Here is a 56,545-nt window from a genome sequence, read left to right on the forward strand (position 1 = left end):
CTGAGACTGCCGAGTTCACCAGGACCGCTGAGGCCGCTGAGGCTGCCGAGGCCACCAGGACCGCTGAGACTGCCGAGGCCGCTGAGACTGCCGAGTTCACCAGGACCGCTGAGGCCGCTGAGGCTGCCGAGGCCACCAGGACCGCTGAGACTGCCGAGGCCGCTGAGACTGCCGAGGCCGCGGAGACCGCTGAGCTCGGCAGTCTGAGCAGCCTCTTCGGCTCGGGGCTCGGCCCGGACAGCGGTCCGGGTGCCGGTCCGGGCGTCGGTGACGGTGCGGATCTCGACGAGGTCGCACTGCGCCGCATGCTGCACGGGGCCGTCCGGAACATCGAGCCCAGCGACGGCACGCTCGACCATCTGCAACGTGCGGTTCCCGTCCGGCGCGCCAAGCGACGCCAGGCCGTCGTCGGACTGGCGGCCGCGGCGCTGCTCATCGGGACCGCGGTACCCGCCTTCGTCCATGTCGCGAACTCCGACGGTTCGAACACCGCCAACCCCGCGATAGCCGGGCACGGCGAGCAGGCGCAGGGCGGCAACGGCGCCGACGTCGACTCGGAGTCCGGCGGCGAGGCCGGCAGCGGCAACACCGACGGGCGGGCCGACGGCGGTCCGGGCCGGCCCAGCAGCACGAGCAGCCCCTCCGACAGCCGCGGCCAGGGCGCCGACGGCCACCTGTCGGGCGGGGGCGCCGATCCGTCCGGCTCGGCGATGGTGGCGATGCCGGCGTGCAACCCGGAACAGCTCGGTGTCGCCTCGGCCGAGACCGGTGCGGCCGGTGCCGACGGCACGGTCTACGGCACCTTCCGGATCGCCAATGTCTCCGGCACGGAATGCTCGGTGAGCAGCGGCGGCAGCGTGGGGTTCCAGGCGATAGGCGCGGCCGACCCGGCGAGGATCGCGGTCGTCCAGCACACCGCGGGTGATGCGGCGGCCGGACTGCCCGACCCTTCGCAGGAGCAGGGGACGGTGCTGCTGAAGCCGTCGATGGCGTACGAGGTGAGGTTCGCCTGGGTGCCGAGCGACACCTGTCCGACCGTCGGAGGCTCGCCGAGCCCGACGCCGACCGACGACGCGGGCGGTGCGAGCGGCGCGGCGGCCGCCGGAGCCGGTACGGGAAGCGCGGACGGGACGTCGGGGACGGAGACGCAGTTCGGCAGCGAGGACGGCGGCGGGACGCAGGACGGCAGCGTCGCGGTGATGCACACGCCGGAGGCCGGGGCGCCGGTCGCCGAGACGAAGATCGCCAACGCCTGCTCGGGCACGATCTACCGGACCGGGGTGCTCGCTCCCGCGACGTGACGCGGTGCGATGCATGACGTAGACGTATACGACGAGGGGCCCGCCGGATCGACGATCGATCGGCGGGCCCCTCGCGTATGTGTGTGCCTGCGTCTGTGTCCGTGCCTGCGCGTGCCTCAGACCGTTCCGGAGCCCACAGCGTCCTTGCTCTCGCTCTTGCCGGACTCGGCTTCCGCTTCCGACGCCGCTGCCTCTTCCTCGACGAGGCCCAGTTGCAGATCGCGTGCGGCTTCGGCCTCGCGGCGGACCAGCCGGAACCACATGAAGAGCACGAACCCGGCGAAGACGAACCACTCGCCGGTGTAGCCGAGGTTCTGGAACGCCTTCAGGTCGAGCCCGGTGCCCTGCGCCGCGGCGGCGGGCACGGGACGCAGCGCGCCGGCCGCCTTGTCCCCGGAACCGGAGTCGGCACTGGAACCGGCTCCGGCGCCCGTGTCCTGGAGCGTCACCCATGCGTCGTAGACGTCGTAAGGGACGAGGTTGATCAGCGACGCCGCGCTGATCATGCCCAGCTGGCCGTCGGGAAGCCCGCCCGCCGTGTCGACACCCGCGGTGCCGGCGTTCTCGGACGCCTGGAGGTCGCCGGTCACCGTGACCTCGCCGGTCGGTGCGGCGGGCACGGCGGTGCTGCCGGGCTTGCCGGGCAGCCAGCCGCGCACCACGGGCAGCGCCTTGCCGCTGTCCGTACGGAGCATGTTCAGGACGTAGAAGCCGCTCTTGTCGTCCAACTTCCGTCCCGGCACCAGGAACTGGTCGGCGTACCGGCCGGTGGCGGTGGCGGGGCGGCCGGAGGTCACCGTGTCGACGGGCAGGAGCTCGTCGATCGGCTTGGCGGGCCTCGTGCCGGGGGCGGGCTGCTTCTCGGCGGCGTCGTGCGTCTGCACGCGGTCCTCGAAGCGGCCGAGCTGCCAGGTGCCCATGAACACGCAGAACGGGATGGCCAGCACGACGAAGAGGTTGATCCCCCACCATCGCGGGGTCAGCAGGAACCGGTACACCCCTCCACCGTACGGTCCCCGCTCCGGTCGCCCGGAGCGGGGTGCCGACTGAGGGCCGGGCCTGTCCGCTACGAGCCGGACGGGTCCGTCCCCGCGGCCAGGTGGCGCCGGGCGAAGTCCAGCTCCAGGCGGACCTGCTTGATCCGCTCCTCCACGACGAGCGAGCCGTGGCCCGCGTCGTACCGGTACACCTCGTGCACCGCGCCCCGGTCCTTCAGCCGGTCGACGTAGTTCTCGACCTGGCGGATCGGGCAGCGCGGGTCGTTGACGCCCGCCGAGACGTAGACCGGCGCCCGGACCGCGTCGACATACGTCAGCGGGGACGACGCCTCGAAACGCTCCGGGACCTCCTCCGGCGTACCGCCGAGCAGCGTGCGGTCCATCGCCTTCAGGTTCTCCATCTCGTCGTGGTACGCCGTGACGTAGTCGGCGACCGGGACCGCCGCCAGGCCGAGGGCCCAGTCGTCCGGCTGCGTGCCGAGGCCGAGCAGGGTCAGATAGCCGCCCCAGGAGCCTCCGGCCAGGACCAGCTTCTCCGGATCTGCGAGGCCGGACTTGACCGCCCACTCCCGTACCGCGGCGATGTCCTCCAACTCGATCAGCCCGACCCGGTGCTTGAGCGCGTCCGTCCAGGCGCGGCCGTATCCCGTGGAACCGCGGTAGTTGACCCGGACGACCGCGTAGCCGTGGTCCACCCAGGCGGCGGGGCCGGAGGCGAAGGCGTCGCTGTCGTGCCAGGTCGGGCCTCCGTGGATCTCGAAGACGGTGGCGAACGGCCCCTGAGCCGGGGCGGCGGGCCGCTGGACGAGAGCGTGGACGCGGCCCGCGGGCCCGTCCACCCACACGTCCTCCACCGGAACGGAAGCCGGGGCCTTCGCGCCGGGCGGATCGAGCACCACCGCACCCGACGTGGACCGGACGACGGGCGGCTGCTCGGCCGAGGACCACAGGTACTCCACCGTGCCGTCCGGCCGGGCCGTCGCACCGGACACCGTACCCGCGGGTGTTTCCACCCGGACGAGCGCGCCGCCCGCCTCCGGCTCGTACCGCCACAGTTCGCTGCGGGCCTCGAATTCGTGCACGACCAGCAGCGCGGAGGCGTCCGGATACCACTCGGCGACCACATCACCGGGCAGATCGATCGCGAGCTCAGTCTCCACGCCGGTCGTCGGGTCCCAGATCATCGGCTCCCAGCGGCCCCGCCGCTGGTGCCCGATCAGAAGCCTCGGGTCCCCGGCGACGGGGGCGAAGCCCAGCACGGACAGGCCCAGCTCCTTCGTGCCGCCCTCGGTGTCGTCCAGCTCGGCGACCGTCGTCCCGTCCAGGCGCACCACGCGCAGCGCGGAGTGCATCGCATCGCCGTGCTCGGTGTGCTCCAGGGCGATCAGCGTCCCGTCATGACTGAGGTCGCCGACGCCCGCCGACTCGCGGTGCCGGTAGATCTCCACGGGAGCCGCGCCGGGCCGCACGACGTGGACCGTCGTCCCTTCCTCGTCGGTCGAGCGGCCGGCCACCGCCGTGCCGTCCCGTCCGATCGCGAGCCCGGCCGGGTAGGAAGGGCCGAGACCGGGCATCGCCGGCTCGTCACCCGGCTGCCCGTCCTCGCTGCCGTGGAACGGCTGGCGCATCCACACCCCGAACTCGTCGCCATCGGTGTCGGCGAACCACCAGACCGACTCCCCGCCGGGCGTCAGCAACCCGTCCGTCGTGCCGTTCGGCCGGTCGGTCACCTGGCGCTGCGCGCCGGTGGCGCGGTCCCACGCGTACAGCTCGTACGTCCCCGTAGCGTTGGAGACGAACAGCGCACGGTCGGGTGCGTCCTCCGCCCAGTCGGGCAACGACACCCGCGGCGCCCGGAAGCGCTGCTCCCACTTCGGTGCGGAAGCGGCCGCCGCAGCAGCGGGGCCCTGAGCGGAAGGGGCCGTCGTCGAGCCAGTGATCTCAGTCATGCCCCCATTCTGCGTCGGAACGCCGACAATTCGTTCGCGTCGTCCTCAGCCTGTGGATAACCTCCCGGCATGCATGCACCGACCCCTGAAGACTGGCGTGAGGCCAACCGCGCGCTCTGGGACGAGCGGGTCCCCATCCACGTCACGAGCGACTACTACGACCTCGACGCGTTCCGCGCGGGGAAGGACGCCCTGCGCGACTTCGAACTCGCCGAGGTCGGAGACGTCAAGGGCAAGACCCTGCTGCATCTTCAGTGCCACATAGGCGTCGACACCCTCTCCTGGGCCCGGCACGGCGCCGCACAGGTCGTCGGCCTGGACTTCTCCGAGCCGGCCGTCGAGACCGCGCGCGTCCTGGCCCGCGAGCTCGGGTTCGGCCAGGACCGGGCGGCGTTCGTCGCGGCCGACGTCCACGACGCCGCGGAGGCCGTCCCCGACTCGTCGTACGACATCGTCTACACCGGCATCGGCGCGCTGAACTGGCTGCCCGACATCCGTCGCTGGGCCGAGACCGCCGCATCGCTCGTGGCGCCCGGGGGGTTCCTCTACCTCACGGAGTTCCATCCGATGACGGACTGCCTCGACGACGAGACCGGGACGAAGGTCGACCACGACTACTTCAGCCGCGACGCATGGGTGGACGAGACGCCGGGCACGTACGCGGACTTCGACGCGCCCACCGTCCACAACCGCAGCATCGAGTGGCAGCACCCGATCGGCGAGGTGGTGTCGGCGCTGGCCGCCACCGGGCTGCGGATCGAGTTCCTGCACGAGCACGACGCCTCGCTCTTCGCCCGCTTCCCGACGCTGGAACGGCAGAGCGACGGCTACTACCGCTTCCCGGCCGACCGGCCGCGCATCCCGCTGATGTACTCCGTCAAGGCGTCGCGGGCGGCCGATTCCTGAGCAAGGGCGGATTGTCAGTGGCGGGGTCCAGACTCGGACCCATGACGACGACTGCCGATCTGCGCGCCGTGGTGGAGACGTACTGGAGCGCGGCCGACGCCCGCGACTGGGACGCCTTCGCCGCGACGCTGGCCGACGAGGTGCTGTACGACTTGCCACAGACTCGCGAGCGCATTCGCGGGAAGGCGCGGTACCTGCGGTTCAACCGGGAGTACCCGGGGGACTGGAGGGTCCGCGTCGAGCGCGTGGTGGCCGACGGCCAGGAGCAGCAGGCCGCCGTCCGTACGCGCTTCACGGCCGGGGGCGAGGAGTTGCACGCCATTCACTTCTTCGTGTTCGACGCGACGGGGCGGATCAGCGGGATCACCGACTTCTGGCCCGAGCCGTACGAGCCCCCGGCGGGCCGGGAGCACCTCGTCGAGCGGTACTGATCGTCCCGGCTCCCAGCCCCGGTTCCCGGCTCAGCCGTCGGACGGGTCCGGCTGCCTGGGGCCCGAGCGGTCCCATCCGGGGGCGCGGACATCGACCGTCAGCGTGTTCATCACGACTTCCTCGCCGCAAGTGCGGCAGATCCACGCCGCGTCGAGATCGTGCGCATGGGCATCCCCGCCCGCGTCCTCGGCCGCGCGCCCGGCGGCGTCCGCGACCGGCTCGTGGACCATGACCACCGGCCGGTCCTCCAGCACCCACCGGTCGCCCCAGTCCAGCAGCGCCCGGATGACCGGCGCGAGATCGCGTCCGGATTCGGTCAGGTGGTACTCGTAGCGCAACGGGCGTTCGTTGTAGGGCCGCCGCTCGACCACTCCGGCCTGCTCCAGTGAACGCAGCCGCGCCGCGAGACGGTCGCGGGGCGCCCCGGTGTTACGGGCGATCGCCTCGAACCGGTGGTTGCCGAAGAAGATCTCGCGCACCGCGAGCAGCGCCCATTTCTCACCCACCACGTGCAGCGCGGCGGCGGCCGAGCAGGGCCGGCCGGGCAGCGTGACCGTCGGGGCGGTGCGGGCGTGGGGTTCCTGTGCAGCACTCATCATCACAAGGTTGCCATCTCAAACTCACTGGCGCTACCTTGCCGCCATGATAGTTGGAGAATCAAACTCACTCGCCTCCGAGTCCCCCGCCCCGCCCACCTCCGCGTCCTCCTCGCGCGCCTCCGGCTGGATCATTTCGGCCGGTGTCTTCGTCGTGAATCTCGACCTGTTCATCGTCAATGTCGCGGTACCCGCCCTCGGCGACGCCTTCGACGGCAGCTCCCTCGCCTCGCTGTCCTGGGTGCTCAACGCGTACGCGATCGTCTTCGCCGCACTGCTCGTCGTCGCGGGCAGGCTCGCCGACCGGTACGGGCACCGCCGCGGCTTCCTTCTCGGGCTGGCGGTCTTCACCGTCGCCTCCGCGCTCTGCGCCGTCGCCCCCGGAGTCGGCTGGCTGGTGGCCGCCCGTGCGCTGCAGGCCGCCGGAGCCGCCGCGCTCATGCCGACGTCCCTCGCCCTCCTGCTGGTCGACACCCCGGCGGAGCGCCGCCCCCGGGCCATCCGGGGCTGGGCGGCGATCGGCGGCATCGCGGCCGGTCTCGGTCCGGTGGTGGGGGGCGTGCTCGTGGAGGCCGACTGGCGCTGGGTCTTTCTCGTCAATGTGCCGGTCGGAGTGATCGGGCTGCTCGCGGGCGCCCGGCTGCTGCCCGATGCCCGCCCGCACCGCGAGGGTCCCTTCCCGGACCTCGTCGGGGCGGTGCTGCTCACCCTCGCGATCGCCGCGCTGGCGCTCGCGCTGGTCAAGTCCGATGGCTGGGGCTGGAGTTCGCCGGGAGTCCTGGTTCCGCTGTTCGCGACGGCCGTTCTCGTCGCGGGCTTCTGGATACGGTCCGCGCGGCACCCGGCCCCGGTCGTCGAGCTGCCGATGCTGCGCACCCGGCTCTTCGCGACGGCCACTCTCGCGGCTCTGCTCTTCACCGTCGCGTTCGCGGCGATGCTGCTGACGTCGGTGCTCTGGTGCCGGCAGGTGTGGGGTTACTCGGCGATCCGTACCGGACTCGCCGTCGCGCCGGGGCCGTTGGTCGTGCCGGTGCTCGCCGTTCTCTCGGGGCCGGTCGTCCGCCGGCTCGGGGCGGGCCGCACGGCGGCACTCGGCTGCCTGCTGTTCGCCTGTGGGCTCGCCTGGTGGGCCGTCGCACTCGGCGTGGCTCCGCACTACGCGAGCGGCTTCCTGCCCGGCATGGTGGTCACCGGCATCGGAGTGGGCCTCGCCCTCCCCACCCTGGTCGGCGCGGCCGCCGCGGCCCTCCCGCCCACCCGTTTCGCCACCGGATCGGCCGTCACCACGATGGCCCGCCAGACGGGTTCGGTGCTGGGGGTGGCGCTGATGGTCACGCTGCTCGGTGCGCCGGACGGGCCGGGCGAGGCGCTCGACGCCTTCCGTCACGGCTGGTGGGCCGCTGCGGCCACCGCCGTGCTCGCCGCGTTCGCCGCCCTGACCCTGCACCGGCCGGACGCCGCGCCGGCCCCCCGCCTGACCGGGGGCAGCAGTGCGGCGGACGACCGGGGGAACCCCGGCGGCCCGCCGCATTTTCTGCACCTCCGTCGTCCGCGTCCTACGCGGCCGAGCGGAAGGCCGGAAGGTAACCGCCGGACTGGCCGGCGGCCTTGGGGTGGTACGAGTTGTAGACCGGGATCGACACGCTGTGGAGCCAGGCGTCACCGGAGCACAGCTCGTGCCCGGCGAACTCGTCGACCACGCTGGAGAACGTGAACCCGGCGTCGGCCGCCTGCTTGGCGATGACCCCGTTCAGCACCTCGGAGGCGTTGTTGATGGCCGCCCGCTCCTTCTCCGAGAGCCCGGCGATGCAGCTGCCGCTCAGCTGGTAGAAGCGCGGGTAGCCCAGCACCACGACATGGGCCTGCGGGGCCCGCGACCGGATCGAACCGTAGAGCGAACTCAGCTTGGACGGAAGCGAGTTCTGGACCTGTGAAACGGCCGAGCCGACGCTGCTGAGGCAGGCGGCCTCGCCGGAGAGCACGCAGTCCTGCATGACATCGGCGAACCCGACGTCGTTACCGCCCGCGGTGACGCTGACCAGGCCGGTGGACGAGCTCAACGCCCCCAGCTGGGTCCCGGCCACCGAAGTGGTCGTGGCACCGGAACAGGCCACGAAGGCAAAGGAAGAAGGCGAGTTGGCGGTCGCCCAGAGGTAGGGGTAGGACTTGGTGCTGCGACGGCAGTCGCCGCTGTCGGAAAGGTAGCTACCGGCACCGACGCCGGAGGAGTACGAGTCGCCGAGGGCGACGTACCCGCCGGCGGCGGCCAAGGAGTCTGCCGAGGCCGGCTGGGCAATGCCCAGCGCGGCCACGGCGGCGAGGACCAGAGTGGATGCGGACGCCCAGAATCTCCGTACTGACATGACTGTCAGCCCTCCGAAATGTGGGGGGTGGGTGGGGGGTTGGTTGAGCGCCACGTTTCTAGCAGCTGTTGGTACCGGCCGGTAATAGCTGCGGAAGAACTGGTCTGATATGCCCGAATGATCGTTCGGGTGCGGTAGCTCCGCGCGTAGATAAACCTCTGGGAGCGCCCCGAACGAGTGCTCTGCGGGCGCGAGTTCGCGCATCGGCGGGAGCTTGCGCGCCGGTGGAGGGTGGTGCCGCGGTGGAGGGCGGTACGGCGGCGGGGGCACGGCAGCGCGCGCCCGCTCGGCGGGCGCGCGGACCTACGGGATCAGGCGGCAGACATAAAAAAACCGGCGGCGGACATAAAAAACCGCCCTCCGCGGTGGCCGTCCCCAAGGGTGGGGGCGCCGCCGCGGAGGGCGGTTGTCGTGGTTCCGAGAGGGTCAGTTGTGGCCGAACCTCCGCTGCTTCCGGTGGGAGACCTGTTCTGAGATCGAGTGCACCGTCTCCTGGGCGGCCGTTGGTCGCGTCTGCTCCTTCGTCTCCGGAGCAGCGCTGCGTTCGTGGCCGCCGGTGCGGGCACCCCGGTTCTGCCGACTCTGCTTCTTGCCCACGATCGTGCCTCCTGTTGCGGATCTCGGACGATGGGCCATCACCAGACTCGCATGCAGGTATGAAAGGTGCATTCCGGGTGGCGGGTGCATGGTGCGACTCCCGCCGCGCTCCGGGGCCGGCGGCAGGTCGCTCGTGCCGGGAACTGTGGGGCCCGCGTCCCGTGCCATAAGCACAGGAAATCCCCGCTCCACAATTGCGGAGCGGGGATTTTCTCACGTATATTGAGTGGTTCTGTGTGGCACAGAAAAGGCCCCTCAAGGGGACCCTACGAGAATCACCATATCTGGCAGGGAGTGATTTTGTCAACTCGCGAAAACGTCGAATTGCAGAAGGAGCAGGAATTCATCGACCGGCTCTACGACCGCGTCGACACGCTGCGCGGGGTCGCCGCGCAGCGTGTCGAGGACGCGCTGACCCCCGTGGGGAACGGGCTGCAGGCCCGCCTCGAACGCGATGTGCTCGTCGCCGAACGTTCCGGCCTGCTGGCAGCGCTGAACGCGGTGGACGGTTCACTCTGCTTCGGCCGAATCGATCTCCGTGACGGTGCGGCGCACCATATCGGCCGTATCGGAATTCGCGAGGACGACACCGAACACACGCCTCTTCTAATCGACTGGCGGGCACCGGTCGCCCGGCCCTTCTATCTCGCCACCGGGCATACGCCCATGGGGCTGCGCAGGCGCAGGCACATCACCACCGACGGCCGCACGGTCACCGAACTGCACGACGAGATCCTCGATCTCGGGGACCGTGAGCGCAGCGGCTTCGAGGACCCGAGCGGCGACGCCGTGCTGCTCGCCGCGCTCGGCGCCGCCCGTACCGGACGCATGGGCGACATCGTGCGAACCATCCAGGCGGAGCAGGACCGCATCATCCGTGCCCCGCACCGCGGTGTCCTCGTCGTCGAGGGCGGCCCAGGCACGGGCAAGACGGCGGTCGCCCTGCACCGTGCGGCCTTCCTGCTGTACGAGCACCGTGAGCTGCTGGCCAAGCGCGCGGTCCTGGTCGTGGGCCCCAACCCGGCCTTCCTCCGCTACATCGGCGAGGTGCTGCCCGCACTCGGCGAGACCGGGGTCATGCTCGCCACGCAGGCCGAGCTCTTCCCCGGCGTCCACGCCCGCGGCACCGACACCCCTCGCGCGGCAGCCGTCAAGGGCGGCGCGGCAATGGCCGAGGCGCTCGCCCTCGCCGTACGCGACCGGCAGGGGCTGCCCGAGCCCGGCGAACCGGTGGTCATCCCGCACGACGACGGGGATCTCGTCCTGGACCGGGAGATCGCCGACGAGGCCCGCCGGGCGGCCCGCGAGACCCGGCTGCCGCACAACCTGGCCCGTCCGTACTTCGCGTTCCACGTCATCGACGCCCTCACCGCGCAGCTCACCGAACGCATCGGCGCGGATCCGTACGGCGGCCCGAATTTCCTCGGCCCGGACGACATCGCCCAGCTCGGCAAGGGCGTCGCCGCCAGCGAGGAGGTGCACGCCGCCGTCGGGGCGCTGTGGCCGGCGCTCACCCCCGAGGACTTCCTCGCCGACTATCTGGCCGAGCCGGTGCACGTACCGGAGGAGGACGCCGAGGCCATCCGGCGCGTTGCCGGAGACCGCGAGTGGACTCCGGCCGATGTGCCGCTCCTGGACGAGGTGGCCGAACTGCTCGGGGCGGACGACAGCGCCGAGCGGGCCGCCGCCGAGGCCGAGCGCCTGCGGCGGGTCGCCTATGCGCAGGGCGTCCTGGACCTGTCCCGGGGCTCGGAGACGTACGAGTTCGAGGACGAGGAGTCCGAGGTCCTGGCCGCCCACGACGTCATCGACGCCGAACGGATGGCCGAGCGGCACGAGGAGGCCGACCACCGGAGTGCGGCCGAGCGGGCCGCCGCCGACCGGACCTGGGCGTTCGGGCACATCATCGTCGACGAGGCGCAGGAACTGTCGCCGATGGCATGGCGGTTGCTGATGCGCCGGTCCCCGACGCGCTCGATGACCCTGGTCGGCGATCCGGCGCAGACCTCCGAGGAAGCGGGCGTCGGCTCATGGGAAAAGATCCTCGAACCGTACGTGGGCGATCGCTTCGAACACGTACGGCTGGGGGTCAACTACCGTACGCCCGCCGAGATCATGGAGCTGGCGGCCGGTGTCGTACGTGCCGAGGACCCCTCGTTCGAACCGCCCGGGTCGGTACGGTCCACCGGCCGGACGCCGTGGACACGGGACGCCGGGGCGGATCTGGCGGGCGCGGTGGCGGCGGCCGTCGCGGAGCTGACGCCCGAGGAGGGGCGCCTCGCGGTGATCGCGCCGCGCGCCCTGCACGAGGAGATCGCGTCCGGGATCGACGGGGTCACGGCCGGCGCCGAACCCGACCTCACCCGTACCGTGGTGCTGCTCGGCCCGCGTGAGGCCAAGGGGCTCGAATTCGACCATGTCCTGGTCGTGGAGCCGGGGCGGTTCGGGACCAGCGACCTGTACGTGGCGCTCACCCGGGCCACACAGCGGCTGGGCATCGTCCACAGGGAAGCACTGCCCGAGCCGCTGCGCTGATGCCGGGGGCGGCGCCGGTGACCGGAAGTTCAGGCCGTCGGGACCGAGGCCGCCGGATGCTCCGCCGCGATCCAGCCGAAGCCCATCGCGGGGCCGATCGTGGCACCGGGGCCCGGGTACGTCTGCCCCATCACGGCCGCGGCCACGTTCTCCGCCGCGTACAGGCCCGCGATCGGGGAGCCGTCCTCGCGCAGTACGCGGGCCTCGGCATCGGTCAGCAGCCCGCCCTTGGTGCCGAGGTCGCCCGGGTGCACGGGAACGGCGTAGTACGGCGCCGCCACCTTGACCCCGGTGCGCTTGCCCGCCGCGGTGCTCGCCCCCATGTCGAGGTGGCGGAAGTCGTACGAGGTGATGGTGAGCCCGTACGTCGGCAGGTTCGCGCGGCACATCAGGGCACGTCCGCGCCGGGGTATCCGGCGAAGGCCGAAGACCTCGGGCTCGACGAAGCGGCCGCGGGCGAAGCCGCCGGCCCTGCGCAGGGGGGCGCCGACACTGGCCGAGGGCGTGGGACAGCGGTGACGGCCGAGCACATCATCAGTGCCCGCGCCTCCGGGCAGCCGCCTGCCGAAGCTGGCTCCCCGGACGCGTCCGGATGGCTTCCGGAATGACCCACAACGCAGGTCAGGCCCGGTACTGATTTCTCAGTACCGGGCCTGACCTGGTGTTTCAGCTGTCGGGGTGGCGGGATTTGAACCCACGACCTCTTCGTCCCGAACGAAGCGCGCTGCCAAGCTGCGCTACACCCCGATCGCCGCCGATGTTCTGGCGACATCGATTACTTTAGCCCACCCGCGCCCGCAGACGAAATCCGGTTTCTGATGCGTCGGCCGGGGAAGGGCCGGGCCCCGGGGCGGGGGCCTCAGTCCCGGGGCGTCAGGGTCAGCAGGGTCGTTTCCGGCGGGCAGGCGAAGCGGACCGGGGTGTAGCGGTTGGTGCCGCAGCCGGCCGAGACGTGGAGGTAGGCACGGCGGTCGTCGACGGTGTGGGTGGAGAGGCCCTTGACCCGGTCCGTGTCCAGGTCGCAGTTGGTGACCAGGGCCCCGTAGAAGGGGATGCAGAGCTGGCCGCCGTGAGTGTGACCGGCCAGGATCAGGGGGTAGCCGTCCTGGGTGAAGGCGTCCAGGGAACGCAGGTAGGGGGCGTGGACCACGCCGATGGAGAGGTCGGCGCCCGTCTCGGGGCCGCCGGACACCTCCGCGTAGCGGTCGCGCTTGATGTGCGGGTCGTCCAGGCCGGTGAAGGCGAGCTCCAGGCCGTCGATCTTGAGGCGGCCGCGGGTGTTGGACAGGCCCAGCCAGCCCGCCTCGTCGAAGGCGTCGCGCATCGGCTCCCAGGGGTTGTGGACGACGCCGACCGCGGGCGCGTTCCCGTTGAGGCCGTGCTTGCCCCGGGCCTTTTCGATGAGGTAGCGGGCGGGGTTGCGGAGCTTGGGGCCGTAGTAGTCGTTGGAGCCGAAGACGTACACGCCCGGGAACTCCATCAGCGGGCCGAGGGCGTCGAGCAGCTCGGGCACGGCCTCGGGGTCGGAGAGGTTGTCGCCGGTGTTCACGACGAAGTCCGGGCGCAGGCCGGCCAGCGACTGGAGCCAGGCCCGCTTCTTGCGCTGGCCGCTCACCATGTGGATGTCGGAGACCTGGAGCACGCGCAACGGGCGTGCCCCGTGCGGGAGTACGGGGATGGCGACCCGTCGCAGGCGGAACGAGCGGGCTTCGAATCCGGCGGCGTAGGCGATGCCGGCTGCGCCGATCGCCGCGCCGACTGCCGTGACTTTCAGGGGTACTCCGTAGCGTGCGCGCATGCGCCCATCGTCGCAGACACCGTGCGGCCGGAAGAAAACCGGCGGGCGCCGCTCGCCCCGTACCTGCCACAATCAGCACATGACCACGCTCAAGTCCAAGCTCAAGGAAGACCTCACCACGGCCATGAAGGCGCGCGACGAGCTGACCTCGTCCACGCTCCGGCTGACACTCACCGCCATCACGAAGGAGGAGGTCAGCGGCAAGACGGCCCGTGAGCTCTCCGACGACGAGGTGCAGAAGGTGATCGCCAAGGAGGCGAAGAAGCGCCGCGAGGCGGCCGAAGCCTTCGCCCGGGGCGGCCGGACCGAGCAGGCCGAGCGTGAGAAGGCGGAGGGCGAGATCCTCGACGCGTACCTGCCGAAGCAGCTGAGCGACGACGAGCTGGGCGCGATCGTGGCGTCCGCCGTCGAGGAGGCCAGGGCAGCCGGGGCCGAGGGGCCGCGTGCGATGGGCGCCGTCATGAAGATCGTGAACCCGAAGGTGGCGGGGCGCGCGGACGGCGGCCGGGTGGCCGCCTCGGTGAAGAAGCTCCTCGCGGGCTGAGCGGCGCAGGAAGCGCAGGAACCCGCGAAGGCGGGTGCCCCGGATCGGATCGATCCGGGGCACCCGCCTTCGCGCGTATGAGCCGTGCCGCTCAGGGGCCCTGCGTGCCGCCGTTGGTCTGGCCGCGGTGGCCGCCGCCGTTGGTCCCGCCGATGAGGTTCGGCGGGATGGTGATGCCGGGGAACGGGTTCTTGCCGCCGGGCTTCTTGCCTCCGGCGCCGGGCCGTCCTTCGTCCCCGCGGTCGCGGCCCCTGTCCCTGTCCCGCTCGTCGTTCTTCGGCGGGTCCGGGATGTCGACGGTGTTGAAGGGGGGAGCGGCCACCCCGTTGAGGGCGCCCGTCATCGCGTCACGCCAGATCGGTCCGGGGACCTGTCCGCCGTACACCTTGTCCTGGTACACGCCACCGATCGTGATGCGCTCCATCTCGACGCTCTGGGACGGGCTGCCGACCCAGACGGCGCCGGACATGTTCGGCGTGTACCCGACGAACCAGGCGTTCTTGCGGGCGTCGGTCGTACCGGTCTTGCCCGCGTTGTCGCGGTTCTGGAGCCCCGCCTCCTGGCCGGTACCGGAGTCGACCACGCCGCGCAGCAGGGTGTTGATGGTGTCGGCCGTGGTCGGCGACATCGCCTGCGAGCAGGAGGTCTTGGGCACGGGCAGCGAAGTGCCGTCGGCCGTGCTGACCGACTCCATGGCTATCGGTGTGCAGTACGTACCGCGGTTGGCGAAGGCGGCGTACGCGCTCGCCATGGTCAGCGGAGACAGACCGTTGGAGCCGAGGGTCAGGGTCGACGGGTTCTGCGGAAGCTTGGAGCCGTCGCCCTGCACCACGCCGAGCTTGTCGGTCATCTGCGAGACCGGGCACATGCCGATGTCCTGGAGCATCTGGACGAAGTAGGTGTTGACCGACTTCTCCATCGCCTCCCGCAGCGCGTACGGCCCCTTCTCGGTCTCGCTCTCGTTCTCCAGGTGATACTTCGGCACCCCGTCGTTGACCCACGGCTTCCCGCAGGAGCGCACCGTGTCCGGGTAGTCCATCTCGTACGGGGACGGATAGACCTGCGTGGCCGGCTTGCCGCCCTGTATGGCCGCGGCGGCGAGGAAGGGCTTGAACGTCGAACCGGTCGGGAAGCCGTAGTTGGAGCCGCCCATGGACTTGTTGACCGAGTAGTTGTACTGGGTCTCGTTGGTCCCGAAGCCGTACGGCTTGGACTGGCCCATGCCCATGATCTTGCCGGTGCCCGGCTGGACCAGCGTCACGGCCGTCGCGACCTTGTCCGTCTTGTAGACGTGGCTCTTGATCGAGGCCTGCACCGACTGCTGGGACTGCGGGTCGAGCGTCGTCCGTATCGTCAGGCCGCCCCGGTTCCAGATCTTGGCCCGGTCCTCCTTGGTCTTGCCGAAGACCGGGTCGGTGAGGAAGACGTGGCGTACGTAGTCGCAGAAGAAGCCGGCGCCGCTGACGGCCGTGATGCAGCCGTTCTGCGGCTTCTTGACCTTCAGCTTGATCGGGGTCGCCTTCGCCTTCTCGGCCTGGGCCTTCGAGATGTCCCCGACGTCCGCCATGCGCTGGAGCACCATGTTGCGGCGCTTGGTGGCCTCGGCCGGGTCGTTGACCGGGTCGTAGCGGCTCGGCGACTGCACGACGCCGGCCAGCAGCGCGGACTCCTCCAGCGTCAGGTCCTTGGCCGACTTGGAGAAGTAGCGCTGGGAGGCGGCCTCGATGCCGTAGGCCTGCTGCCCGAAGAAGGTGATGTTGAGGTAGTTCTCCAGGATCTTCTTCTTGCCGAGCTCTTCCTCGACCTGGATCGCGTACTTCAGCTCCTGGACCTTGCGGCCCATCGTCTGCTGGGTGGCCTGCGCGACCTTGTCCGGGTCGTCGCCCGCCTCCTCGACGAAGACGTTCTTCACGTACTGCTGGGTCAGGGTCGACGCGCCCTCGGTGGTCCCGCCCGTCTGCACGTTGCGGTTCAGCGCGCGCAGGATGCCCTTGAGGTCGATGGCCCCGTGCTCGTAGAACCGGGCGTCCTCGATCGCGACGATCGCTTTCTGCATGTACGGGGAGATGTTCTTCAGCGGGACCACCGTGCGGTCGCGCGAGTACACCGAGGCGATCAGCCCGCCCTTGCTGTCCAGGATCGTGGTGCGCTGGCTCAGCGGCGGAGTCTTCAGATTGGCCGGGATCTCGTCGAACCCCTCGACCGTTCCCTTGGTGGCGAGGCCCAGTGCTCCGGCGGCCGGCAGCGCGATGCCCGCGAGCACGACTCCGGAGAGCGCGGCGACACCGAGGAACTTGGCGGCCTGCTGGGTCGTCGAGAGACCCCCGCCCGAGCGCTTCTTTGGCATGGGGGCAGCCTACGTTCTCATTCGCCGGACACACGTATATGCCTTGGCCTAAGCTGCTCTCAACTGTCACAGCAGTCCGGTTCCGCATCAACCCCCGTGCAAGTCCCGGCCACGACCGCAGGCGCTCCCGAATTCGCCTCGTTGGTCATCGAACGTCCGTTGTGATCCAGGTGATCTGTCCCGATTCTGGCGGGATAGTCGCGTATGCCCCCACCTCACTCCCCTGGGTGATCTGCCGCATACGCATAGTCCGTTCGGGCCATTCAAGATTGGGCCCGAAGGGGGTGTTGTGCTGTCGCCACCTTCCGTAACGTCCTCAACTGGCAGCGGTGAATATGCCGCTGTCGCCGTGGGGGAGCCTCGATTCGGGAGAGGACGGCGCCGTGATGGGCTGGGTAACCGACTGGAGTGCGCAGGCAGCCTGCCGCACTACCGATCCGGATGAACTGTTCGTACAAGGGGCAGCGCAGAACAGGGCCAAGGCGGTGTGTACCGGATGCCCGGTGCGGACCGAGTGCCTGGCCGATGCGCTGGACAATCGCGTCGAGTTCGGCGTGTGGGGCGGAATGACCGAGCGTGAGCGCCGCGCACTGCTGCGCAGGCGACCGACCGTCACGTCCTGGCGTCGGCTGCTGGAGACCGCACGCAGCGAGTACGAGCAGTCGACGGGCATCCTGCCCGTGGCGATCGGGCTGGACGACGACGAACTGCACGAGAGGTACGCCGCAGTGGGATAGGACCGGCGGGTTGTTCACGCAGCTCCGGCCGGGGCGGAACCGGTCGCGAGCCGGTCTCCGACGGCCCTGAGTCCTTCGAGATCGTGTACGTCACCGGGCAGCGCGGCCACTTCGGTCACGGCGACCTCGGGGTGCTGTGCGGTGAAGCGGTCACGTGTGCGCTGCTCGCGCGCGACCACCTGCATCCGTTCGGCATGCAGCCGCAACAGACCTGCGGTCAGCTCCTCGACGGAAGCGGCCTGGGGCGTATCGGGAGCGGGTGGATCGGGAACGTGTCCCGGCGTCGGCTCGCGGTATTCGGTGTCCTCGCACTCGTACTCGGAGTTGTGGGGCGTGGGAACCGCCTCGGGAGAGGTGGCCGACCGGTCGGTCCTGTCACGAAGTCCAGTCTTCCCGGCCGGCTGATCCACAATGCGGACCCCGTCAAGATTTTCTGCGGCGGCCAGGGCGTGCTCGGCGGAGAGCCGGGCGGCATCGCTGCCATGAACCCGGTTGAGCACCAGACCGGCCAGCGGCATGTCCTCCGCGGCCAGCCGTTCCACGAAGTACGCCGCCTCGCGCAGCGCGTCCCGCTCGGGCGTCGCGACGACGAGGAACGCCGTGCCGGGCGCCTGCAGCAGTTTGTACGTGGCGTCGGCCCGGGTGCGGAATCCGCCGAACATGGTGTCCATCGCCGCGACGAAGGTCTGTACATCGCGCAGGAATTGACCGCCGAGCAGTTTGCCGAGCGTTCCGGTCATCATCGACATGCCGACGTTCAGGAACTTCATCCCGGCCCGGCCGCCCATCTTCGCCGGGGCCATCAGCAGCTTGATGAACTTTCCGTCCAGGAAGGAACCGAGGCGCTTCGGCGCGTCCAGGAAGTCCAGCGCGGAGCGCGACGGAGGGGTGTCGACGACGATCAGGTCCCACTCGTCGCGAGCGCGCAGCTGCCCGAGCTTCTCCATCGCCATGTACTCCTGCGTGCCCGCGAAACCGGCCGACAGGGACTGGTAGAAGGGGTTCTCCAGGATCGCGCGGGCCCGCTCGGCGTCCGCGTGCGCCTCGACGATCTCGTCGAAGGTCCGCTTCATGTCGAGCATCATGGCGTGCAGTTCCCCGGCGCCCTCGCCGTCGATGCCCGGAACCCGGCGCGGGACGTTGTCCAGCGAGTCGATGCCCATGGACTGGGCGAGTCTGCGGGCCGGGTCGATGGTGAGGACGACGACCTTGCGACCGCGCTCGGCCGCCCTGACGCCCAGTGCGGCCGCCGTGGTGGTCTTGCCGACGCCGCCCGAACCGCAGCAGACGACGATCCGGATGTCCGGATCGTCGAGCAGTGCGTCGGTGTCCAGCGCGGGGGCCGGTTCGGGGGAGGGGGAGTCGACCGCCTCCGCCGACGCGTCCGTCGAGTCGGCTGTGTCCACCGACGCGGCCGAGCCCACCGACGCGGCCGTGTCCGTTCTTGCGGTCGTGGCCGCGTCTGTGCGCTGTGTCATGCACCCACCCCTTGTCCCGCCCCTTGTCCCGCCCCTTCGTCCCCCGCTTCGCCCACGCCCTGCTTGCGCAGCTCGGTCGCCAGGTCGTAGAGACCGGCCGGGTCCATTCCCTCGCCGATCAGCGGGAGTTCGTACCCCAGAAGCTCCAGTCCGGCGAGCACGGCGCGCTGTTCACGCTCCAGCTCGACCCGCTGGGCGTGCTCGGCCGCCTGCTCGACCAGCGGGCGCACGAGCCCCGCCGAGCCGGTCACTCCCGCCCGGGTCAGCGCCTTGGCGATCTCCTTGCGCCGGCCGCCCGCAGCGGTGCGCAGGGTGTCCTCGTCCAGCAGATGGGGCCGCACCATGTTCACGATGACCCGGCCCACCGGAAGTTCGGCGGCGCGCAGCTCGGCGATGCCGTCCGCGGTCTCCTGGACCGGCATCTCCTCCAGCAGCGTCACCAGATGAACGGCGGTCTCGGGGGACTTCAGCACCCGCATCACGGCCTGCGCCTGATTGTGTATCGGGCCGATCCTGGCCAGGCCCGCCACCTCGTCGTTCACGTTGAGGAAGCGGGTGATGCGCCCGGTGGGCGGGGCATCCATGATCACGTAGTCGTAGACGTACCGGTTCTGCTTGTCCTTGCGGCGTACGGCCTCGCAGGCCTTGCCGGTCAGCAGCACGTCCCGCACACCGGGCGCGATCGTGGTGGCGAAGTCGATCGCGCCGAGCTTCTTGAGCGCCCGGCCCGCGCTGCCCAGCTTGTAGAACATCTGGAGGTAGTCGAGCAGGGCGCGCTCTGCGTCGATCGCGAGGGCGTACACCTCGCCGCCGCCCGGCGCGACGGCGATCTTGCGCTCCTCGTACGGAAGGGACTCCGTCTCGAAGAGCTGGGCGATGCCCTGCCTGCCCTCGACCTCCACGAGAAGCGTGCGCCTGCCCTCGGTCGCGAGGGCGAGCGCGAGGGCGGCGGCAACCGTGGTCTTACCGGTACCGCCCTTGCCGCTGACGACCTGGAACCTGCTCACGTATTCGAGCCTAACCAGTCACACCGCAGGCTACGCACGAGGCTGCGCGTGCCAGGGATTACACAGGCGTTACAGTCGGGCCCATGACCAAGTGGGAATACGCGACCGTGCCCCTTCTCGTGCACGCGACCAAGCAGATTCTGGACACCTGGGGCGAGGACGGCTGGGAGCTGGTCCAGGTCGTTCCCGGCCCGAACAACCCCGAGCAGCTCGTGGCCTACCTGAAGCGGGAGAAGGCGTAGTGGCGGGCGCGGTCGAGGCGAAGCTCGCCGAGCTCGGGCTGACGCTGCCGGACGTCGTTCCGCCGCTGGCCTCGTACCAGCCGGCCGTGCAGTCCGGGGTGTACGTGTACACCTCCGGCCAGCTGCCGATGGTGGACGGCAAGCTCGCGGTCACCGGCAAGGTCGGCGCGGAGGTCACGCCCGACGAGGCCAAGGAGCTGGCGAAGACCTGCGCGCTCAACGCGCTGGCCGCCGTGAAGTCCGTCGCGGGCGACCTGGACCGGATCGCGCGTGTGGTGAAGGTCGTGGGCTTCGTCGCCTCGGCGTCCGACTTCACCGGGCAGCCCGCCGTGATCAACGGCGCCAGCGAGCTGCTGGGCGCGGTGCTCGGCGACAAGGGCGTGCACGCGCGCAGCGCGGTGGGCGTCGCCGTGCTGCCGCTGGACGCGCCGGTCGAGGTCGAGGTCCAGGTCGAGCTGGTCGGGGCCTGAGCCGTACTTCCCTTTTTTGATCCTGTTTCCTTTTTTGGTCCCGTCCGGTCGCGACGACCGGGCGGGACCATCTGTGTGCACGGGTGTGCAGGCATGCACGGGGTGTGTACGGATCACTGCGCCTCTCGAACATCGGCGCGGTTCCGGATAGCCTCCGGCCATGTCCAATGGTCAGTGGTACCCACCGGAATGGCCCGACCGGATCCGGGCACTCGCCGCAGGTGAACTGAGCGCCGCGACGCCGAAGCGGGCCGCCACCGTGATGCTGCTCCGGGATTCCGCCGCTGACACCGAGGGCGGTCCCGCCGTCCACATGCTGCGCCGCCGGACCACGATGGCTTTTGCCGGCGGGGCGTACGCCTATCCGGGTGGCGGGGTCGACCCGCGCGACGACGACCGGCTCGTCGGCTGGGCCGGGCCCGCGCTGGAGAGCTGGGCCGAGCGGCTGGGCGTCGGGGCTCCGGCCGAGGCCCAGGCCATCGTCTGCGCGGCGGTCCGGGAGACGTACGAGGAGGCGGGCGTCCTGCTCGCGGGGCCGGGCGCCGACACGGTGGTCAGCGACATCACCGGTGCCGACTGGGAGGCCGACCGGGAGGCACTGGTCGCCCGGGAGCTGTCCTTCGCCGAGTTCCTGGACCGGCGAGGTCTGGTGCTGCGTTCGGACCTGCTGGGCGCGTGGGCGCGCTGGATCACGCCCGAGTTCGAGCCCCGCCGCTACGACACCTGGTTCTTCGTCGCCGCGCTCCCCGAGGGTCAGCGCACCCGCAACGCCTCCACGGAGGCCGACCGGACGGTATGGATCCGGCCCGGCGAGGCGGCCGACGGCTACGACCGGGGCGAGCTGCTGATGATGCCGCCGACCGTGTCGACGCTGCGGGCGCTGAGGCCGTACGGGACGGCCGCCGAGGCCCTGAAGGCGGCGGATTCCCAGGACCTCACGCCGGTGCTGGCACAGGCGAGGCTGGAGGGCGGCGAGTTGGTACTGAGCTGGCCGGGGCACGACGAGTTCACCAAGCGCATCCCGGGCGGGCCGAGCAGTGGCGGTTCTGGCGGCGGTCCCGGCGAGGGGCCCGGTGGCGGAGCTGGTGGCGGCTCCGGCGAGGGTCCTGGTGGCGGTTCCGGTGGCGCGGGAGGCGAATCCGTATGAGCAATGCGGCAGCGCTGCCCGGACAGCCGCGAGGCACGGTCCTGTCCGGCCCCGCCACGGCCCGCGCCGTCAACGTCCTCGCCCCCAACGCCTCGCCGATGACGCTGGACGGCACCAACACCTGGATCGTCGCCGAGCCCGGCTCCGATCTCGCGGTCGTCATCGACCCGGGCCCGCTGGACGACGTACACCTGCGGGCCGTCATGGACACCGCCGAGCGGGCCGGCCGCCGGATCGCGCTCACGCTCCTCACCCACGGGCACCCCGACCACGCGGAGGGCGCGGCCCGGTTCGCCGAGCTGACCCGTACGAAGGTGCGTGCCCTGGACCCGGCGCTGCGGCTGGGCGACGAGGGGCTGACCGCGGGCGATGTGATCACCACCGGCGGCCTGGAACTCCGTGTCGTGCCGACCCCGGGGCACACCGCGGACTCGCTCTCGTTCCATCTGCCCGCCGACCGGGCGGTGCTGACGGGGGACACGATCCTCGGGCGTGGCACCACGGTCGTCGCGCACCCGGACGGGCGGCTCGGCGACTACCTCGACTCGCTGCGGAGGCTGCGCTCGCTGACCGTCGACGACGGCGTGCACACGGTGCTGCCGGGGCACGGGCCGGTGTTGGACGACGCGCAGGGCGCGGTCGAGTTCTACCTCGCGCACCGGGCGCACCGGCTGGCCCAGGTGGAGACGGCGGTCGAGGCCGGGCACCGGACGGCTTCGGAGGTGGTGGCGCAGGTGTACGCGGACGTGGACCGGTCCCTGTGGCCTGCCGCGGAGCTCTCGGTGCTGGCCCAGCTGGAGTACCTGGGCGAGCACGGGCTGATCTGACCTGCGGCGGAACGCGGAAAGGCCCCACCGGGCGGCGGGGCCTTTCACGTCGTGCGGTGGAGGGTCCGGCTAGCGGGACCGCTTCGCCAGGCGCTCCACGTCCAGCAGGATGACGGCGCGCGCCTCAAGGCGCAGCCAGCCACGTCCGGCAAAGTCGGCGAGCGCCTTGTTGACCGTCTCGCGGGAGGCGCCGACCAGCTGGGCCAGCTCTTCCTGGGTCAGGTCGTGGACGACGTGGATGCCTTCCTCCGACTGGACGCCGAAGCGGCGCGACAGGTCGAGGAGGGCGCGGGCGACGCGGCCCGGTACGTCGGAGAAGACCAGGTCGGACATCTGGTCGTTGGTCTTGCGCAGGCGGCGGGCGACGGCGCGCAGCAGGGCCGTGGCCACCTCGGGGCGGGCGTTCAGCCAGGGCTGGAGGTCGCCGTGGCCGAGGCCGAGGAGCTTGACCTCGGTCAGCGCGGTCGCGGTCGCGGTGCGGGGGCCCGGGTCGAAGAGCGACAGCTCACCGATCAGTTCGCCGGGGCCGAGGACCGCCAGCATGTTCTCGCGCCCGTCGGGGGAGGTGCGGTGGAGCTTCACCTTTCCCTCGGTGACCACATAGAGGCGGTCGCCCGGGTCGCCCTCGTGGAAGAGCGCGTCGCCGCGTGCGAGGGTCACCTCACTCATCGAGGCGCGGAGCTCCGCGGCCTGCTCATCATCGAGCGCCGCGAAAAGCGGGGCGCGCCGCAGAACGTCGTCCACGAGTTCTCTCCTTGTCGGCCTGTTCAGGGAACCGTGGTCCCCATCATGCCGGACGGTAAAACAGTGCGATCAATCACAAACCAGTTTGACGCACGGGCGTGCCCAATCGTGCGGCAGGGGGCCGATTGGTGGCGGATGCACGGTGACGGGGGCAGATGTCAGTGCGTGGCTCTAGGCTGGCCGGGTGTCCAAATCGCCGGTGAGAGCGCAGGCCAAGGGGGCTGATGGGGTGTCGGGAGGCCATGATTCCGCTGTGGGCGAACAGGGTGCCATTCGCCCGGAAAGAGCGACAAAACGCCGCTCCGGCGAGTCGGTGGGGAAGCCGACGCAGGAGTCGGCGAAGCAGCCGGCCATGAAGGCCACGGTGGCCGCAGCGAAGGCCACGGCGAAGCCCTCGGCGAAGACGAAGCCGACAACGAAGCCGGAGTCGCGGCTGGCGATGGTGCGCCGGGCCCGCAAGATCAACCGCGAGCTCGCCGAGCTCTATCCGTACGCCCATCCCGAGCTGGATTTCCGTAATCCCTTCGAGCTCCTGGTCGCCACGGTCCTCTCCGCCCAAACCACCGACCTGAGGGTCAACCAGACCACCCCCGCGCTCTTCGCCGCCTACCCCACCCCCGAGGACATGGCCGCCGCCGTCCCGGAGGAGATGGAGGAGCTGATCCGGCCGACCGGCTTCTTCCGCGCCAAGACCAAGTCGCTGATAGGCCTCTCCGCGGCGCTCAGGGACAACTTCGGCGGTGAGGTACCGGGTAGGCTCGCCGATCTCGTCAGGCTTCCTGGAGTCGGCCGGAAGACCGCCAACGTCGTGCTGGGTAATGCCTTCGGCGTCCCCGGGATCACCGTCGACACCCATTTCGGCCGTCTGGTCCGCCGTTGGAAGTGGACGGAGCAGGAGGACCCGGAGAAGATCGAGGCCGAGATCGCCACGATCTTCCCCAAGAGCGAGTGGACGATGCTCTCGCACCGGGTCGTCTTCCACGGCCGCCGCATCTGCCATGCCCGTAAGCCCGCCTGCGGCGCCTGCCCCATCGCCCCGCTCTGCCCGGCGTACGGCGAGGGCGAGACGGATCCGGAGAAGGCCAGGAAGCTGCTGAAGTACGAGATGGGCGGACAGCCGGGCCAGCGGCTGAGCCCGCCCGCGGACTACCCCGGCAAGCCCGCGCCGGCCCTAGGAGCGGGCTGACACCCGGCACCGGCCGCCGGACGGCCGATGTGGCCGGAACGGCACGGATGACCGCAACGGCCGGAACGAAATGCGTGATGACAGGCGTTGTGAGACGAGGGGTGCCTATGAAGACGCACGAACAGAGCACGGAAACGGCAGCCGCGCCCGCAGCGGAAAGCTCGGCAGCGACAGGCCCAGCAGCCGCAGGAACCGCCGCGCCTGCCGCCTCTGCTATGGGAAGCCCGGCAGCGGCGGGCCCCGCAGCGGTCAGCCCCGCCGCAGCGATCGCTGCGGCCGCCGCCACGGCGGGAGGCGACGAGGACGGCACGATCACCGTCACGACCGAGGGGCTGCCCGCCTGGCTCGACCCCGTGGCCCGCGCCGCGCGGACCATCGAGCCCGACCAGCTCAGCCGCTTCCTCCCGCCGGAGAGCGGCGCAGGGCGGCAGTCCGCAGTGCTCGTGCTATTCGGCGAGGGGGAGCGCGGCCCCGAACTGCTCCTCATGGAGAGATCCGGAAGCCTGCGGTCCCACGCCGGGCAGCCCTCCTTCCCCGGCGGTTCCTTGGACCCGGAGGACGGCGACCAGGCGACGACAGGGCCGCTCAGGGCCGCTCTGCGGGAGGCCCGCGAAGAGACCGGCCTCGATCCGCGCGGGGTCCAGCTCTTCGGCGTACTGCCCCGGCTCTACATCCCCGTGAGCGGCTTCGTCGTGACACCGGTCCTCGGCTGGTGGCGTTCGCCCAGTCCGGTCGGCGTCGTCGATCCGGGCGAGACGGCCCGGGTCTTCACCGTTCCCGTGGCGGATCTCACGGATCCGGCCAACCGCGCGACCACGATCCACCCCAGTGGCCACCGGGGCCCTGCCTTTCTGGTGGAATCCGCCCTGGTCTGGGGTTTCACGGCCGGAGTGATCGACCGAATTCTGCACTTCGCGGGCTGGGAGCGCCCCTGGGACAGGGCCAAGCAGGTGCCGCTCGACTGGCGCGCATGACAGGCTGACTCCCGTGCTGCGCTGTCCGGCTCCGCCCGGACCCAGCAGAAGGAACGGGCCCGGTGACGAATCTGCGAGGCTATAGACGGTGAACGTGCTGGACATCCTGCTGCTGGCCGCCGCCGTGTGGTTCGCGGTCATCGGCTACCGACAGGGGTTCGTCGTCGGCATCCTGTCGGTGATCGGATTCCTGGGCGGCGGCCTCGTCGCCGTCTACCTGCTGCCGGTCCTGTGGGACCAGCTGACGGACGGCTCCGAGGTCTCGTCGACGGCTGCCGTCGTCGCCGTCGTCATCGTGATCGTCTGCGCCTCGGTGGGCCAGGCTTTCACCACCCACCTGGGCAACAAGCTCCGCCGGTACATCACCTGGTCGCCCGCGCGCGCCCTCGACGCCACCGGCGGCGCCCTGGTCAACGTCGTCGCGATGCTGCTGGTCGCCTGGCTGATCGGCTCCGCGCTGGCCGGCACCACGCTGCCGACGCTGGGCAAGGAGGTCCGCAGCTCCTCGGTTCTGCTCGGCATCTCCCGGGTGATGCCCACACATGCCTCCACCTGGTTCACGGACTTCTCCTCGGTTCTCGCGCAGAACGGCTTCCCGCAGGTCTTCAGCCCGTTCGCCAACGAGCCGATCACCGAGGTCAAGGCCCCGGACCCGGCGCTGGTGGGCAGCCCCGTCGCGGCCCGCGCCAAGCAGTCCATCGTCAAGGTCGTCGGCACGGCCCCGAGCTGCGGCAAGGTCCTCGAAGGCACCGGCTTCGTCTTCTCCGACCGCCGGGTGATGACCAACGCCCACGTCGTCGGCGGGGTCGACGAGCCGACCGTCCAGATCGGCGGTCAGGGGCGGCTGTACGACGCGAAGGTCGTCCTGTACGACTGGCGGCGCGACATCGCCGTGCTCGACGTACCGGCCCTCGACGCGAAGCCGCTGCGGTTCGCCGACACCGACCACGACGCCCGGACGGGGAACAGCGCCATCGTCGCGGGGTTCCCGGAGAACGGCTCGTACGACGTACGGGCGGCGCGGGTCCGGGGCCGTATCGACGCCGGCGGCCCGGACATCTACCGCCGGGGCACCGTCCACCGCGATGTGTACTCGCTCTACGCGACGGTCCGTCAGGGAAACTCCGGCGGACCGCTGCTGACCCCTGCGGGCGAGGTGTACGGCGTCGTGTTCGCCAAGTCGCTCGACGACCCCGACACCGGTTACGCGCTGACGGCCGACGAGATCCGCCAGGACATCGAGCGAGGCCGCTCCGCCAACCAGCAGGTCGACAGCCAGGCATGCGCGCTCTGAGCGCCTTGGAAGTGGGATGAAGTCCCGCCCGGCCGGTGAGCTCTCGCCGGCCGGCCGGGGCGGACATCATCCGCGTGGATGGCGCAGCCGCGCCGAGACCCAGCGGGCCCGACGGCGCAGAATGCGCGGAATACCGAGCCGGGGGTCATGCAGAACCCGCATATCGTGCACCCGGCCCTGGGGGCTGCCCCCCTCATGAAGGCTCGGACTCGCCGTGGCGGTCGAGCGGCGGTTGCGTGCTGTGTCACCGAAGTCGTGCGTCCAGCCCATACCGGGACGTCTGCCCGTGCCTCATGGTCGGTAACCGTCCATCCGTCAGCCAATTGGCCTATGCGCCGGGCAATTGGCCGTTCGGCGCACAACCGTGCGCCTACGGCTACCGATCGGGCTCCGAATCCTTGAGCCAGCTGATGAGTTCGGCCGAGAACCCGGCCGGGTCCTCCTCGTGGGGGAAGTGCCCCAGACCGTCGAAAAGTCGCCAACGGTAGGGCGCTTCGACGTACTCGCCGGAGCCCGCCGCGCTCCGGGTGCGGATCGCCGGATCGAGTGAACCGTGCAGGTGCAGCGTCGGTACCCGCACCGGCAGCTTCATCCGCCGGTTGAACTGGATTCCGTCAGGACGCGCGAGGGAACGCACCATCCAGCGGTACGGCTCGATCGAGCAGTGCGCCGTCGACGGGATGCACATCGCGCGGCGGTAGACGTCCACCGTCGAATCGTCGGGGAAGTCCGGCGTCCGGGGACCGGCCCATTCATGGATCAGCCGGCCGACCAACGCCGCGTCGTCCGCGACGAGCTGACGCTCCGGTACCCACGGGCGCTGGAAACCCCAGATGTACGAGCCGGCCCGGGACTGCGCGAAGTCGGAGAGCATCGAGGAGCGCCAGCGGCGCGGATGCGGCATCGAGGAGACCACGAGGCGGCGCACCAGCTTGGGACGCATCACCGCGGCGGTCCAGGCGAGGTAGCCGCCCATGTCATGGCCGACCAGGGCCGCGTCCGGTTCGCCGAGCGAGCGGATCACGCCGGTGATGTCGAGCGCCAGGTTGGCGGGGTCGTAACCCCGGGGCGTACGGTCGCTGCCGCCGACCCCGCGCAGGTCCATCGCGACGGCCCGGAAACCGGCGTCGGCCAGCGCGGTGAGCTGGTGGCGCCAGGTCCACCAGAACTGCGGGAAGCCGTGCAGCAGCAGCACCAGCGGGCCCTCGCCGAGCTCGGCGATGTGGAAACGCGCGCCGTTCGCCGCCACGTCCCGGTGGGTCCACGGCCCGTCGATCCGCACGGCCCCGCCGGAGCCGGCCGGGGCGGGTGAGGGGGTTGGGGCGGCTGAGGCGGCAAGGGTGGGTGAGCTGCTCGGAGCCGCTGGGGCGGCCGGGCCGACCGAGGCCGTTGAGCCGGTTGAGCTTGCAGTGCCCGCAGAGCTTGCAGTGTCTGAGGCGCTGCCCGAGCCTGTCCGGCCGTCCCTGTCCGCAGGGGCTGCCTGACCTTCCGGGCCTACGGGGCCTACCGGGTCGAATGCGCTGGAATCGGGGACCGTCATGTGGACGAGCGTGCCACAGAGGAGCCCTTGTCCTTGACCGGAGCCTTCTCCATGGCCTTGCCCGTCAGCGCGCTGCCCGACGCGGGCGGAAGGCTCGCCCTCGCCGTGACGGCCGGCCGCGGGTGCGGCTTGACGCTCTGCAGCACGGCCGCCGTCTGCTTCGCCGAAGCCATGGACTTCTCCGGCGGCTTGACCTTCTTGAACTTGAGCCAGCCGATCAGCCCCAGCAGGACGGCCAGGAGGAAGAACGCGCCTGCCACGATCAGGAACGACCACGCCAGACCCATACCCAGGTAGTGGATCCCGTAGGCGGCCGCAAAGCTCAGCATCGGCATCATGAACAGAAGCAGCACGGCCGCGACGATCAACGCCACACTGCCGATCGCCCCGCGCTTGACGTCCTGCCGCACCTCTGCCTTGGCCAGGGCGATCTCGTCGTGCACCAGTGCGGACATCTCGGCCGTCGCCGCGGCGACCAGCTGCCCGAGACTGCGGTCGGCGCTGCCCGCGTTGTTGCCGGGGTCGCTCATCCCTGACTCCCTCTCCAGTCCTGCTGTTCAACACATCTGGTGTCAGATCATGCCGGACTGTCCGGCTCGTTGCTCGCTGCCCCCGCCAGTTCGGCAAGGCGACGGTGCTCGGCCGCCTTCCTCTCGTGGATCGCGGCCATCCGCAGGTGGTACGCCGGGTCGTCCTGTTCGTAGATGTCCGGCACCCCGTCCTCGTCCTCGTCGAGCTCCTCGGCCTCGTGCAGCGCCCGGTATCTGCGTACCCGGAGTCTGATCAGTACACCGGAGAGCACGGCGGCTGTCAGGGAGCCGATCAGTACGGCGGCCTTGATCTCGTTGATCACGCCCTCGTCGCCGGCGAAAGCCAGCTCGCCGATGAGCAGCGAGACGGTGAAACCGATGCCGGCGAGCGAGGCGACCGCGAAGACGTCGGCCCAGGCCAGCTCCTTGTTCAGCTCCGCCCTGGTGAAACGGGTGGCCAGCCACGTGCCGCCGAAGATGCCCACGGTCTTGCCGACGACGAGGCCCAGCACGACGCCAAGGGTCTCGGGCCGGGTGAAGACGTCCGCCAGCGCGTCGCCGGAGAGGGAGACGCCGGCCGAGAAGAGGGCGAACAGCGGTACGGCGAGACCGGCCGACAGCGGGCGGATCAGGTGCTCGATGTGCTCGCCGGGCGAGTGGGTCTCGCCGTCCCGTCGGGTGCAGCGGAGCATCAGACCCATCGCGACACCGGCGATCGTCGCGTGGACGCCGCTGTTGTACATCAGGCCCCAGATGACCAGGGCGAGCGGTACGTAGATGTACCAGCCGCGTACGTTCCTGCGCAGCAGCAGGTAGAAGACGGCCAGGCCGATGAAGGCGCCGGTCAGCGCCAGGAAGTCGATCTTCTCGGTGAAGAAGACCGCGATGATCAGGATCGCGAAGAGGTCGTCGACGACGGCGAGGGTCAGCAGGAAGGCGCGCAGCGCGTTCGGCAGCGAGGTGCCGATGACCGCGAGGACGGCGAGCGCGAAGGCGATATCGGTGGCGGTGGGGACTGCCCAGCCGCCCGTCGAACCTCCGCCGACCACGTTCACCAGTGTGTAGACCACGGCTGGGACCGCCATTCCGCAGAGCGCGGCGACGACCGGGAGGGCGGCTGCCTTGGGGTCGCGCAGTTCGCCCGCGACCAGTTCCCGCTTGAGCTCGACGCCCGCGACGAAGAAGAAGATCGCGAGCAGCCCGTCCGCCGCCCAGTGCTCCACGGAGAGGTTGAGGCCCAGTGCCTGGGGGCCGAAGTGGAAGTCGCTGACGGACGCGTAGCCGGCACCGAAGGTGTTCGCCCACACCAGAGCGGCTATCGCGGCGACCAGCAGGATCATGCCGCCGACGGTCTCGGTGCGCAGGGCCTCCGCGAGGTAGTTCCGCTCGGGGAGGGACAGACGTCCGAGCAGGGTGCGGCGGGGCGAAGGGGGTGCGGGGGTGGGCGCGGCCACGAGTGGAGACCTCCGGGTCGGTACGGCAGCGATGGCATGGCTGATGCACTTGCCGACCAGACTTCCCGGCACACCCTGTGGAGATTTCTTATTGCTTTATTGACGCAACTGCCACTGTAACCCGTGGTGTGCGGGGTTGTATCCGGTGATCTTCACCTTAGATGCCCGAGGGACACCCGGCGCGTTGCCGGATGCCCCTCGGGGACGTACCGCTCTGTTCTGTCCGCCGTGGTCAGTCCTCTGAGGAGGACGACGGCAGCTGGGCCTGGATCAGGTCCATCACCGAGGAGTCGCTCAGCGTGGTGACGTCTCCCACCTCGCGGTTCTCGGCGACGTCACGCAGCAGGCGCCGCATGATCTTGCCGGAGCGGGTCTTCGGCAGCTCGGCGACCGGCAGGACCCGCTTAGGCTTGGCGATCGGGCCGAGCGTGGCACCGACGTGGTTGCGCAGCTCCGCGACCAGTTCGGCGGAGGCATCGGCCGTACCGCGCAGGATCACGAACGCGACGATGGACTGGCCGGTCGTCTCGTCGGCGGCACCGACCACGGCCGCCTCGGCGACCGAGGGGTGCGACACGAGCGCCGACTCGACCTCGGTGGTCGAGATGTTGTGCCCGGACACCAGCATCACGTCGTCGACCCGGCCGAGCAGCCAGATGTCGCCGTCCTCGTCCTTCTTGGCGCCGTCACCCGCGAAGTACTTGCCCTCGAAGCGCGACCAGTAGGTGTCGATGAAGCGCTGGTCGTCGCCCCAGATGGTGCGGAGCATCGACGGCCACGGCTCGGTGAGGACCAGGTAGCCGCCCCCGCCGTTCGGAACCTCGTTGGCCTCGTCGTCGACGACGGTGGCCGAGATGCCTGGCAGGGCGCGCTGGGCGCTCCCCGGCTTGGTCTCCGTCACGCCCGGCAGCGGGGCGATCATCATCGCGCCGGTCTCGGTCTGCCACCAGGTGTCCACGATCGGGCACTTGTCGGCGCCGATGTGCTTGCGGTACCACATCCACGCCTCGGGGTTGATCGGCTCACCGACCGAACCGAGGACCCGGAGACTGCTCAGGTCGAACTTGGCGGGGATGTCGTCACCCCACTTCATGAACGTACGGATCGCGGTCGGCGCGGTGTAGAGGATCGTGACGCCGTACTTCTGCACGATCTCCCAGAAACGCCCCTGGTGCGGGGAGTCGGGCGTCCCCTCGTACATGACCTGCGTCGCGCCGTTGGCCAGCGGGCCGTAGACGATGTACGAGTGGCCGGTCACCCAGCCGATGTCGGCGGTGCACCAGAAGACATCGGTCTCCGGCTTGAGGTCGAAGACCGCGTTGTGGGTGTATGCCGCCTGCGTGAGGTAGCCGCCGGAGGTGTGCAGGATGCCCTTCGGCTTACCCGTCGTGCCGGAGGTGTAGAGGATGAAGAGCGGGTGCTCTGCCTCGAAGGCCTCGGGGGTGTGCTCGGCGGACTGCCGCCCGGTGATCTCGTGCCACCAGACGTCGCGGCCCTCGGTCCACGCGGTGTCCTGCCCGGTGCGGCGGACCACGAGGACGTGCTCGACGGTGTCGATACGGGAGACGGCGTCGTCCACGGCGGGCTTGAGCGCGGACGGCTTGCCGCGCCGGTAGCCGCCGTCGGCGGTGATGACGACCTTGGCGTCCGCGTCCTGGATGCGGGCGGCGATGGCGTCGGCGGAGAATCCGCCGAAGACCACCGAGTGGGCGGCGCCGATGCGGGCGCAGGCCAGCATCGCGATGGCGGCCTCGGGGATCATCGGCAGATAGACGGCGACCCGGTCGCCCTTGCCGACACCGAGCTCGGTGAGGGCGTTGGCGGCGCGGGAGACCTCGTCCCTGAGCTGCGCGTAGGTGATCGCGCGGCTGTCGCCGGGCTCGCCCTCGAAGTGGATGGCGACCCGGTCGCCATTTCCGGCTTCGACGTGGCGGTCCACGCAGTTGTACGCGACATTGAGCCTGCCGTCCGCGAACCACTTCGCGAAGGGCGGGTTGCTCCAGTCGAGCGTCTCGGTCGGCTCCGTGGCCCAGGTCAGGCGACGGGCCTGCTCTGCCCAGAAGCCCAGCCGGTCCGCCTCGGCCTGCTCGTACGCCTCCGCCTTGACGTTGGCGTGCGCGGCCAGATCGGCAGGCGGTGCGAACCGCCGCTCCTCACGAAGCAGATTGGCCAAGCTTTCGTTGCTCACGACATCTCCCATTCCCAGGGTGTCCGTTGTGTCCCGGGGCATAGCTCATCAGGCCAAAGGCCGGGTGACAAGTGTCTGCCCGGAATTGGTTTAGACCTGTGTCTCGTGTATGGAGACACGGTCCCGCATCCACGTGAGGTGCGACACGATACGGCGCGGTGCGTAGGCAGCTGTGCCATGCGCCGCGGCGCGACTCGGATCGGTGCGGAGACAGGACCACAAGGTCTCACGGAGCCGGGGCGAATGCGGTTCAGACGTCCGTGCGTTCCAACTCGCCGGAACCGGGGGCGTCGCCGGGGTCCACCCGGTCGAAGACCTCGTCGAGCTCCAGTCCGCTGCTGGCCGCCTCGGTCAGCAGATAGGCCTGTGCCTCGCCCACGTGGAAGTACATGCCGTGCAGCCGGATCGTGCCCTCGGCGAGTCGCCGAGCCACCGATTCGTGTGCCCGCAGATGGTCCAACTGCTGGACCACGTTGGTGAGGCAGAGCTGCTCGAGCGCGTCGGTCGGCAGTCGTCCGGAGATCCGGGCCCAGGCGTGGTGCCGCGATGCCATCCGCTCCAGGCTCGGCAGCCCATGTCTCAGCCACCGCCACAGGGACGTGGCCGGGGTCTCCTGGTCCGGTTCGGCGCCGAGCAGTGCCTGCATCGCTCCGCAGCCGGAGTGCCCGCAGACGGTGATGGACTCCACCTTCAGCACGTCCACGGCGTACTCGATCGCCGCACCCACCGAGTGGTCCCCCGACTCGGCGTTCGGCAGGGGCACCAGATTGCCGATGTTCCGCACTGTGAACAGGTCGCCCGGACCACTCGCCGTGATCATGCTGGTGACGAGGCGGGAGTCCGCGCAGGTGATGAAGAGCTGGGACGGGCGCTGCCCCTCGACGGCCAGCCGGGCCAGCTCGTCGCGCACCAGCGGAGCGGTGTTGCGCTGGAACGAACTCAGACCGCTGATCAGCCGGTTGCCGCCGGTCAGGCGGGGGGCTGCGGTGGCCGGCTCACGGCCTGGGGCGTTGACGTTGCCCGGGGCGCCGGAGGTCGTGTCGTGAGTCGCGTCGTGGGAGGCGCGGTGGTCGCCAGGGATGTGGCCGGTAGTGATGGCATTGCCGATATTGCCGACGCTGACGGTACTGCTGGCATTGCCGATGTCGGCTCTGTCGGGGCGGGCGTCGGTGGACGGTTCGCCGGGGCCGTGGTCCGCTCCGGGCGTACGGCCGGGCTCGTCGTGGCAGTGATGGTTGCGCCACGGTGTCCAGGGGCGGCAGCAGGAGTGCGCCGCCGAGGCGGGCTCGGCGATCCGGCTGCCGGACCTGCCGGTGAACACGACCCTGCCGCCATGGGCGGTCTGGGTGGTGCTCCAGTCCTGGATCGCCTCGTACGCCGCATGGTCCATGAAGAAGCCGTCCAGCTCGACGACGGTATTCCCTCCCTGGGGCAGCTGGCCGAGCTTACGGCTGAGCCGTGGCACCGCGAGGAACGTCAACTGGCCGCGTACGACGACCAGATGCTGCCCGCCCTGATCGCTGATCGTGATCCGGGTCCGGGCCAGCCGGTGCAGGGCGACCGCCACTGCCACCGCGATGCCGATCGCCACGCCCTTCAGCACGCCGAAGACGACCACGCCGGTGATCGTCGCCCCGTACACCAGGAATTCGCGGTGCTTATGGACGTTGCGGATGTGGGCGAAACTCACCATCTTGATCCCGACCATCATCACCAGCGCGGCGAGCGCGGCCAGTGGGATCCACTCCAGCACGGTGACCAGCAATCCGGTGGCGAGCAGCACCCAGACGCCGTGCAGCACGGTGGAGGCGCGTCCGGTCGCTCCGGCGCGTACGTTCGCCGAACTGCGCACCGCGCCACCGGACACGGCCAGCCCTCCCACCAGCCCGGACAGTGTGTTGGCGATGCCCTGGGCGCGCAGCTCGCGGTCGAGATCGGAGCGTCTGGCGGGCAGGGCGAGGGGCGCGGCCGGAGTGGACGTCGAGTGTGCGAGTGCGAGGGACGCGGCCGGAGTGGGCGGCGAAGATGCGAGTGCGAGCGCGGGTGTCCCGGTTGAGGTTGCCGCCGGGGTGGGCGCCGGCATCGCACCCGCACCGGGCCGGGCGGCCGTTCTCTCGGCGGCGCGGTCGGCCGACAGCTTGTCCACGGCCACCGCGGCGAGAAGTGATTCCAGGCTGGCCACCAGCATCACCGTGAAGACGGCGGTGGCCAGGGCGAGTACGGGGCCGTGCGGCATTTCGGGCAGGGCGTGCGAGCGCCAGGACGGCAGATCGACCCGGGCGATCCCGGGCGCGACGATCGCGGCCATCGCCGTAGCGGTCACCACCGCGGCGAGGGCGGCCGGAATCCGCCGTACGGCTCTGCCGATCCTGCCCGGAATCCGTGTCCAAAGGATCAGGATGGTGATGGTCAGTACGCCGATGAGCGGGGCGGCCGGGCTCACCCGGCCCAACTGATCGGGGAGCGCGAGGGCGTTGGCGACGGCCGAACTCTGCGGCGAGCCGCCGAGCACGATGTGCAACTGGGCGAGCGCGATGGCCACGCCGATCCCGGCGAGGGTGCCGTGGACGATGGCGGGGCTGACGGCGAGGGCGCTGCGCGCCGCTCGCAGCGAGCCGAGCAGGATCTGGAGCAGCCCGGCACCGATGGTGATCGCGCAGGTGGTGCGCCAGCCGTAGATCTGGATCAACTCTGCTGTGACCACGGTCAGTCCGGCGGACGGGCCGCTGACCTGCAGCGGGGTGCCGCCGAGCAGTCCGGCGACGATGCCGCCGATCGCGGCGGAGATGAGGCCGGCTTCCAGCGGGGCGTCCATGGCGACGGCAAGGCCGAGCGACATGGGGACGGCGAGCAGGAAGACCGTGATCGATGCGGACAGATCGGCGCCCGCGATACGGAATCGACCACCGAGCGGTGGCGGCGGGCTGTGTGGTCGCTTGACTCCCGAGGCGCGGGAGGGACGCGAACTACGGGATGTGCGGTTGTGACGAGTGGGGACGCAAGCAGACATGTTCCCGTCTCCTCCGGGCAGCGCGGTCGCGGAACGTAGGGACGCGGCCGTGGGTCACGGCGTGCAGCGGCGGGATTTCTCAACTCTCAGTAAACAGATCGTAATGGAGAGTAAAGATCTGTGTCCACACTTGTGATCGAATGGGCAAGTCGATCACCCATTCAAGTGAATAAGCATCTTTTCATTCGGTATGTCCTACTGATCTCGAGGGCCGCGTGCGAACTTGACCGCGCCGTGTCGGTACTTCGACGCGAATAACCCGTAGGGAAGAAGGTGGGCGGATGATGGCTGCCACGACGAGAGTCGTTTCGCGGAAGGCCGCGGAGAGGGCGGCCGCCGGGCGGGTTGCCCTGGGTGTCGCGGCCGTCGCTCTGACCGCTGGAGTGGCCGGGTGCTCCGGCGGCTCCGGCGACGACACCGGAGCCGCCGGCCCGGGGGCGGCGGAGAACGTTCCCGAAGTGGAGAAGGCCCCTGAGGCGAAGAAGGCTCCCGAGGCGAAGAAGGAGGCCTTTGAAGCCCCGGCCGCGCCCAACAGTGTTCTCCGGCTCATCGGCGACGGGTCCACCGCGTTTACCGGCAGCCAGCCGAAGCAGCCTGTGGCCGAGCGCCTGGCGCCCGGTCAGAAACCGCCGCAGTTCGTGGTGTTCTCGTGGGACGGGGCAGGCGAGGACAGCCAGAAGCTCTTCTCCCGCTTCCGCGAGGTCGGCAGGAAGTACCACGCGAACATGACGTACTTCCTCAGCGGCGTGTACATGCTGCCGGAGGACAAGCGGGAGCTCTACGACCCGCCGAAGCACAACGTCGGCAGCTCTGACATCGGCTTCAACGACACCGAGGGAATCCGCAACACCATCACCCAGGTGCGCGGGGCCTGGGAGGACGGTAACGAGATCGGCACCCACTTCAACGGGCACTTCTGCGGTCCCCAAGGCGGCGGGACCTGGTCCGTCGACCAGTGGAAGAGCGAGATCAGCCAGGCCAAGTCCTTCGTGAAGAACTGGAAGACCAACGACCCGGGCCTCGAAACGGAGAAGCCGCTTCCCTTCGACTACGACAAGGAGCTCATCGGCGGCCGCACCCCCTGCCTGGAAGGGCAGAAGAACATGGTGGCGGCAGCACGGACGATGGGCTTCCGCTACGACTCCAGCGGGGGCAACAACCAGGTCTGGCCGAAGAAGAAGGACGGCGTCTGGGACCTCTCGCTGCAGCTCGTCCCCGTGCCGGGCCGCAAGTTCGAGACCCTGTCGATGGACTACAACTTCATGGTCAACCAGTCCGGCACGGAAACGCAGGGCGATCCGGGCATGCACGAGTACTGGGGCAACCAGATGCGCGACGGCCTGCTCCAGGCCTTCTACCGCTCGTACGACGGGAACCGTGCCCCGCTGATCATCGGTAACCACTTCGAGTCCTGGAACGGCGGCACCTACATGCGCGCAGTCGAGGACACCATTGCGACGGTCTGCACCAAGGAAGGCGTCCGCTGCGTTTCCTTCCGGCAACTGGCCGACTGGCTGGACGCACAGGATCCGGCGACGCTGGCGAAGCTCGGCACGCTCGATGTCGGCCAGGCACCCGAGGAGGGCTGGTCCGCGTTCCTCGACGGAACGGGGACTTCCGAAGCCGGCCGGGCAGCGGGCGCCGACAAGGCTCAGGCGGGGCCGGGCGAGGGCGAGAACAGCCGCTGAGCCGCGCGGCCTCCGGCCGTGACCGACGCGTCGTGCGCCGGGCCGGCCGGACGGCGGGGCTGTGCGTCGAGCGCCGGACGGGCCGGAGATCCGATCCTGTCCGGCGCTCTGTGAGATGACGGCTTCCGCCGGGAGGGGCGAACCCGTCCGGCGGGGCGCCGAGGTGTCAGGCGGGTTGAGCGGCGCCGTCCTGGGCGTACCGCTCATCGAGAACGAAGGCGGGATCGACCTGGGCGGCCAGATCGGCGCCCGTCTTCTCGTTGCCCCAGCTCTCCGCGTTCTTCAGATGGAAATGGACCATCTGACGCGTGTAGCGCCTCCAGTCCCGCTGCTCGTACGAGTCCTCGGCGGCGTTCTGCAGCGCCTGCAGAGCCATCCGGTTGTCCGCCTCCAGCAGCTCGAAGCGAGCGGGGCGGCCCTTCTCCATCGCCCGTACCCAGTCGGAGTGCCCGACGCTGACCAGCAGATCGTCGCCCACCTCGGTGCGCAGGAACTCCAGATCGTCCTCGCCCTGCACCTTGTTGCCGATGACCTTCAGGGCGACCCCGAAGTCCCGTGCGTACTCCTTGTACTGGCGGTAGACCGACACGCCCTTAAGAGTCGGCTCCGCGACCAGGAACGTCATGTCGAAGCGGGTGAACATCCCGGAGGCGAACGAATCCGACCCTGCTGTCATGTCAACGACGACATAGTCGTCGGGGCCGTCGACGAGATGGTTCAGACAGAGTTCGACCGCGCCGACCTTGGAGTGGTAGCAGGCCACGCCCAGATCCGACTCCGTGAACGGCCCAGTGGCCATCAGCCGGATCTCCCCGTCGTCCAGCCGGACCGTACGCGCGCATGCGTCATAGATCGGGTTGTCCTCGCGGACCCGCAGCAGTCGTGAGCCCTCGCCGGGCGGAGTCGTCTTGATCATCGTCTCGCCGGAGGCGATGCGGGGGTTGCTGCCGCGCAGATACTCCTTGATCAGAGGCAGATGCGCTCCCATGGCGGGCAGTGCCGCGGCCTCCTGGTCGTCGAGGCCGAGCGCGGCCCCGAGGTGCTGGTTGATGTCGGCGTCCACCGCGACGACATCGGCTTCATTGGCGGCGAGGTGGCGGATGAAGAGCGAGGACAGCGTTGTCTTGCCGCTGCCGCCCTTCCCTACGAAAGCGATCTTCATGTTCACCTAGGGTAGTGGTGTGATCGCGTTCTGCTGTCGCGCTTCGTGAAGAAGGCCACTCCCGGGCGGTATCGGCGCGGTGGACGCGTAGCCTCGCTACTTATGAGTACGCCTGCTTCTGATCCGCTCGCCGCCCTGGGGACCCTGCCGGGGGTCGCCGACGCGGTGGACTCCGTACGCAAGGCCGTCGACCGGGTCTACGGTCACCGCGTCATGCGGCGCCGCAGCAATGAGGTCACCGCGGAAGCGGCCCTGCGCGGTGCCCGTGGTTCGGCGGCGCTGTCGGGCGCCGACTGGAACCTGGAGGAGGTGCGCCGACGTACCGACTTCAGTGGTGACGGCGAGGCGCACGTGATCGGGGCGGCCCTGCGGCTGACCGCCGAAGCGGGCCAACTGCTGTCCATCTGGCGGCAGTCACCGCTGCGGGTGCTGGCGCGGCTGCATCTGGTCGCGGCCGGCGGAGCGGTACCCGACGATATCGTCGGCCGGCCGAGGCTGGCGGGCGAGCCTGTGGACGAGCCGCTGGTCGAGGCGCCGTTGCCGGATGCCGACGAGGTGGCCGGGCGACTGGAGGGACTCTCCGGGCTGATTCTTTCCGGCACTTCGGCGCCCGCGCTCGTCACGGCGGCGGTAGTGCACGGCGAACTGCTGGCCCTGCGTCCTTTCGGTTCGTACAACGGGCTCGTCGCGCGGACCGCCGAGCGGATCGTGCTGATCGGGAGCGGGCTCGACCCCAAATCGATCTGCCCGGCGGAGGTGGGCCACGCCGAGCAGGGGCGGGCGGCGTACGTCGCGGCGTTCGAGGGCTATCTTTCGGCGACGCCGGAGGGCGTGGCAGCCTGGATCGCGCACTGCGGACGCTCCGTGGAGCTGGGTGTCCGGGAGTCGACGGCGGTGTGCGAGGCGCTCCAGCGCGGGGCCGCTTAGGGGTCCGGCAAGAAGTCGCGTGGAAGTCGCGTGGAAGTCGCGCAATGGGGAAACGGCTGGATTTCGGCCCGAGGCTGCGAGCCCGTCGGGTGCCTCTTCGCGGTGTGCGTCGCGATAAAACCACCGAGGTAACTTCATTGCGGTAACTCGCGAATTGTCTTTGCCGTGTCGACTTGTCGAGTCGACTTCACTGCCCGGTAAAAGGGTTGCGGCGGTACCGTCCTCGGTACCGCCGCTGGCATGTCTACCCAGTTACCATGCGTCCTCGATATATGCCCATCAGGCCGGGATGCTTTGCCCGTTCCCTGGTGCGGCTGGCCCGTAATCGACGGGTCGACGTCGCGTGGGTGCTCGGTTTTCATGCTCGGTCCGTGGGGCCGTCTCTGCGTTACAGGTAATCCTCTCGGATGTCCTTGGTCTCGCGGGCCGTTGAGTCATTTGTACTCCAGAGCCAGGGTGAGCGGTAGTGCTGGCCCCACTTCTTTACTTTTAGGTTCAATTACGGGCGAGTTGGATATTTCGCACCGGCTGTCGAGTCGGCGCGCCGGGTCGTCGCTCAGGAGGACGCGCCGGGTCGTCGCTCAGGGGTGCGTCAGTGCGTCAGTGCGTCAGGCGGAGGTCGCGGCGCGGCGGCGTGAGGAGTACCAGACCAGTCCCGCCGTGACGGCGGCCGCGCCCACCGCTGCCGCCGCGACCAATGCCGGACGTGGCGGAAGTGAGAAAGCAGGCAGTCGCTGCTTGAGCCGGACCGGCCGGTTGAAGACGAGAATCGGCCACTCGCGGAGGGTCGCCTCGCGCCGCAGTGCGCGATCCGGATTGACCGCGTGCGGATGGCCGACCGACTCCAGCATCGGTACATCCGTGGCGGAGTCGCTGTATGCGTAGCAGCGTGAGAGGTCGTACCCCTCCGACACCGCGAGGGCCCTGATCGCCTCGGCCTTCGTCGGCCCGTAGGCGTAGTACTCGACTTCGCCGGTGAAGCAGCCGTCGTCACCGACGACCATTCGGGTGGCTACGACCCGGTCGGCACCGAGCAGCTCGCCGATCGGTTCGACGACCTCGGCGCCCGAGGTCGAAACGATCACCACATCGCGTCCGGCGGTGTGATGCTCTTCGATGAGTGTCGCCGCTTCGTCGTAGATGATGGGGTCGATCAGCTGGTGCAGGGTCTCGGCGACGATTTCCTTCACTTGCTGGACGTTCCAGCCCTTGCAGAGTGCGGAGAGATATTCCCGCATCCGCTCCATCTGGTCGTGATCTGCACCCCCGGCAAGGAACACGAACTGTGCGTACGCGGTGCGCAGTACAGCGCGGCGGTTGATCAGTCCGCCTTGGTAGAAGGACTTGCTGAAGGTCAGCGTCGAAGACTTCGCAATGACCGTCTTGTCCAGGTCAAAGAAGGCGGCTGTGCGCGGCAAGAAGCGGTTTTCCACAAGGCAGAGCATAGGGGGACATCATTCGGCGTAAACTCCGGTGCGTGGGTTTGCCTGAGAAGGCTCTCGGGTACACCATGGAAGTCACGGATCGTTCGCGACCGTGCTAACCCGGTCCGGCTCCTCCCCCCCCGAGTCGGCCGTGGGGACGACCCCCGCTCTCCCCCCCGGCGGGGGTCGTCGCATGTCCGGACGCGTTTCTGTCGTTCGGAATCAAGCATTCCGCCCCTATTTCGGTCGCTGCGGCCCGCTTCTCGGGCTGTCCTCACCATCATGACTCGTGACGGTGCGTAGCGGAAGGGCTGCACTCCGGAAGTCGCCGGTATGGGCGACGGAGATATTCACAACGGTGGAGTTGTCCACAGTTTTCGAGCAAGATCCACACGATTTTCCGAAGCGCTGCACGGTGATTCCACCGCGAAGTCCGCGGGTTGTGGAATCGCCGATCCCGGAACGCTCCGAGATCACCGCGAACCGCGATGAAGGTGCAGTGAGAAGGGGGCGGAGATCGTGGCCGAGTCCATCGCGAGGGATCCTCTGCCGGCCGCCGGAGGGCGGCAGGGCGGACCGCTGATCGTGACCGAGGATGTGAAACTGCTCGACGATCTGCTGAGGCTGTGTGCGGCCGCCGGAGCGGAACCGGAAGTCCATCACTCCCCACCAGAGAGCAGGGGCAGCTGGGAGCAGGCCCCGATGGTTCTCGTGGGCGATGATGCCGCGCAGCGATGCCGAGGGGCGGTGCGCAGGCGGGGCGTGATGCTCGTCGGCAGGGAACAGGACGCCCCGGATGTCTGGCGCCGAGCCGTGGAGATCGGGGCCGAATATGTGCTGAGGCTGCCCGATTCGGAAAGCTGGCTCGTCGACCAGATCGCCAATGCGGCGGAGGGGGTGGGCCGGCCGGCGCTCACCGTGGGAGTGATCGGTGGCCGGGGTGGCTCGGGCGCGTCCACACTGGCCTGCGCCTTGGCGGTGACCGCGGCCAGGGGCGGGCGGCGGACGATGCTGATCGACGGCGACCCGCTCGGCGGTGGCATCGACGTGCTGCTCGGTGGCGAACGGGCCGAAGGAATGCGATGGCCGGATTTCGCCCATTCCAAGGGGCGGGTCGGCGGGGGTGCGCTGGAGGAGTCACTACCGGCGCTGCACGGGCTGCGGGTGCTCAGCTGGGGCCGCGACGACTGCGTGACCATCCCGCCGCAGGCCATACAGGCCGTGCTGGCCGCTGCGCGCAGGCTCGGCGGAGTGGTGGTCGTCGATCTGCCGCGCCGGGTCGACGAATCGGTGGCCGAGGCGCTCGCGCAGATGGATCTCGGGCTGTTGGTGGTCCCGGGGGAACTACGCGCGGTCGCGGCGGCGAAGCGCGTGGCGTCGATGGCCGGGATGATCCTGGACGACCTTCGAGTGGTGTCCCGCGGGCCGTACGCGGCGGGCCTCGACGAGCGGTGGGTGGCCCAGGCACTGGGGCTTCCGCTCGCCGGTGAACTCCCCATCGACCCCGGGCTGCTGGCTGCCCGGGACGGCGGCGCGCCTCCGGGTGGCAGTGCGCGCGGTCCGCTGGCCCGGTTCTGCGCGGCGTTCTGGGAGCGGGCGCTCGCCCCGGAACGCGCAGGAGGAGGAGCCGGTGGGGGTGTGTCATGACCCAGACGATGCTCGACGCCGTACGGCAGCGGCTCGCGCAGAGTGGCACGGCGCCGACGCCGGCCGGGGTCGCGGCGGCGCTGCGGGCCCAGGGGCGGCTGCTCGGGGACGCCGAAGTGCTCGGTGCGGCTGATGAGTTGCGGGGCGAGTTGGTCGGGGCCGGGGTTCTGGAGCCGCTGCTCGCAGATCCGGTGGTGACGGATGTGCTGGTCTCAGCGCCGGACCGGGTGTGGGTGGACCGGGGAGGCGGTCTCGAACTCACCGGGGTGACCTTCACGGACGCGGCCGCGGTGCGCAGGCTGGCGCAGCGGCTGGCCGCCGTGGCGGGGCGGCGGCTGGACGACGCCCGCCCCTGGGTGGACGCCAGGCTTCCGGACGGCACCCGGATGCATGCCGTGCTGCCGCCGGTGGCCGTCAGCTCGACGTGCCTGTCGCTGCGGGTGGTTCGGCCCAGGGCCTTCTCGCTGGCGGAGCTGGTCACGGCGGGGACGGTGCCGCCTGGCGGTGACCGCGTACTGCGGGCTCTGGTGGAGGCCCGGGTCTCGTATCTGATCAGTGGAGGTACGGGGGCCGGGAAGACGACTCTTCTGTCGAGTCTGCTGGGCGCGGTCGGGGAACGGGAGCGAATCGTGCTGGCAGAGGACTCGGCGGAGCTGCGGCCGGACCATCCGCATGTGGTGCGCCTGGAGTCGCGCCCCGCCAATCAGGAGGGGGCGGGCCGGGTGACCCTTCGGGATCTGGTGAGGCAGGCCCTGCGGATGCGGCCCGACCGGCTGGTGGTCGGAGAGGTACGGGGCGCGGAGGTCACCGAGCTCCTTGCCGCCCTGAACACCGGCCACGAGGGCGGTTCGGGGACGGTCCACGCCAATGCCGCCGAGCACGTACCGGCCCGTCTTGAGGCGCTGGGGACGGCGGCGGGGCTGGACCGGACGGCGCTGCACAGCCAGTTGGCGGCCGCGCTGTCGGTGGTGGTCCATCTCGTACGGGACCGGACCGGGCAGCGGCGGATCGCCGAGGTGCAGGTTCTGGAGCGGGACGCGGCGGGCCTGGTGGTCACCGTGCCCGCGCTGCGCTGGGGCGCCGATGGATTCGTGCGGGAGCGGGGCTGGGAGCGGCTGCGGTCGCTGATCGGGGGCGCGCTGTGACGGGGGATGCGTCGATGGGGCTGTCGGTGGGCGTCAGTGGTGCGGTGGCCCTGTGCGTCGGGACGGCGGCCTGGCTGGTGGCGGCGCAGGACCATGGCCGACGGAGGGCCAGGGTGCTGTTTGCCGACGGGGAGGTCCGGCCGCCGCTGCGAGTGCTTCGGGAGCGGGTCGTGGTGTGGCTGCTGGAGCGGTCGAGGGAGCGGCGGGAGTGGCTGTGCCTCCCGGTGGCGCTGATTGTCGCCGTGCTGGGGGAGTCCGTGCTGCCGCTGCTGGGCGGGGCGGTGGCCGTGCCGCTGGTGCGGCGGTGGCTGCGCAGGCGGGCCCTGGGCAACGAGCGGGAGCGCCGGGAAACCGGGGTGGTGGCACTGTGCGGCGCGACCGTGGGTGAGCTGCGGGCCGGGCACGAACCCGGGCAGGCGCTGCTCGTCGCCCTCCGAGGCAACGGGGTCATGGGGGCGGCTGAGGCGAGTGTGTCCGCTGCGGCGCGATTCGGCGGCGACGTGCCGGGGGCGCTCGCTCAGGCGGCGCGGGAGCCGGGGCTGGACGGACTCGCCGGGGTGGCGGCCTGCTGGCGGGTGGCGGTCGACGGCGGGGCGGGGCTCGCGGTGGGGCTGGACCGCCTGGAGGGCGCGCTGCGGGCCGAGCGCCGCAGACGGGAGGAACTGCGGGCCCAACTGGCGGGTGCCTGGTCGACGGTGGCTGTGCTGGCGCTGCTCCCGGTGCTGGGGCTGGGGCTGGGGGCGGCGCTCGGGGCCGATCCGTTGCGGGTGCTGCTGCACACCCCGGCCGGGCTGGTATGTCTGGTGACGGGCGGACTGCTGGAGGCGGCCGGCCTCTGCTGGGCGGCCCGGATCGTACGGGCGGGGGAAGCGGGGTGAGCGGGGTCGCCCACGAAGCCGTGCACCGGGTGGCGGCGGTGTGCGCGGTGGTGAGTGCGGTCGCTTGTACGACCTTTGCCCTGGCAGGGCTCGGGCGTAGGCGGGCGGTGTGCCGCCGGGGCGCGGCACTGCTGGCGATCGGCGGTCCGGAACGCAAGCGCGAGCGCTGGGGTGGGCGCGGGGACGGGCGCGGACATGCGGTGCCCGGCGCCCGGGTGAAGGAGTGGATCGCGCCGCTGGGCGCTGTGGCGGTGGGCTGGGTCCTGGTCGGCGGTCTGCCGGGTTGCGCGGCGGGGCTGCTCGGGGCGTACGGGGCCTGGCGGTGGCAGCGGGGCCGACGCGGCACCGAACCGGGAGCCGGACTCGCGGAGATGGCGGAGGCCGCACGTCAGCTCCCGTTGGCGGCAGACCTGTTGGCGGCCTGCATCTCCGCCGGGGCCGGGCCCCGGGAGGCGGCCGAGGCGGTGGGGGAGTCGCTGGGAGGGCCCGTCGGCAGGTGCCTGGCGCGGACGGCCGCGGAGATCCGGCTCGGTGGTGAACCTGCGGCGGCCTGGGGGCGGTTCGGGGAGATACCGGGTGCGAGTGCGCTGGCCCGCTGCCTGGAGCGGGCGGGGTCGACCGGGGCTCCGGCAGCGGAGCCGGTGACACGGCTGGCCGAGGCGATGCGGGCCGAACGTGCGAGTGCGGCCGTGGCGCGCGCCCAACGGGCAGGCGTGCTGATCACCGGTCCCGTGGGGCTCTGCTTTCTGCCCGCTTTCTTGACGGTCGGGGTGGCGCCCGTGGTGATCGGCCTGGCGACCGGACTGCTTCAGACCACATGACCGAAAAGTGTAAATAAAAATCCATTCGATATGAATTGCCGATTTCACGGGGGGTTGAAATGATTCAGCGAATCAGGAGCTGGGTGCGTGGCATGGCATTCCGGGCCCGGTCGGACAGCGGAATGACGACATCCGAATACGCGGTGGGGACGATTGCGGCCTGTGCGTTCGCGGCGGTGCTCTACAAGGTGGTCACCAGCCAGCCTGTGATGTCCGCATTGCAGTCGCTGCTGAAGGACGCGCTCGATGCGAAGTTCTGAGAGCGGTCCCGGAGCGTGCGCCGGAGGCCGTTCCCGTGTCGAGGGCGGGAGACCGGGTGTCCGGGCGTCGGATCGGGGCGCGGTGACTGCGGAAGCGGCCATGGCGGTTCCGGTGCTGGCGATGTTCGCCCTGGCGCTGGTCTGGGCGCTGATGGCCGCCTCCGCCCAGATCCGGTGCGTGGACGCGGCGAGGGCCGGGGCGAGGGCGGCCGCGCGTTCCGAGCCGGAGGCACAGGTGCTTGAGGTCACCCGTTCGGCGGCACCCGGCGGAGCCGAAGTCGCGATGGAACGCTCCGGGGAGCTGTGGCGGGTACGGGTGGCGGCTCCGATGCCGGGGCCGGGGCCGCTGGCCCTGACGCTGCACGCGGAGGCGGCCGCACTGGCCGAGGACACGGTGGGGGTGACGCAATGAACCGGACGGGAGGGAGGTGGCGGGCGACTGCGCTCGTGTGGCTGCGGGCAGCCGTCCCCGCGCGGCTGGGCAGGGCTGGGCGGGGCGAGGACAGGGGGCTGGCCACGGTGTGGGTGGCGATGACCACGGCCACGCTGTGCGCGGTGTTCGCGGTCGTGCTGGCCCTCGGGCAGGTGGTGGCCGCTCGGCACCGGGCGGGCGGTGCGGCGGATCTGGCGGCGCTGGCCGCGGCCGACCGGGCCCTACAAGGTCCTGGGGAGGCATGCGCGGCCGCCGAGAAGGTGGCCGCGGCGCAGGGGGCTGTGGTGGTCCGGTGTGCGGTGCGCGGGGAGATCGCCGATGTGACGGTTCGGGTGAGTTTCGGGCCGTACGAACCGGCGGTCAGGTCCCGGGCCGGCCCTCCGGCGGCTGCTCCCGCATCTCCGGCGCTTCCGCCTCCCGCCCCGGAGCCGACTCCGGCTCCGGAGGCTGCGCGGGGTTCGGTTCCGACGGCACTTCGGGGTCCGGTTCCTCAGGGGGCGGGGGCGCGTATCGCAGGAGTTCGGTGAGGAGGCGTACGGCGCCACGCTTGTGCAGCGGTTCGTTGCCGTTGCCGCACTTGGGGGACTGGACGCAGGACGGGCAGCCGGCCTCGCACTCGCAGGACGCGATCGCCTGGCGGGTCGCGGTCAGCCAGGCACGGGCGGTGTGGAAGGCCCGCTCGGCGAATCCGGCACCGCCCGGGTGGCCGTCGTACACGAAGACCGTGGGCAACAGCGTGTCCGGGTGCATCGGCACGGAGACGCCGCCGATGTCCCACCGGTCGCAGGTGGCGAAGAGCGGCAGCATCCCGATCGACGCGTGCTCCGCGGCGTGCAGGGTGCCGCCCAGGATCTCCGGATTGATACGGGCGGCGTCGAGCTGGTCCTCGGTGACCGTCCACCAGACGGCACGGGTGCGCAGGGTGCGGGGCGGCAGGTCCAGCCTGGTCTCGCCGAGGACCTCGCCGGTGATCAGCTTGCGGCGCAGGAAGGAGACGACCTGGCTGGTGACCTCCACGGAGCCGTAGCAGAGCCGTCCGTCACCCCACGGGATCTCGGTGTCGGTCTCCAGAACGGCGATCGAGGTGGTGTCGCGGGCGGTGGTCGAGTACGGCGGGACGGCCTCCTCGACCAGGGCCACCGAGTCCTCCAGGTCCAGCTTCCGGACCAGGTACGTGCGTCCTTGGTGGAGGTGGACGGCGCCCTCGTGGACGGCGGTGTGCGCGGCCGATTCGTCGACGGTGCCCAGCAGTCGGCCGGTGCCCTCCTCGACGATCTGGACGGGGCGGCCGCCCTCGCCACGGATGTCGGTGAGGTCCGCGGCTCGTTCCCGGCGGGTCCAGTGCCAGCCCGATGGCCGCTTGCGCAGCAGCTTCGCGGCCTCCAGCTGCGGCAGCAGTTCGGGCACGGCCGGGCCGAAGAGTTCCAGGTCGGGCCCGGTGAGGGGGAGCTCCGCGGCGGCGGCGCACAGATGGGGGGCGAGTACGTACGGATTGTCCGGGTCGAGGACGGTCGACTCCACGGGCTGCTGGAACAGCGCCTCGGGATGGTGGACGAGGAAGGTGTCCAGCGGGTCGTCGCGGGCCACCAGGACGGCCAGCGCGCCCTGGCCCGAGCGTCCGGCGCGGCCCGCCTGCTGCCACAGCGACGCCCTGGTGCCGGGATAGCCGGCGATCACGACGGCATCCAGGCCGGAGACGTCGATGCCGAGTTCGAGGGCGGTGGTGGCGGCCAGTCCGAGCAGTTCCCCCGAGTGCAGGGCGCGCTCGAGGGCGCGGCGTTCCTCGGGGAGGTAGCCCCCGCGGTAGGCGGCGACCCGGGCCGGCAGGGAGCGGTCCACCTCGGCGAGGCGCTCCTTGGCGATGACGGAGATCAGCTCGGCGCCGCGCCGGGAACGCACGAAGGCGACCGAGCGGACCCCCTGGACGGTGAGATCGGTGAGCAGGTCGGCGGTCTCGGCGGTGGCGGTGCGGCGGACAGGGGCGCCCTTCTCGCCGTGCAGGTCGGTCAGAGGAGGCTCCCACAGCGCGAAGACCACCTCGCCGCGGGGTGAGGAGTCGTCGGCGACCTCCTTGACCGGGAGACCGGTGAGGCGGCCGGCCGCGACTGAGGGTTCCGCCGCGGTGGCGGAGGCGAGGAGGAAGACCGGGTCGGCTCCGTAACGGGCGCACAGGCGGCGGAGCCGGCGAACGACCTGGGCCACGTGGGAGCCGAAGACGCCGCGGTAGGTGTGGCACTCGTCGATGACGACGAAGCGCAGGGCGCGCAGGAAGGAGGACCAGCGGGGGTGGGACGGGAGTATCCCGCGGTGCAGCATGTCGGGGTTGGTCAGGACGTAGTTGGCGTACTGACGCACCCACTCGCGTTCCTCGACCGGCGTGTCGCCGTCGTAGACCGCGGGCCTGACGGCGTTGCCGAGCGGTGCCGCGAGCTGCTTCACGGAACGCCTCTGATCGGCCGCCAGGGCCTTGGTGGGCGCCAGGTACAGGGCGGTGGCGCCGCGGCCGTTCGGGGCCTCGGAGCCGTCGAGCAGGGCGCTGAGGACCGGGGCGAGGTAGGCGAGCGACTTGCCGGACGCGGTTCCGGTGGCGATGACCACGGATTCGCCGTCCAGGGCGTGCTCTGCCGCGGCCGCCTGGTGCGCCCACGGATGTTCGATTCCGGCCCGCTGGATCGCGGCGACGACTTCCGGCCGGATGCGATCGGGCCAGATGGCATGGGTTCCCGCACGCGGGGGCAAGTGCTCCGTATGAGTGATGCGCGCGGACCGGCCAGCCACTGCGGCGAGCCGGTCGAGGACCATGGCGGGAGAGTGACTGGTGTCGCTGTTCCCGGGTGGTCGACTGGGGCGGTGATTCTTGGCCATCGGCACCGAGTGTGTCACTGGCGTGACGGACAATGGCCCCAAGCCGTCGTGCATGGCTGCTTGTAAGTGATTGAATGCCATCGCGGCTGGCGATCCGTTCCCTGGCTCCGCCGGGGAGACCGAGGGGCGACCGCTCGATAGCAAGGTGCTGGAGGATCCGTGGACCTGTCCTTGTCGACTCGCAATGTGTCCGGCCCTGGTGGCGACCGTACGGTCGTCGAGGTCGGTGGCGAGATTGATGTGTATACCGCGCCCAAGCTGCGCGAGCAGTTGGTCGAGTTGGTGAATGACGGCAGCTACCACCTGGTTGTCGACATGGAAGGCGTCGACTTCCTCGACTCCACCGGCCTCGGCGTGCTCGTGGGTGGCCTGAAGCGTGTCCGGGCCCATGAGGGCTCGCTGCGCCTGGTCTGCAACCAGGAGCGCATTCTCAAGATCTTCCGGATCACCGGGCTGACCAAGGTGTTCCCGATTCACACCACGGTCGACGAGGCCGTCGCGGCCACCGACTGACGGTCGGCCCGTGGCCGGTCCGCCGGTCGGGCCGGCCGAGGCCGGTCCGGTACGCAGCCGACGCACCGGCGGCCCGCCAGGGGGCCGGTGCGACGCGGGGGTGCCTGACGGCCGACTGCCGCGAGGCAGACCGATCGCACGGTCGGGTTGTCGCCCGGTGGTCGGGCGGCCAGGTGGCCCGGTGGCCGGATGGTCGGTCGGGGAGCCGGATGACCGGTGCTCCCGTCGGCCGGGTGCTCGGACGACCGGGCCGGTCGGCGTTCGGCCGGTCGGCGTGAGCCGTTTGGCGGTCGGCCGGTGGGCTGTTGTTCGACCGGCTGCCGGCCGGGGCCGTTCGTTCGGCTTGTCCGGTTCGCCCGGTGACCGCTCGTTTGCGAGCGGCCCGGCTGCCGGACAGATGTCTGTCGGTCCGTCGGCCGACGGCTGTCCGTCGCTTCCGACGGCGTCCGGTGTTCGACGACGCGATCGACGCGATCAGCGAGATCGGCGAACCCGCGGGTCGTCGGATCTGAGAAGAAGCGCGAAGAAGAATGAAGAAGCGCGAAGAAGAGCAGGGACGCCGGGCAGCGCGCCCGGGCCCCTGGGATGCACGCCCGTACGTCTGAGGGGGATCGCATGGCCACTGTTGAACTCCGCTTCAGCGCCCAGCCCGAACACGTCAGGACGGCCCGCCTCGTGGCGGCCGCCGTGGCGCGCCGGGCAGGGGTCGACGAAGCCGTGCTCGACGAGGTCAGACTCGCCGTCGGTGAAGCCTGCAGCCGCGCAGTCGGGCTGCACCGCAGCCATGACATCACCGCTCCCGTCTCCGTCGCCCTGATCGAGGAGGAGAAGTCCTTCTCCGTCGAGGTGGCCGACGAGGTGCCCGGCCCCGGGGCCGATCCCGCACTCGGCGGACCCGTAGGAGCCTCCGCGACACGCGGCGCCACGCCCGGCGGTGGTCTCGATGAGCCGGATCACGAGAGCGACGCCGATGGCGAGGACGAGATGGGTCTCGCGGTCATCAGCGGCCTCGTCGATGATGTGGAAGTCAGATCAGGAGCCAAGGGCGGAGTGATCCGCATGAGCTGGCCGAAGACACCCTCGACCGTGTTGCCCTGATGCCGTGAGCGTGCTGTCATGACGCTGCTCCCCTGAGGCGCCACGGGCGGCGCATGCCCGTGGGCGGCCCACCGTCCCCATCCGCCCGCCCCGGTCCGGTCGAACCTCCTCCCCGGTCCATTTCTGGATCCGATTTTTGAGGCCCTGCTGAGCAGGGCCTTTTTCATTTATGCGTGATCAATGATCTGCAGAAAATGTGCCTGCCCCATTACTGCATTTGGGCCTCTCCGAGAGGGCGATCATTTATCGATCGGCGGGTGAAGGTCAATTACATTTACGGCGCACTGTTTTGATCAGCTCTCGCTCCCTACAATCCGTCCACGTCTTGAGCGCTGAGCGTCGAGGAGGACGTATGGCGGAGTTCTTCAACACCCCACTGGCAGGATCCGTGCAAGATTCCGCATTCTCTGCACCTTCCGGCCGGTCCGCTTCTCTGGCGGCCGCGGTTCTCACCGATGACAACCGTGTCATCGTGAGCGTCGTCGCGGTCGTCGCCGTCGCCGCACTGGTCGTCGCCAGACTGCTGGTGCGCCAGGTGCTGGCGGCCGGCGAGGGCACCGACCGCATGAAGGAGATCGCGGCCGCCGTTCAGGAAGGCGCGAATGCCTATCTGGCCCGGCAGTTGCGCACCGTCGGCATCTTTGCCGTCGTGGTCTTCTTCCTGCTTCTGCTGCTACCGGCCGACAACTGGTCGCAGCGCGCGGGCCGTTCTTTGTTCTTCCTGGTGGGTGCGCTTTTCTCGGCGGTCACCGGATACATCGGGATGCGGCTCGCGGTACGCAGTAATGTCCGTGTGGCCGCTGCTGCGCGAGAGGCGACGCCCGCGGAAGGCGAACCGGAGAAAGATCTCACCGCTGTTTCGCACAGGGCGATGAAGATTGCTTTCCGTACCGGTGGCGTGGTCGGCATGATCACCGTGGGCCTCGGCCTGCTCGGTGCGTCCTGTGTCGTGCTCGTCTATGCCGCCGACGCCCCGAAGGTGCTGGAGGGCTTCGGCCTCGGGGCCGCACTGATCGCCATGTTCATGAGGGTCGGTGGTGGAATCTTCACCAAGGCCGCGGACGTCGGCGCCGACCTCGTCGGCAAGGTCGAGCAGGGCATCCCGGAGGACGACCCGCGCAACGCCGCCACCATCGCCGACAACGTGGGCGACAACGTCGGCGACTGCGCCGGCATGGCGGCCGACCTCTTCGAGTCGTACGCCGTGACGCTCGTCGCCGCGCTCATCCTCGGCAAGGCCGCCTTCGGCGACGCCGGACTGGCCTTTCCGCTGATCGTCCCGGCGATCGGCGTGATCACCGCGATGATCGGGATCTTCGCGGTCGCCCCGCGCCGCGCCGACCGCAGCGGAATGACCGCGATCAACCGCGGATTCTTCATCTCCGCGGTGATCTCGCTGGTACTGGTGGCCGTGGCCGTCTTCGTCTACCTGCCGTCCTCGTACGCGGCACTGGACGGTGTGACCGACGGCGCGATCACCTCGCACGGTGGCGACCCGCGGATCTTCGCCCTGGTCGCCGTCGCCATCGGCATCGTGCTGGCCGCCCTGATCCAGCAGCTGACCGGCTACTTCACCGAGACCGGCCGGCGTCCCGTCCAGGACATCGGCAAGTCCTCGCTGACCGGCCCGGCCACCGTCGTACTCGCCGGTATCTCCATCGGCCTGGAGTCCGCCGTCTACACGGCGCTGCTGATCGGCCTGGGCGTCTACGGGGCGTTCCTGCTCGGCGGTACGTCGATCATGCTGGCGCTCTTCGCGGTGGCCCTGGCGGGAACCGGGCTGCTCACCACCGTCGGTGTCATCGTCGCCATGGACACCTTCGGCCCGGTCTCGGACAACGCGCAGGGCATCGCCGAGATGTCCGGTGATGTCACGGGTGCCGGTGCGCAGGTCCTGACCGACCTGGACGCCGTCGGCAACACAACCAAGGCCATCACCAAGGGCATCGCCATCGCCACCGCCGTTCTGGCGGCGTCGGCGCTCTTCGGCTCGTACCGCGACGCGATCGCCATGGCGGTCGACGACGTGGGGGCCAAGGCCGGTGCGATGACGCTCAGTCTGGACATCTCGCAGCCCAACAACCTGGTGGGCCTGATCCTCGGTGCCGCGGTCGTCTTCCTCTTCTCCGGGCTCGCGATCAACGCGGTGTCGCGGTCCGCCGGGTCCGTGGTCTACGAGGTGCGGCGGCAGTTCCGCGAGCACCCCGGGATCATGGACCACAGCGAGAAGCCGGAGTACGGGCGTGTCGTCGACATCTGCACCAAGGACGCCCTGCGCGAGCTCGCCACACCCGGTCTGCTGGCCGTTCTGGCGCCGATCGCCGTCGGCTTCACGCTCGGTGTCGGAGCGCTCGGTTCGTATCTCGCGGGTGCCATCGGGACAGGCACTCTGATGGCGGTCTTCCTCGCCAACTCCGGTGGCGCGTGGGACAACGCCAAGAAGCTCGTCGAGGACGGCCATCACGGCGGCAAGGGCAGCGAGGCCCATGCCGCGACCGTCATCGGCGACACGGTCGGCGACCCGTTCAAGGACACGGCGGGGCCGGCGATCAACCCCCTGCTCAAGGTGATGAACCTGGTCGCCCTGCTCATCGCCCCAGCGGTGGTGCAGTTCAGCTACGGGCAGGACGCGAGCGTCGGCGTGCGGGCGCTGGTGGCGGCGCTCGCCCTCGGGGTCATCGTCGGCGCGGTCTATGCCTCCAAGCGGCGCGGAATCGCCGTGGGCGACGAGGATCCGGGCGACGGGGACGGAGGCAGGGACGGTGACGGGAACAGGCCGGCCAAGTCGCCCGGCCAGGCAGCCGTTTCGTGAGCCGATGGCCCGGGCGGGGCGGTGACATGTAGTCGCCCCCGGCTCAATGACCGGGCGGTCGGCGCATTCTGATGCGCCGTCCGCCCGATCGCATCTCGGGCCCGGCGCCGTCCTCGGCTGAGCCGCCCGATCCGTGCGCCGTACGTGTGCTTGCCCGTGAGTGTGTTTCCGACCGACGGAGGGCTGTGTGGGTGAGTTGTATCTCCCTTGTTTCCCTTGGTGCAAATGGCTACAAAAGGCCACTCATCGGACGTCCGGCATCCGGATGGAGTGCGCTCGCCGTGTAAGTTCCGGGGCCGAGAGCCTTGGAAGGGACCGATCCGGTGAACAAGAAGCTTGCGGCCGCGCTGTCCGGCGGCGCGGTACTGGTACTTACGCTGTCGGGCTGCAGCGGCGACGACAACAGCGACAAGGTGAACGACTGGGCCAAGAAGGTCTGTGACCAGGTCCAGCCCCAGCTCCAGAAGATCGCGAACGCCAACGCCGCCATCCAGCAGCAGACCGCGGACAACAGCAAGCCCGCCGACGTCCAGAAGACCGACTCGGCCGCCTTCCAGCAGATCTCGCAGGCGTACAAGGCGCTGGGCGCGGCAGTCGACTCCGCGGGCCCGCCGCCGGTCGACGGCGGTGAGACCACGCAGAAGAAGGCCGTGAAGGAGCTCGAAGCATCCTCCGCGGCGTACGCGAACCTTCAGAAGAAGATCGACGCCCTGGAGACGAAGGACCAGGCGAAGTTCGCCGACGGGCTCAAGGGCATCGCGGACGAGCTGAACAAGATCAGCACCAGTGGTGACGAGGCGTTGAAGAAGCTTCAGTCCGGCGAGGTCGGCACCGCCATGGCGAAGCAGAAGGGCTGCCAGAAGCCGACGGCATCGGTGCCGCCGAAGGCCGACACGTCGCCGTCCACGGCGCCTTCCGCCTCGCCCAGCAAGAAGGCGTGACCACGCGGCAGCAGCGTCGGCAACGGTTCCACGATGCGCGGTCGCCGCGACGCGCGGCCGTCGCGCCGGACGACGTGTCGGAGTGGCGGCCGTGCCGCATGGCGTGACGTACAAACGGCCCGGCCGCCCCGATGGGCGCCGGGCCGCTGCCGTTGTCAGTGGGAGCGGCCACAATGGGTGGGTGAGTACGACCAGCCTCCCCGTGCCCGACCGTTCGCCCCGGCTCCGCGAAGCCCTGCTTGCCGCCGCCTTCACCGCCGACGGGCTCCTCGACCTGCTCGGTGCGTCCGCCTACGCCGCGCTCGCCCGCAGCGAGACGGTCCCGGCGCTGCGTGCCACCCGGGGTGACGCTCCGCTGGACACGCTGGTGCGGCTGTTCCTGCTCCAGCACCCGGTGCCGTACGAGCGGGCCCGCGCCGCGCTCCCGCTGGCCGAGTGCGTCGAGGACGGCTGGGTGACCCACGCCGGCGACGAGGTCCGGGCCGCGGTCGACGTACGTCCGTACAGCGGGCCCGAGGGGCAGGACTGGTACATCGTCTCCGACCTGGGCTGTGCCGTCGGTGGCGCGGGCGGCATCGGCTCGCGGGAGGAGGGCGTGGTACTGGGCGTCGGCGGGGCGTCCACCACGCTCGCCGGGATCACCGTCCGTACCCCTGTCGCCTCCGCGCTCGACGTCGGCACGGGCTCCGGCATCCAGGCGCTGCACGCCTCGCAGCACGCCACCCGGGTCACGGCCACCGACCTCAACCCCCGTGCGCTGGACTTCACCCGGCTGACGCTCGCGCTGTCCGGAGTCGCCCCGGCCGAGCTTCGCCAGGGCTCGTTGTACGAGCCGGTCGGCGCCGAGACGTACGACCTGATCGTCTCCAACCCCCCGTTCGTCATCTCGCCCGGTGCCCGCCTCACCTACCGCGACGGCGGCATGGGCGGTGACGATCTCTGCCGGACCCTGGTGCAGCAGACCGGCGACCGGCTGAACGAGGGCGGATACGCCCACTTCCTCGCCAACTGGCAGCACGTCGAGGGCGAGGAGTGGCAGAGCCGGCTGAGTTCCTGGGTTCCGTACGGCTGCGACGCCTGGATCGTGCAGCGCGAGGTCCAGGACGTCACGCAGTACGCGGAGCTGTGGCTGCGCGACAGCGGCGATCACCGTACGGACCCCGCCGAGTACGCCGCGCGGTACGACGCCTGGCTGGACGAGTTCGAGGCCCGCAAGACCAAGGGCGTCGGCTTCGGGTGGATCACCCTGCGCAAGTCCGCCGCGGCCGCCGCCGGTAACCCGTCCGTCGTGATCGAGGAGTGGCCGCATGCGGTGGAGCAGCCGCTCGGACCGGCCGTCGAGGCCCATTTCGCCCGTCAGGACTACCTCCGCGAGCAGGACGACGCAGCACTCCTGGCCGGGCATTTCACCCTGGCCGCCGAGGTCGTGCAGGAGCAGGTCGGTCTGCCGGGCGCGGAGGACCCGGAGCACGTGGTGCTCCGTCAGAACCGGGGCATGCGACGCGCGACGAAGGTCGACGCCGTGGGCGCCGGCTTCGCGGGGGTGTGCGACGGCACGCTGCCGGCGGGCCGGATCCTGGACGCGATCGCCCAGTTGATGAACGAGGACCCGGTGCTGCTGCGCGACCGGACCCCGCAGGCGATCCGGCTGCTGGTCGAGGAGGGCTTCCTGGAGCCGGTTCCTTCGGCGGGCTGATGGCGCGGGTCCGGTCCGGCAGGACCGGTGGTGCGCCGGTCGTGCTCGGGGCCCTTGCTCGGGCTCCGTTCCTTCCCGGGTGCGTATCGCCGTACGTAAGGAAGGGCCCCACGATCAGCGGATTCGGGTTCGCCGTCGGCGGTGCGTCGTGGAGGGGGCGGATTCCGGATCAGGCGCCCGGCGGTGCCCGGCGGGGCGCCGGACGGAGCTGCGTGCGGAGTTGCGGACGGAGCCTCGGGGTGGCTTGTCGGCCGGTTCGTGGCGGGAGCCCCGCCGGCACCCCGGCCGGACGTCCGTCCCGCGGTCACGGGGCGGAGGCGGATGCGGGTGGAACCGGCCATTCACCCGGGGTTCGCATGGCCGACGTCCTGGGGTGGCAGCCTCCCCATGGCCGGACGGCACACGTCCCGGCTCGGCCAGGGACAGGGAGGCGTACGGCATGGAGAGCGGACCCGCAGTCTTCGCCGGATCGGCATTCGCACTGTTCGGTGCCGCGCTGCTGCTGTGGACGGGGGCGCGCGTGCTGCACCGCGCGCCGGTGGCGCACGGCGTGAGCCCCGTCGCCTCCGCCGCGCTCGCCACTGTGTTCGGCGTACTTTTTCTCGTCCTCGGCGTGTGGTGCTTCACCCGCATCTGATCCACCGCCCACCGGCCCGGCCGGAAACCCGCAGCGCACGGCAGGCAGTGGCGGGGAACACGCCCGGACCGCAGGCGGCCCGCCACCGGCGTCCGCAGCGCCGCCACAGCACCCGGAAACCCGCAGGCAGTGACCGTGCACACGGCGGTCCGGGCGGTCCGGGCGGCAGGAATGGCGGAAGTCGGGTTACCGTTCGAGTGGCCGTTGCGGGCTTTTGCCGTTTGACACGGGGGCGGGTTGTACCGTCACACTCCGCAGCGACAGCACCATCGGCAGCGTCATCGCGCTGCCCGGATGCCCACCGAGCGTCGACCGGAGAGAAGAGCGAAGTTGTCCCCGACCAGCGAGACCGCACAGGGCGGCCGCCGACTCGTCATCGTCGAGTCGCCTGCCAAGGCGAAGAC

Annotated in this window: 48 protein-coding genes, 1 tRNA gene and 2 pseudogenes (1 of these 51 only partly in view); 30 read left to right on the plus strand and 21 right to left on the minus strand. The window is 70.5% G+C overall.

The window, feature by feature from the left end:
• Positions 1 to 1,301: hypothetical protein (locus tag ACIRJP_RS30200; RefSeq protein WP_404180773.1), on the plus strand; the 1,301-nt coding region annotated here is incomplete at its 5' end.
• A gap of 116 nt (positions 1,302 to 1,417) precedes the next feature.
• On the opposite strand, the gene ACIRJP_RS30205 is transcribed toward ACIRJP_RS30200, so the two are convergent.
• Together ACIRJP_RS30205 and ACIRJP_RS30210 are read right to left on the minus strand one after the other, a co-directional pair.
• Positions 1,418 to 2,299 carry an SURF1 family protein gene (locus ACIRJP_RS30205; RefSeq protein WP_404180776.1) on the minus strand — a complete coding sequence of 294 codons (882 nt, stop codon included), beginning with the start codon at positions 2,297 to 2,299 and terminating at the stop codon, positions 1,418 to 1,420.
• Between the two features lie 68 nt (positions 2,300 to 2,367).
• Positions 2,368 to 4,248, minus strand: coding sequence for a S9 family peptidase (locus ACIRJP_RS30210; RefSeq protein ID WP_404180779.1), 1,881 nt, complete (start codon positions 4,246 to 4,248; stop codon positions 2,368 to 2,370).
• Positions 4,249 to 4,317: 69 nt separating this feature from the next.
• Here ACIRJP_RS30210 and ACIRJP_RS30215 point away from each other — a divergent pair, with 69 nt between their 5' ends.
• Together ACIRJP_RS30215 and ACIRJP_RS30220 are read left to right on the plus strand one after the other, a co-directional pair.
• Positions 4,318 to 5,154 (plus strand): class I SAM-dependent methyltransferase, encoded by an 837-nt coding sequence (locus ACIRJP_RS30215; protein ID WP_404180782.1) that lies wholly within the window; start codon positions 4,318 to 4,320, stop codon positions 5,152 to 5,154.
• Positions 5,155 to 5,195: 41 nt separating this feature from the next.
• On the plus strand, positions 5,196 to 5,585 hold the full coding sequence (locus tag ACIRJP_RS30220; protein WP_404180785.1) for a nuclear transport factor 2 family protein: 390 nt from the start codon (positions 5,196 to 5,198) through the stop codon (positions 5,583 to 5,585).
• Positions 5,586 to 5,615: 30 nt separating this feature from the next.
• Here the strand turns inward: ACIRJP_RS30220 and ACIRJP_RS30225 are convergent, their stop codons facing one another.
• Positions 5,616 to 6,182 (minus strand): winged helix-turn-helix transcriptional regulator, encoded by a 567-nt coding sequence (locus ACIRJP_RS30225; protein WP_404180788.1) that lies wholly within the window; start codon positions 6,180 to 6,182, stop codon positions 5,616 to 5,618.
• Between the two features lie 46 nt (positions 6,183 to 6,228).
• Between ACIRJP_RS30225 and ACIRJP_RS30230 the strand changes: the two are divergent.
• Positions 6,229 to 7,488, plus strand: a pseudogene (locus tag ACIRJP_RS30230) (MFS transporter); the annotation flags it as partial.
• 250 nt (positions 7,489 to 7,738) lie between these two features.
• Here ACIRJP_RS30230 and ACIRJP_RS30235 read toward each other — a convergent pair.
• Positions 7,739 to 8,545 (minus strand): SGNH/GDSL hydrolase family protein, encoded by an 807-nt coding sequence (locus ACIRJP_RS30235; protein WP_404180791.1) that lies wholly within the window; start codon positions 8,543 to 8,545, stop codon positions 7,739 to 7,741.
• A 426-nt stretch (positions 8,546 to 8,971) separates the two neighbouring features.
• Positions 8,972 to 9,142, minus strand: a complete 171-nt coding sequence (locus ACIRJP_RS30240; RefSeq protein WP_266731752.1) for a hypothetical protein — start codon at positions 9,140 to 9,142, stop codon at positions 8,972 to 8,974.
• Positions 9,143 to 9,466: 324 nt separating this feature from the next.
• On the opposite strand from ACIRJP_RS30240, the gene ACIRJP_RS30245 reads away from it, so the two are divergent.
• On the plus strand, positions 9,467 to 11,677 hold the full coding sequence (locus ACIRJP_RS30245; RefSeq protein ID WP_404180906.1) for a HelD family protein: 2,211 nt from the start codon (positions 9,467 to 9,469) through the stop codon (positions 11,675 to 11,677).
• 29 nt (positions 11,678 to 11,706) lie between these two features.
• On the opposite strand, the gene ACIRJP_RS30250 is transcribed toward ACIRJP_RS30245, so the two are convergent.
• From ACIRJP_RS30250 to ACIRJP_RS30260, 3 genes are all read right to left on the minus strand, one after another.
• The gene (locus ACIRJP_RS30250) at positions 11,707 to 12,315 is read right to left on the minus strand and encodes an FAD-binding protein (RefSeq protein ID WP_404180909.1); all 609 of its coding nucleotides are present in this window, start codon (positions 12,313 to 12,315) and stop codon (positions 11,707 to 11,709) included.
• A 35-nt stretch (positions 12,316 to 12,350) separates the two neighbouring features.
• Positions 12,351 to 12,424: transfer RNA gene (locus ACIRJP_RS30255), tRNA-Pro, on the minus strand.
• A gap of 112 nt (positions 12,425 to 12,536) precedes the next feature.
• Positions 12,537 to 13,475, minus strand: a complete 939-nt coding sequence (locus ACIRJP_RS30260; protein ID WP_404180794.1) for a metallophosphoesterase — start codon at positions 13,473 to 13,475, stop codon at positions 12,537 to 12,539.
• A gap of 79 nt (positions 13,476 to 13,554) precedes the next feature.
• On the opposite strand from ACIRJP_RS30260, the gene ACIRJP_RS30265 reads away from it, so the two are divergent.
• Positions 13,555 to 14,019, plus strand: coding sequence for a GatB/YqeY domain-containing protein (locus ACIRJP_RS30265; protein WP_404180797.1), 465 nt, complete (start codon positions 13,555 to 13,557; stop codon positions 14,017 to 14,019).
• 91 nt (positions 14,020 to 14,110) lie between these two features.
• On the opposite strand, the gene ACIRJP_RS30270 is transcribed toward ACIRJP_RS30265, so the two are convergent.
• Complete coding sequence (locus tag ACIRJP_RS30270) at positions 14,111 to 16,366, minus strand: transglycosylase domain-containing protein (protein WP_404180800.1); 2,256 nt, start codon at positions 16,364 to 16,366, stop codon at positions 14,111 to 14,113.
• Between the two features lie 386 nt (positions 16,367 to 16,752).
• Here ACIRJP_RS30270 and ACIRJP_RS30275 point away from each other — a divergent pair, with 386 nt between their 5' ends.
• Complete coding sequence (locus tag ACIRJP_RS30275; RefSeq protein ID WP_176740522.1) at positions 16,753 to 17,103, plus strand: WhiB family transcriptional regulator; 351 nt, start codon at positions 16,753 to 16,755, stop codon at positions 17,101 to 17,103.
• 14 nt (positions 17,104 to 17,117) lie between these two features.
• Here the strand turns inward: ACIRJP_RS30275 and ACIRJP_RS30280 are convergent, their stop codons facing one another.
• Entirely contained in the window at positions 17,118 to 18,581 is a 1,464-nt protein-coding gene (locus ACIRJP_RS30280; RefSeq protein ID WP_404180803.1) for an ArsA family ATPase, read from the minus strand.
• Complete coding sequence (locus tag ACIRJP_RS30285) at positions 18,578 to 19,588, minus strand: ArsA family ATPase (RefSeq protein ID WP_404180806.1); 1,011 nt, start codon at positions 19,586 to 19,588, stop codon at positions 18,578 to 18,580. The genes ACIRJP_RS30280 and ACIRJP_RS30285 overlap by 4 nt, the downstream gene beginning before the upstream one ends.
• A gap of 83 nt (positions 19,589 to 19,671) precedes the next feature.
• On the opposite strand from ACIRJP_RS30285, the gene ACIRJP_RS30290 reads away from it, so the two are divergent.
• The 4 genes from ACIRJP_RS30290 to ACIRJP_RS30305 all read left to right on the plus strand — a co-directional run bounded on the left by ACIRJP_RS30290 (position 19,672) and on the right by ACIRJP_RS30305 (position 22,274).
• Positions 19,672 to 19,830, plus strand: coding sequence for a DUF4177 domain-containing protein (locus tag ACIRJP_RS30290; protein WP_003967454.1), 159 nt, complete (start codon positions 19,672 to 19,674; stop codon positions 19,828 to 19,830).
• Positions 19,830 to 20,300: a RidA family protein gene (locus ACIRJP_RS30295; RefSeq protein WP_114245273.1), complete on the plus strand. Its 471-nt coding sequence runs from the start codon at positions 19,830 to 19,832 to the stop codon at positions 20,298 to 20,300. Before ACIRJP_RS30290 ends, ACIRJP_RS30295 begins: the two co-directional genes overlap by 1 nt.
• Before the next feature lie 160 nt (positions 20,301 to 20,460).
• The gene (locus tag ACIRJP_RS30300; RefSeq protein ID WP_404180811.1) at positions 20,461 to 21,447 is read left to right on the plus strand and encodes an NUDIX hydrolase; all 987 of its coding nucleotides are present in this window, start codon (positions 20,461 to 20,463) and stop codon (positions 21,445 to 21,447) included.
• Entirely contained in the window at positions 21,444 to 22,274 is an 831-nt protein-coding gene (locus ACIRJP_RS30305; RefSeq protein WP_404180814.1) for an MBL fold metallo-hydrolase, read from the plus strand. Before ACIRJP_RS30300 ends, ACIRJP_RS30305 begins: the two co-directional genes overlap by 4 nt.
• A gap of 69 nt (positions 22,275 to 22,343) precedes the next feature.
• On the opposite strand, the gene ACIRJP_RS30310 is transcribed toward ACIRJP_RS30305, so the two are convergent.
• Complete coding sequence (locus ACIRJP_RS30310) at positions 22,344 to 23,018, minus strand: Crp/Fnr family transcriptional regulator (RefSeq protein WP_014046869.1); 675 nt, start codon at positions 23,016 to 23,018, stop codon at positions 22,344 to 22,346.
• A gap of 313 nt (positions 23,019 to 23,331) precedes the next feature.
• On the opposite strand from ACIRJP_RS30310, the gene nth reads away from it, so the two are divergent.
• The 3 genes from nth to ACIRJP_RS30325 all read left to right on the plus strand — a co-directional run bounded on the left by nth (position 23,332) and on the right by ACIRJP_RS30325 (position 26,472).
• Entirely contained in the window at positions 23,332 to 24,204 is an 873-nt protein-coding gene (nth, locus tag ACIRJP_RS30315; RefSeq protein ID WP_404180817.1) for an endonuclease III, read from the plus strand.
• 215 nt (positions 24,205 to 24,419) lie between these two features.
• Positions 24,420 to 25,178, plus strand: coding sequence for an NUDIX hydrolase (locus tag ACIRJP_RS30320; RefSeq protein WP_404180820.1), 759 nt, complete (start codon positions 24,420 to 24,422; stop codon positions 25,176 to 25,178).
• 88 nt (positions 25,179 to 25,266) lie between these two features.
• The gene (locus ACIRJP_RS30325) at positions 25,267 to 26,472 is read left to right on the plus strand and encodes a MarP family serine protease (protein WP_404180823.1); all 1,206 of its coding nucleotides are present in this window, start codon (positions 25,267 to 25,269) and stop codon (positions 26,470 to 26,472) included.
• A 66-nt stretch (positions 26,473 to 26,538) separates the two neighbouring features.
• Here ACIRJP_RS30325 and ACIRJP_RS30330 read toward each other — a convergent pair whose 3' ends face one another.
• The 6 genes from ACIRJP_RS30330 to ACIRJP_RS30355 all read right to left on the minus strand — a co-directional run bounded on the left by ACIRJP_RS30330 (position 26,539) and on the right by ACIRJP_RS30355 (position 35,194).
• Complete coding sequence (locus tag ACIRJP_RS30330) at positions 26,539 to 26,742, minus strand: hypothetical protein (RefSeq protein ID WP_404180826.1); 204 nt, start codon at positions 26,740 to 26,742, stop codon at positions 26,539 to 26,541.
• A gap of 106 nt (positions 26,743 to 26,848) precedes the next feature.
• Positions 26,849 to 28,012, minus strand: a complete 1,164-nt coding sequence (locus tag ACIRJP_RS30335; protein ID WP_404180829.1) for an alpha/beta fold hydrolase — start codon at positions 28,010 to 28,012, stop codon at positions 26,849 to 26,851.
• Positions 28,009 to 28,542: a phage holin family protein gene (locus ACIRJP_RS30340; RefSeq protein WP_404180832.1), complete on the minus strand. Its 534-nt coding sequence runs from the start codon at positions 28,540 to 28,542 to the stop codon at positions 28,009 to 28,011. Before ACIRJP_RS30340 ends, ACIRJP_RS30335 begins: the two co-directional genes overlap by 4 nt.
• Positions 28,543 to 28,589: 47 nt before the next feature.
• A complete protein-coding gene (gene nhaA / locus ACIRJP_RS30345) occupies positions 28,590 to 29,996 on the minus strand; it encodes a Na+/H+ antiporter NhaA (RefSeq protein ID WP_404180835.1) in 1,407 nt (468 codons plus the stop codon).
• 232 nt (positions 29,997 to 30,228) lie between these two features.
• Positions 30,229 to 32,226 carry an acetate--CoA ligase gene (gene acs, locus ACIRJP_RS30350; RefSeq protein WP_404180838.1) on the minus strand — a complete coding sequence of 666 codons (1,998 nt, stop codon included), beginning with the start codon at positions 32,224 to 32,226 and terminating at the stop codon, positions 30,229 to 30,231.
• 208 nt (positions 32,227 to 32,434) lie between these two features.
• On the minus strand, positions 32,435 to 35,194 hold the full coding sequence (locus ACIRJP_RS30355; protein ID WP_404180841.1) for a SulP family inorganic anion transporter: 2,760 nt from the start codon (positions 35,192 to 35,194) through the stop codon (positions 32,435 to 32,437).
• Positions 35,195 to 35,475: 281 nt separating this feature from the next.
• On the opposite strand from ACIRJP_RS30355, the gene ACIRJP_RS30360 reads away from it, so the two are divergent.
• On the plus strand, positions 35,476 to 36,882 hold the full coding sequence (locus tag ACIRJP_RS30360) for a hypothetical protein (RefSeq protein WP_404180844.1): 1,407 nt from the start codon (positions 35,476 to 35,478) through the stop codon (positions 36,880 to 36,882).
• A 166-nt stretch (positions 36,883 to 37,048) separates the two neighbouring features.
• Here ACIRJP_RS30360 and ACIRJP_RS30365 read toward each other — a convergent pair whose 3' ends face one another.
• Positions 37,049 to 38,044 carry an ATP-binding protein gene (locus ACIRJP_RS30365; RefSeq protein WP_404180847.1) on the minus strand — a complete coding sequence of 332 codons (996 nt, stop codon included), beginning with the start codon at positions 38,042 to 38,044 and terminating at the stop codon, positions 37,049 to 37,051.
• 102 nt (positions 38,045 to 38,146) lie between these two features.
• Here ACIRJP_RS30365 and ACIRJP_RS30370 point away from each other — a divergent pair, with 102 nt between their 5' ends.
• Positions 38,147 to 38,971 (plus strand): oxidoreductase, encoded by an 825-nt coding sequence (locus tag ACIRJP_RS30370; protein ID WP_404180849.1) that lies wholly within the window; start codon positions 38,147 to 38,149, stop codon positions 38,969 to 38,971.
• Positions 38,972 to 39,579: 608 nt separating this feature from the next.
• On the opposite strand, the gene ACIRJP_RS30375 is transcribed toward ACIRJP_RS30370, so the two are convergent.
• Positions 39,580 to 40,416 carry an HAD family hydrolase gene (locus ACIRJP_RS30375; RefSeq protein WP_404180852.1) on the minus strand — a complete coding sequence of 279 codons (837 nt, stop codon included), beginning with the start codon at positions 40,414 to 40,416 and terminating at the stop codon, positions 39,580 to 39,582.
• A 498-nt stretch (positions 40,417 to 40,914) separates the two neighbouring features.
• Between ACIRJP_RS30375 and ssd the strand changes: the two genes are divergently transcribed.
• The 7 genes and pseudogenes from ssd to ACIRJP_RS30410 form a co-directional block, all read left to right on the plus strand.
• Positions 40,915 to 42,042, plus strand: a complete 1,128-nt coding sequence (gene ssd / locus ACIRJP_RS30380; RefSeq protein ID WP_404180855.1) for a septum site-determining protein Ssd — start codon at positions 40,915 to 40,917, stop codon at positions 42,040 to 42,042.
• Positions 42,039 to 43,187, plus strand: coding sequence for a TadA family conjugal transfer-associated ATPase (locus ACIRJP_RS30385; RefSeq protein ID WP_404180858.1), 1,149 nt, complete (start codon positions 42,039 to 42,041; stop codon positions 43,185 to 43,187). The genes ssd and ACIRJP_RS30385 overlap by 4 nt, the downstream gene beginning before the upstream one ends.
• A 14-nt stretch (positions 43,188 to 43,201) precedes the next feature.
• Positions 43,202 to 44,065 (plus strand): type II secretion system F family protein, encoded by an 864-nt coding sequence (locus tag ACIRJP_RS30390; protein WP_404180861.1) that lies wholly within the window; start codon positions 43,202 to 43,204, stop codon positions 44,063 to 44,065.
• Positions 44,062 to 44,886, plus strand: a complete 825-nt coding sequence (locus ACIRJP_RS30395; RefSeq protein ID WP_404180864.1) for a type II secretion system F family protein — start codon at positions 44,062 to 44,064, stop codon at positions 44,884 to 44,886. Before ACIRJP_RS30390 ends, ACIRJP_RS30395 begins: the two co-directional genes overlap by 4 nt.
• Before the next feature lie 59 nt (positions 44,887 to 44,945).
• Positions 44,946 to 45,146: a DUF4244 domain-containing protein gene (locus ACIRJP_RS30400; protein WP_404180867.1), complete on the plus strand. Its 201-nt coding sequence runs from the start codon at positions 44,946 to 44,948 to the stop codon at positions 45,144 to 45,146.
• Entirely contained in the window at positions 45,133 to 45,558 is a 426-nt protein-coding gene (locus tag ACIRJP_RS30405; protein WP_404180870.1) for a TadE family type IV pilus minor pilin, read from the plus strand. Before ACIRJP_RS30400 ends, ACIRJP_RS30405 begins: the two co-directional genes overlap by 14 nt.
• A gap of 119 nt (positions 45,559 to 45,677) precedes the next feature.
• Positions 45,678 to 45,899: pseudogene (locus ACIRJP_RS30410) on the plus strand (Rv3654c family TadE-like protein); the annotation flags it as partial.
• A gap of 40 nt (positions 45,900 to 45,939) precedes the next feature.
• On the opposite strand, the gene ACIRJP_RS30415 reads toward ACIRJP_RS30410, so the two are convergent.
• Positions 45,940 to 48,525: a DEAD/DEAH box helicase gene (locus tag ACIRJP_RS30415; protein ID WP_404180873.1), complete on the minus strand. Its 2,586-nt coding sequence runs from the start codon at positions 48,523 to 48,525 to the stop codon at positions 45,940 to 45,942.
• A 78-nt stretch (positions 48,526 to 48,603) separates the two neighbouring features.
• On the opposite strand from ACIRJP_RS30415, the gene ACIRJP_RS30420 reads away from it, so the two are divergent.
• From ACIRJP_RS30420 to topA, 7 genes are all read left to right on the plus strand, one after another.
• Positions 48,604 to 48,957, plus strand: coding sequence for an STAS domain-containing protein (locus ACIRJP_RS30420; protein WP_003967428.1), 354 nt, complete (start codon positions 48,604 to 48,606; stop codon positions 48,955 to 48,957).
• Positions 48,958 to 49,572: 615 nt separating this feature from the next.
• Positions 49,573 to 50,055, plus strand: a complete 483-nt coding sequence (locus ACIRJP_RS30425; protein ID WP_404180876.1) for an ATP-binding protein — start codon at positions 49,573 to 49,575, stop codon at positions 50,053 to 50,055.
• Between the two features lie 352 nt (positions 50,056 to 50,407).
• Positions 50,408 to 52,867: a sodium-translocating pyrophosphatase gene (locus ACIRJP_RS30430; RefSeq protein ID WP_404180879.1), complete on the plus strand. Its 2,460-nt coding sequence runs from the start codon at positions 50,408 to 50,410 to the stop codon at positions 52,865 to 52,867.
• Positions 52,868 to 53,190: 323 nt separating this feature from the next.
• Positions 53,191 to 53,808 (plus strand): small secreted protein, encoded by a 618-nt coding sequence (locus ACIRJP_RS30435; protein ID WP_404180882.1) that lies wholly within the window; start codon positions 53,191 to 53,193, stop codon positions 53,806 to 53,808.
• Between the two features lie 181 nt (positions 53,809 to 53,989).
• Positions 53,990 to 55,504, plus strand: coding sequence for a methyltransferase (locus ACIRJP_RS30440; protein WP_404180885.1), 1,515 nt, complete (start codon positions 53,990 to 53,992; stop codon positions 55,502 to 55,504).
• Positions 55,505 to 55,943: 439 nt separating this feature from the next.
• Entirely contained in the window at positions 55,944 to 56,141 is a 198-nt protein-coding gene (locus ACIRJP_RS30445; protein WP_266731806.1) for a hypothetical protein, read from the plus strand.
• Between the two features lie 330 nt (positions 56,142 to 56,471).
• A protein-coding gene (topA, locus tag ACIRJP_RS30450; RefSeq protein ID WP_404180888.1) for a type I DNA topoisomerase crosses the window boundary here: on the plus strand, positions 56,472 to 56,545 show its 5' end (the start). The gene runs 2,788 nt beyond the window's last position; the window shows 74 of its 2,862 coding nt (coding positions 1-74); its start codon is at positions 56,472 to 56,474; its stop codon lies beyond the right edge, outside the window.

The sequence above is a fragment of the Streptomyces sp. NPDC102437 genome, assembly GCF_044765565.1.
Lineage (GTDB): Bacteria > Actinomycetota > Actinomycetes > Streptomycetales > Streptomycetaceae > Streptomyces.

What these genes read in the sequence shown, in the direction of transcription:
- ACIRJP_RS30210 (WP_404180779.1), bottom strand. Translation starts at nt 4,248, where the DNA reads ATGACTGAGATCACTGGCTCGACGACGGCCCCTTCCGCTCAGGGCCCC.
- ACIRJP_RS30215 (WP_404180782.1), top strand. Translation starts at nt 4,318, where the DNA reads ATGCATGCACCGACCCCTGAAGACTGGCGTGAGGCCAACCGCGCGCTC.
- ACIRJP_RS30220 (WP_404180785.1), top strand. Translation starts at nt 5,196, where the DNA reads ATGACGACGACTGCCGATCTGCGCGCCGTGGTGGAGACGTACTGGAGC.
- ACIRJP_RS30225 (WP_404180788.1), bottom strand. Translation starts at nt 6,182, where the DNA reads ATGAGTGCTGCACAGGAACCCCACGCCCGCACCGCCCCGACGGTCACG.
- ACIRJP_RS30235 (WP_404180791.1), bottom strand. Translation starts at nt 8,545, where the DNA reads ATGTCAGTACGGAGATTCTGGGCGTCCGCATCCACTCTGGTCCTCGCC.
- ACIRJP_RS30260 (WP_404180794.1), bottom strand. Translation starts at nt 13,475, where the DNA reads ATGCGCGCACGCTACGGAGTACCCCTGAAAGTCACGGCAGTCGGCGCG.
- ACIRJP_RS30265 (WP_404180797.1), top strand. Translation starts at nt 13,555, where the DNA reads ATGACCACGCTCAAGTCCAAGCTCAAGGAAGACCTCACCACGGCCATG.
- ACIRJP_RS30270 (WP_404180800.1), bottom strand. Translation starts at nt 16,366, where the DNA reads ATGCCAAAGAAGCGCTCGGGCGGGGGTCTCTCGACGACCCAGCAGGCC.
- ACIRJP_RS30275 (WP_176740522.1), top strand. Translation starts at nt 16,753, where the DNA reads ATGGGCTGGGTAACCGACTGGAGTGCGCAGGCAGCCTGCCGCACTACC.
- ACIRJP_RS30280 (WP_404180803.1), bottom strand. Translation starts at nt 18,581, where the DNA reads ATGACACAGCGCACAGACGCGGCCACGACCGCAAGAACGGACACGGCC.
- ACIRJP_RS30290 (WP_003967454.1), top strand. Translation starts at nt 19,672, where the DNA reads ATGACCAAGTGGGAATACGCGACCGTGCCCCTTCTCGTGCACGCGACC.
- ACIRJP_RS30300 (WP_404180811.1), top strand. Translation starts at nt 20,461, where the DNA reads ATGTCCAATGGTCAGTGGTACCCACCGGAATGGCCCGACCGGATCCGG.
- ACIRJP_RS30305 (WP_404180814.1), top strand. Translation starts at nt 21,444, where the DNA reads ATGAGCAATGCGGCAGCGCTGCCCGGACAGCCGCGAGGCACGGTCCTG.
- ACIRJP_RS30320 (WP_404180820.1), top strand. Translation starts at nt 24,420, where the DNA reads ATGGGAAGCCCGGCAGCGGCGGGCCCCGCAGCGGTCAGCCCCGCCGCA.
- ACIRJP_RS30330 (WP_404180826.1), bottom strand. Translation starts at nt 26,742, where the DNA reads ATGGGCTGGACGCACGACTTCGGTGACACAGCACGCAACCGCCGCTCG.
- ACIRJP_RS30335 (WP_404180829.1), bottom strand. Translation starts at nt 28,012, where the DNA reads ATGACGGTCCCCGATTCCAGCGCATTCGACCCGGTAGGCCCCGTAGGC.
- ACIRJP_RS30340 (WP_404180832.1), bottom strand. Translation starts at nt 28,542, where the DNA reads ATGAGCGACCCCGGCAACAACGCGGGCAGCGCCGACCGCAGTCTCGGG.
- acs (WP_404180838.1), bottom strand. Translation starts at nt 32,226, where the DNA reads ATGCCCCGGGACACAACGGACACCCTGGGAATGGGAGATGTCGTGAGC.
- ACIRJP_RS30355 (WP_404180841.1), bottom strand. Translation starts at nt 35,194, where the DNA reads ATGTCTGCTTGCGTCCCCACTCGTCACAACCGCACATCCCGTAGTTCG.
- ACIRJP_RS30360 (WP_404180844.1), top strand. Translation starts at nt 35,476, where the DNA reads ATGATGGCTGCCACGACGAGAGTCGTTTCGCGGAAGGCCGCGGAGAGG.
- ACIRJP_RS30365 (WP_404180847.1), bottom strand. Translation starts at nt 38,044, where the DNA reads ATGAAGATCGCTTTCGTAGGGAAGGGCGGCAGCGGCAAGACAACGCTG.
- ACIRJP_RS30370 (WP_404180849.1), top strand. Translation starts at nt 38,147, where the DNA reads ATGAGTACGCCTGCTTCTGATCCGCTCGCCGCCCTGGGGACCCTGCCG.
- ACIRJP_RS30375 (WP_404180852.1), bottom strand. Translation starts at nt 40,416, where the DNA reads ATGCTCTGCCTTGTGGAAAACCGCTTCTTGCCGCGCACAGCCGCCTTC.
- ACIRJP_RS30385 (WP_404180858.1), top strand. Translation starts at nt 42,039, where the DNA reads ATGACCCAGACGATGCTCGACGCCGTACGGCAGCGGCTCGCGCAGAGT.
- ACIRJP_RS30390 (WP_404180861.1), top strand. Translation starts at nt 43,202, where the DNA reads ATGGGGCTGTCGGTGGGCGTCAGTGGTGCGGTGGCCCTGTGCGTCGGG.
- ACIRJP_RS30400 (WP_404180867.1), top strand. Translation starts at nt 44,946, where the DNA reads ATGATTCAGCGAATCAGGAGCTGGGTGCGTGGCATGGCATTCCGGGCC.
- ACIRJP_RS30405 (WP_404180870.1), top strand. Translation starts at nt 45,133, where the DNA reads ATGCGAAGTTCTGAGAGCGGTCCCGGAGCGTGCGCCGGAGGCCGTTCC.
- ACIRJP_RS30415 (WP_404180873.1), bottom strand. Translation starts at nt 48,525, where the DNA reads ATGGCATTCAATCACTTACAAGCAGCCATGCACGACGGCTTGGGGCCA.
- ACIRJP_RS30425 (WP_404180876.1), top strand. Translation starts at nt 49,573, where the DNA reads ATGGCCACTGTTGAACTCCGCTTCAGCGCCCAGCCCGAACACGTCAGG.
- ACIRJP_RS30430 (WP_404180879.1), top strand. Translation starts at nt 50,408, where the DNA reads ATGGCGGAGTTCTTCAACACCCCACTGGCAGGATCCGTGCAAGATTCC.
- ACIRJP_RS30445 (WP_266731806.1), top strand. Translation starts at nt 55,944, where the DNA reads ATGGAGAGCGGACCCGCAGTCTTCGCCGGATCGGCATTCGCACTGTTC.